This window comes from Gilliamella sp. B3172 (genome assembly GCF_026536465.1).
In the GTDB taxonomy this organism is placed as follows: Bacteria; Pseudomonadota; Gammaproteobacteria; order Enterobacterales; family Orbaceae; genus Gilliamella.
The window spans coordinates 57672-115342 of record NZ_JAFNOA010000009.1 but is presented as its reverse complement, the minus strand read 5'-3'; the positions used below and the strand labels follow the sequence as shown (position 1 = coordinate 115342).

Sequence of the window (57671 nt, the reverse complement as noted above, 5' to 3'; positions counted from 1 at the left end):
GAGATCTGTTTTGGCGTGATGCGCGTGTTGCCGGAGCTTAACTTTTACATTCATCGTTTGATGAAAAAAGTCATGACCGGTAAAAATAGGGTTTTGCACTATTTATTACTTGTTGGAGTTTATCAAATTCTCTATACCCGAATCCCTGAACATGCTGCTGTTGGCGAGACAGTTAATGCGGTCAACGATCTCAAAAAATCGGCATTAAAAGGCTTGGTTAATGGGGTATTGCGTGAGTTTTTGCGCCAGCAAACAACATTAACCCAGCAATTGAGTAAAGAGAGCCAACAACAAGCCAGCCGAACATGGCATCCGACATGGCTATTAAATCGCCTTAAACAAGCTTATCCCGATGATTGGCAAGCTATTATTGAAGCCAATAATCAAAAGCCACCCATGTGGCTACGGGTGAATTTGAATCACTATACTGCAACTGAGTATCAACAATTACTGGCTGACGCACAAATTCAATCCGCCGTTTTTGCCGATATACCTTCTGCTATTCGCTTATTATCACCGGTAAATGTCACTAAGTTACCGGGTTTTGCTCAAGGTGCGGTAACGGTGCAAGACTTATCCGCGCAATATGCCGCTTACTTATTGGCACCACAAAATGACGAACAGATTTTAGATATGTGCGCCGCGCCGGGTGGTAAAACCACCCATATTTTAGAAGTGGCGCCAAAAGCTCACGTGCTAGCGGTTGACGTGGATGCCAGCCGAGCAAAACGCATTGATGAAAATTTAGCTCGCTTAAAACAACATGCCGAAGTGAAAGTTGGTGACGGTTTAACACCGGAAACATGGTGTAAAGGGCGACTTTTTGATCGTATCTTGCTTGATGCACCTTGCTCCGCTACCGGCGTAATTCGTCGTCATCCCGATATCAAATGGTTACGGCGAGATAGCGATATAGCGCAATTGACTGAACTGCAACATGCGATCTTAACCAATATTTGGCCTTATTTAAAAACAGGTGGCACTTTAGTCTATGCTACCTGCTCAATCCTCCCTGACGAGAATAGATTGCAGATTGAGCGTTTTTTACAAGAAAATAGTGATGCGAAATTGCAAGGCGAGGTTAAACAGTTTTTACCCACCGACAACGGCGGCGATGGGTTTTTCTACGCTATTTTAAGAAAAAGTAATTAGTGCATTTAAAAAAACATGCACTATTAAAAAATGAATAAAGCATTAACGTTGCGCTACTGACTGTAATTTTCAATCAATTGAGCTAATTGCTGGCTATGTTGTAATGCTTTTGCTTTTATTGTCGTTTTTTCTCCTTCTATTACAGGTGACACGCCATATAAAATGGCAGGGGAAAGGTATTTCATTTGGGTGTAGAGTGCTGAAATTTTAACGGATTGAAGTAAATGATTCATTAATTCAGGGGGATATTTTTGAAAATTTTGCTCTGTTTGTCCTACAGTTAAACTTTGCAATAACTTTTTATCTTTTAATTTATCTCCTTTTGAACCATAAGCAAATTGGTAGGTTAATACCTCATCAAACCATATTTTAAGTATCGCTGGCATGTTGAACCAATACATAGGGTATTGTAGAACGATAAGATCATGTCTAAGTAAAGCAGCTTGTTCTTCTTGTACATTGATTTTGTAATCTGGGTAAAGTTGGTGAATATTACGAATTTCAATATCCTTAACTTTATCTTGTAATGTTTCAACAATCGTTTTATTGGCAATTGATTGTTCAATATTGGGATGACCTAAAATAATTAATGGCATAATTGTTCCTTTGTTTTTATACTATAAAAAATTTAGTTACTCTATTTAGTTTATTGACTAATATTTTTTCAGCAATATCTATCAAATTTGATAGTAGGAATGTGTATGCAAAGTCGTGAACATCGATCATCAATACGATATAAGAATAAAATTTATTATTGCCCAATAAGTTTAGCTATGGATTTAATCGGTGGAAAATGGAAAGGTGTTATCCTTTATTATTTGCTTTCTGGTGAAAAACGATTTAGTGAGTTAAAAATGGTGATCCCAGAAATCACTGATATGACGCTAAGCATCCAGCTTAAAAAGTTGGAAGAAGATCAACTTATTACTCGTCGTGTATATGGTGAAAAACCACCACTTAAAGTGTTATATAAATTAACCCCTTTGGGTGAAAAAATTGGCCCGGCACTTGAACAGCTGTGTTTGTGGGGACAAGCCGTTTAGTGTTATTTCGTCATTTCTAAACTAAACCAAACTAAAGGCAATGAATATTGATTAACAATGACCCCGTTTTTTTGCAAAAAAAGTTGATGAGCGGAGTTTTTTAGTCCGAAATTTCAATTAATAACATCTTATAATCCTTACTTGGACAATTTTTGATAGATATGATAAATTCCAAATCTGTTTTGCGTTATTAAGATTTTTGTTATGGCTTACACATTAACCTATAATGATCTCCCCGAAAATATTCAATACTGGCAAGGTTTACCTTTATCTTTAAATGGCTGTGAAGTGGTACCGCTTGACTATAATGCCGGTAAAACAGGTTGGATTATTTATGGTAAAAAATTAAATAAAACGATTTTATCGAACTTCCAAAGACAATTGGCAATGCCAATGGTGATAGTGTCATCTTGGAAAGTGAAATCTTATCAAATTGTCCGTATTGCCGGTATGATCCCCAAAAAAGCGAAATCAATTTCGCTGGCATTAGGTATTGACGTTTCACCTATCGATAATTTGCCAACTTTAAACTCACCGGGCTTATTGGTTATGGATATGGATTCAACGGCAATTACCATTGAATGCATTGATGAACTGGCAAAACTGCATGGCGTTGGCGAGCAAGTTGCAGCCGTTACCGAACAAGCCATGCGAGGTGAGCTTGATTTTGCAACCAGTCTACGTAAACGAGTCGCAACCTTAAAAGGGGCACATCAAGATATCTTACAGCAAGTTAAACAGTCATTACCAATGACATCGGGATTAACCTATTTGGTTAAAGAGTTACATAAAAAAGGTTGGCATGTTGCCATTGCCTCTGGCGGTTTTACCTATTTTGCAGATCACCTAAAGCAGAAATTAAAGTTAGTTGATGCGTATGCCAATGAGTTAGAGATTAAAAACAATCGCTTAACCGGTAAAGTCATCGGTCAAATCGTCGATGCCAAATATAAGGCTCGCACTTTACAACAATTAGCCGCCTCATTAAATATTCCTATTGAACAAACCGTGGCAATTGGCGATGGTGCTAACGATTTAATGATGATTCGTATTGCTGGTCTTGGGGTTGCTTATCATGGCAAACCAAAAGTGGTAGAAAAGGCGAGAATTAGCATTAATTATGCAGATTTAACTGGATTATGGTGTATCTTATCGACAAGTTTATTAAGTGAAGGTTAGGAGAATAATTTGGCAAAAAGTGTTAAACGTGCGTATGTTTGTAATGATTGTGGGGCTGATTATCCACGTTGGCAAGGGCAATGTAGTGCTTGTCATGCTTGGAACACCATAACCGAAGTTAGGCTTGCAAGCTCATCATCACGTAATGAACGATTAACAGGCTATGCCGGCAGTGTCGCTGGGCAAGCAAAAATCCAAAAATTATCTGAAATTAGTTTAGAAGCACTACCGAGATTTTCAACCGGATTTTCTGAATTCGATCGGGTGCTCGGTGGCGGTGTAGTGCCGGGGAGTGCGATATTGATCGGCGGTAATCCCGGCGCCGGTAAAAGTACCTTATTACTGCAAACGATGAGTAAACTCTCAGCGCACATGAACACCCTTTATGTGACCGGGGAAGAGTCTTTACAACAAGTCGCTATGCGCGCCCACCGATTAGGTTTACCGACCGATAATATCAACATGCTGTCTGAAACCAGTATCGAGCAGATCTGTTTACTGGCCGATCAATCTCTACCAAAACTTATGGTGATTGATTCGATACAAGTGATGCATCTGTCTGATATTCAATCCTCGCCCGGTAGTGTTGCGCAAGTGCGGGAAACCGCCGCTTATTTAACTCGCTTTGCCAAAACCAAAGGTATTGCCATTATTATGGTCGGTCATGTGACTAAAGACGGTTCGCTTGCGGGGCCTAAAGTACTGGAACACTGCATTGACTGCTCAATATTATTAGACGGTGATGCCGATTCAAGGTTTAGAACGCTGCGCAGCCATAAAAACCGTTTTGGTGCAGTGAATGAACTTGGCGTTTTTGCCATGACTGAACAAGGTTTGAAAGAGGTAAGTAACCCGTCAGCAATATTTTTAAGTCGGGGTGATGAAATGCTACCCGGTAGCTCCGTTATGGTGTTATGGGAAGGTACCCGTCCATTGCTGGTAGAGATTCAAGCGCTGGTTGATCACTCCATGTATGGCAACCCAAGGCGAGTGACCGTGGGCTTAGATCAAAATCGCTTAGCACTGTTGTTGGCGGTATTGCATCGACATGGTGGATTACAAATGGCCGATCAAGATATTTTTGTCAATGTGGTCGGAGGCGTAAAAGTGACAGAAACCAGCGCCGATTTAGCTTTAATCGCGGCTTTAGTTTCAAGTTTTCGCAATCGTCCGTTACCGCAAGATGTGGTCATTTTTGGCGAAATTGGTTTAGGTGGTGAAATCAGACCGGTTCCTAGTGGGCAAGAGCGAATTGCCGAAGCAGCTAAGCATGGCTTTAAAAAGGCGATCGTACCTATAGCCAATATGCCCAAAAAGAGACCAGAAAATATGCAAGTTTTTGGTGTGAAAAAAGTATCTGAAGCGTTAGATATCTTAAATGATTTGTCATGATTTTAGCTACTTGCTAACTACTCTGCCGACATCTTTGCTGGCAGAGTAGTGATATCATTAAAGGATATAATTAACAGGACTAATAACAGATCTCATAACATGGCTGGTAAGCACTTCCGCCCGGTAATTTCATCCGATCTTGTTTAACAAAACTGCGTAACAGATTATCCAACTGTTTCATCAGCTCACGATCTCCTTGCAACTTGTATGGGCCATGTTCAGCAATTTGCTTCATGCCAAACTCTTTGACATTGCCGGCAACAATACCGGAAAAAGCACGGCGTAAGTCGGCGGCTAATAGCTCAACCGGTTGATCTTTATGTAAATTCAGCGCAGCCATATTTTCATGAATTGGCGTAAACGGATGCTGGAGTGATTCATCGATTTTCAGCAGCCAGTTAAATCCATAAGCATCGCCGGTTTTTAAGCGAGAAGATTTAACCTGTTTGACCCCTTCTTTCATAATCCGAGCGACCTTTTCCGGTGAATCAATCACAATTTGATAAAGTTGAGTCGCTTGCTCACCAAGGGTATTACGGATAAAGTCATCGATTGCCGTAAAATAATCTTCGCACTCTTTTGGACCGGTTAAAATAAGCGGTAAAGTTTGATTTTTATTGGCCGGATTTAACAAAATACCCAAAATATAAAGCAGCTCTTCAGCGGTGCCCGGACCGCCTGGAAAAATCACAATACCGTGCGCGATACGGACAAACGCTTCAAGCCGTTTTTCAATATCGGGCATAATAATAAGTTCATTTACCAGTGCATTAGGTGGCTCAGCGGCAATGATTGAAGGCTCTGTCATACCAATAAATCGGCTTTCTTTATAACGTTGCTGAGCATGACCAACAGCGGCGCCTTTCATTGGGGCTTCCATAATGCCGGGTCCACAGCCAGTGCAGATATTAAGCTCACGTAGCCCTAACTGCATGCCGACTTGACGGGCATAATAGTATTCGTTTTCATTAATCGAATGCCCACCCCAACAAACAATAAGGTTAGGCTCTTCGCCAACATGTAGCGCATTGGCGTTACGCAAAATCGAAAACACAAGGTTGGTGATGTAATAGGAGAGGTCTTTTTCAAGTTTCACATTAGAAACTAACTGTTTTACCGCACTAATTTGGCTGTTTAAGAAAAGAATATCACGCAACACCGCAAAAAGATTTGCCTGTATTGAGCGAATAATTTTCTTATCGACAAAAGCGCTTTCCGGGGCATCAATAAGCTCTAATTTGACCCCACGCTCTTTACTAATAACATTGACTTCAAACGATTTAAATCTATCTAAAAGTTCTTTAGTACTATCGGTTTTACTGCCAGCATTAAGTGTCGCTAACGCACAATTTCTAAATAGCTGATAGAGTTCACTATTGGCTGATTTTTTTAAAATATCAACCTCAGCTTGTGCCAGCAAATCCATTGATCCAAAAGGGCTTACTTGGGTGATCATCACAACCTCCATTTGACGGTTTTATCGACAAGGAAATCATTATATACCGAAATAGAATGAATACTAAGCAAAGCTGCAAATAACCTAAAAATATAGGGTAATAGAGTGAATGAAAAAAATTTTCTAGTTATGAAATAAATAAATCTCCTATAATAAACAAAAAACGTAAAAAATTGTCATATTATTCAAACTACAAGGTATTAATCAAAGTTAGCGAGTTATCAATGAAAAAAGATTTTTATTTACTTAAAGGGACTGTCAGTAAGTTGAAGAAAGGAGAAAAGGACGATCAAACTCTGCTATTAATCTCATCGATTCTGGCTTTTTTTAGTTATTTATTCAAATCTCGCCCGTTGTTAAAAGGAAAATACTTCACCTGTTATGTGGGTAATCATGCGGTCGAAGGGCGAGTTAGCCGCATTGCTTTTGAAGAGGGTGACTATGTTGAAATGCTGGTCAAACCGCCACAAGACTACGATACTTATCAATGCTATGCCATTCGAATTCCAGCGCAACACATGTTGATTTTTCCCCGTTATATTGGCATGTCAACATGTGAATTTTTGAAAATAAACTTTATTTTAACTACCATTATGGTTGTGATTTGTTGTCTTGTATTTTTAATTATAAGCCTTTGCAATGATGCGTCATTGAGTTACCTGCTTAATGTAATTAAATATAGTTTTTGGGGGTGGATATTTAGCATTATTTTCATCTTCTTTGCGGCAGGTGGCGGGTACTCGTTTTTTGGTAATCAAGTTTTAGCTTCTTGGGGTTATCCAAAACCTTGGCGACATAGCGTTGCTGGCGAAACCATACGATTTAAAAAATTATATCGTGCAGGTGCCAGTGACATATTTAATGATCCGCAGACACCCGAATTTAAACCGTTAGCGCAATTTAAAGGCGAATGTGATTATTATTGTAAAACGCCAACATTACCTAACGGGCTACCAATTATTGACTAGATAGCATCAACGAATAACAAAGAAGGAATTTTATGAAATCTTGCACCACAACCTCGATTGCACATTATCAAATTATCACTGGTTATATCACGGATTTAGCTGTCTATTCATCACGAGAGACTTTTATTCAAGCCCGCCAATTAGCTGGGTGTGCGGATATTAATTTAAACTCAATCGGTTATCTCGCTGTGGTGTATAAAATCAATCAAATGATTGCTGCACAGGATTCAGCCGGCAAGGGCGATACGCCAAATATTGAACAATATTACCGATTTAAATTAGGTGATAAGCTAATTGAAGGGATTTGTAGTCGTGTTGCTTTTGCTGACGGTGATTATGTTGAGGTAGTGGTTGACCCAATTGACGGTGGTAGCTATTTTGCCTATGCGCTACGTCGACCTGCTGATCATATAATATGGATGCATCCTTATGTTATAGAGGGTACAGAAGCGAGCGTTGAAAATCCTAAAACTCGCACATCACTGATTGTAAAGGTCTTGGAGCTGATCGGCATTTCAAGTTGTATTTGGGGCTTGATACAGCTCTATTTGCAAATCTCATTGGTACCGACATCGTATCTCTTTATTTTGGGGGTAATATTGTTGCTCCCTTTAAATATATTTTGTGGCAAAAAAAAACAAGTCAACACAGGTTCACCGATCGCAGACAGGATTTATACCACTTTAGGCTATCATAATCCTAAGCAGTTTAATATTGAAAAAGAGCAAGCCTTATTCTTAAAGAAATTAGAGCAGTTAAGTGCAGATTATATAGCAAATTATCAAGGCCCATTAACCGAGGGTGAGGAAATAATAAAAGAATTTCTTGATCAATATAAAGATCAACAATCGCCTAGCGATACTGAAAGTGACAAATTAATTAAGCAATACATAAAAATTGAACAAAATGGTATGCAGTGGGTCTATCTTTATCGTTGTGCGCCGACTATACCCAATTACATCACCGTTATTCATACTGAAAGTAATAATGATGAAATTGAATCCTCTAATCAATCATCGAATAGTGATAACAATTAATTGTCCGTAGTCAATAAATAGTGTCTATGCTAGACTTAAACAAACTCTGAAGCTTTTTCACCTAAGTGAGTTTGGATTTCATATGGTGGACTAGCCGCGGTATAGCGCAGAAATGGCTATGCTTCCCGATTTGGATAAGGTGTTTGTGATATGCAATTAATGGATAATTTTCAGCGTCGATTTCAATATCTACGCTTGTCGATTACCGAGCAGTGTAATTTTCAGTGTCAATACTGTTTGCCTGACGGTTATCGCCCCAACAAAGAACATCAGTTTTTATCGCTTAATGAGATCGGTAATGTTGTCTCAACATTTACCGAACTTGGCGTGCATAAAATTCGCTTAACCGGTGGCGAGCCGACCTTACGTCGTGATTTTATTGATATTCTATCGCTGATAGCCACATATCCGAGTGTGACTGAACTGGCAATAACCACCAATGGATCGCGTTTATTAAAAAATGTTGCGCATTGGCAGCAAGCCGGTCTGAACGCTATTAATCTGAGTATTGATAGTTTTTCGCCACACGTGTTTAAGCTCATCACCGGGCAAGATAAATTAACTTCATTAATTTTAGGTGTTGAAAAAGCGTTAGAAGTCGGCATTAAAAAAGTTAAAATCAATACTGTATTGATGAAAAATCTTAACGATAACCTGTCTGATTACCTGATTTGGCTTAAAGATAGACCAGTTGAATTACGCTTTATTGAACTAATGGAAACTGCTGAAAGTCAGCCTTTTTTTCAACGTTATCACTTTTCCGGTCAAATGATTGAGCGGCAATTAATTGAGCAAGGTTGGCAATTACAACCCAAAGCGCCGTTATCCGGCCCGGCTAAGGTTTATGCGCATAGCGACTATCAAGGCAAGATCGGGCTGATTATGCCGTATTCAAAAGATTTTTGTAAAAGTTGTAACCGTTTGCGAGTCTCATCATTGGGTCAGTTGCATTACTGCCTATTTGGGCAAGCGGCGGTTGATTTGCGTGACTTATTGGTTAGTCCGGCGCAAAAAGCCCAACTTAAAGCTCGAATCCTCGCTTCATTAATGATAAAACCGGAAAAACATTTACTGCAAGAGCATCAGATCGGTATGTTACCAAATCTATCCTATATTGGCGGGTGATAGGCGATTTTGTTGTGGCACATCGGTTAACTGCCAGTGTTCAATCGCCCATTGCAGCAGTTCGGTTTGGCTGGCATCTCGCCAATCCGGCAAGATAGGCTGCCCTAAAAATTGTAGAGCTTGAACGGTTAACGCTGTTAAATTGTTTAAATCAATCGGTTTAGCGTGATTTTGCTTGGAAAGTTTATTTCCGTGATTATCCAACACGAGCGGTAAATGGCAGTAAGTTGGCACCGGATAGCCAAACAACTGATAAAGCGAAATTTGTTGAGCGGTAACCGGCAATAGATCCGCACCTCGCACAATTTCGCTAATGCCTTGATAATGATCATCTAACACGACAACCAAATTATAGGCAAATAGCCCGTCTTTTCGATGAATAATAAAATCTTCCTTTGCCTTAGCTGGCTCAACTGTTTGTAAACCTTGAATTTTATCTTCAAACTGAAAAATCGGATGATGTTGTGCTAAACGAATCGCTAAAGGTTGCCCCTGACCAATGGTTAAATATCGCTGGCGACAATAATTATCATAAATACCATTTTCAAGTTGGTGAATGCGCGCACGGGTGCAGTTGCAATAATAAGCTTGCTGCTTAGCTAACAGTGAATGCAGTATATCTAAATAGCGCTCGCTACAAGCTGATTGATACAATACATTGTCATCCCAATGTAAGCCAACGGCTTCAAGTGTTTTTAATATAAGGGATGATGCCCCTTTCGCCTCACGGGGCGGGTCGATATCTTCAATCCGAACTAACCATTTACCTTGGCAAGATTTGGCTTGAAGATAGCTACCCAGAGCCGTCACCAATGAACCAAAATGAAGTGGCCCTGAAGGCGACGGGGCAAAACGACCAATATAGCGTTTAGGCATATCGGATTAATGAAGATAATTTATTGATTAAATGGGAATTATATACCCATTTGTTTTTCGCGGAGTTCTGCAAGCGTTTTACAGTCGATACATAAATCCGCTGTTGGTCTTGCTTCTAAACGACGAATACCGATTTCAATACCACAAGAGTCACAATAACCAAAATCATCGGATTCGATTTTCTTTAATGTTTTTTCAATCTTTTTGATAAGTTTTCGTTCTCTATCACGAGCACGTAATTCTAAACTGAACTCTTCTTCTTGTGTTGCCCGGTCAGCTGGATCTGGAAAATTAGCAGCCTCATCTTGCATGTGAGACACAGTTTTCCCCATTTCACCTTGAAGTTGTGAAAGCCATGCTTCTAAGATAAGTTTGAAATGTTTCAATTGCTTAGGATTCATATACTCCTCATCTTTTGCCTCTTTATAAGGCTCTAGCCCAGCAATTGAAAGTAGGCTAAGAGAAGATGTATTTAATTTTTGTTCCTTTTTCACAGCAATCCCCTTAAGTACAGATTATTTGCAAGCGCTAAACTATAGCAATAAATTAGCCTTTGGCAAATTTTTTTTAATATTTTTTTGCTGAAAAATAAATCAAAAACGACAACTATCTGTTATTAATAAAGATAATTACTTATTCCACTTTTTTATTCCATTTTCACAACATTTGGAAACTAAATCAGACAAGTTATCGTTATCAGGTAGAATAAGATCGGGTGCGATATCAAACAGCGGGTAAAGCACAAATTCTCGGTTTTTCATATGATAATGTGGAATAGTTAATCTTTCACTGTCGATGATTAAATCATCATAAAGTAAAATATCGAGATCTAACGTTCTTGCGCCCCAACGGTTATCTTTACGAACTCGCCCTTGCGATTTTTCAATTGCTTGCAGTTGATCGAGTAAGTCAATGGGTGATAGCGTGGTGGTCAGTTTGATAACTGCATTAAGATAATCATTTTGATCTTGCGGCCCTAAAGGTTTACTGCGATAAAAAGGCGACACCGCAGACACGCTGGAATTAGGTAACTGTTTTAACGCCGCAATAGCACGATTAGCTTGAGCAAAAGGATCATCAAGGTTGCTACCTAAAGCAATATAACAAATTGACATAATAACCGGTGACTTTATCAGATTATGATTAACGAAGGTCGAGCATTTTAACATAGAAAATAGTGATCAAACATATTTATCTAAACCGATTAAGTGATATGATTCATTAAACCTAGCCAAATAGCGTTTATTAAAAATATCAGCAGCCATTAACCCATGACGAGAACAGTCCATGAATTTAGCTCAACAATTAGCGCAGATTATCGAACAGACACCAGTAATCCGTGATCGCATTGTTATCCGTCGAGCCATTGCCGGCGTTACTGACTATTTTGCCAGTAGCTTACAAGCGCATAATGATGCAGATGCGCAAAAATTGCTGGCGTGGTTAACCGATGAAGGCGGGCATCAACGAGCATGGCTGGTTGGTCGTAAGCAGTTAGCGACCGCTCGTCAAGCGGCGCTGTTTAATGGTTTTCAAGCGCACTGTCTGGATTATGATGATGTCCATGCCGATGTACGAGGTCACCCTTCAGCCGTCATTTTATCTGCACTGTTTGCCAGTGTACGGTTAGATAAACCACCAACAAATATTGACGGCCGGCGCTTTTTAACCGCCTATGTGATCGGGATTGAAGTTATGGCATTGTTGGGAAAAAGTGTCAATCCCTACCATTATGAAAAAGGTTGGCATGCGACGGCCACTTTAGGCGGCATTGCCGCAACAGTCGCCATTTGCTACTTATATCAAGAACCTTTTTTAACCGAAGCTTTTGCTTTAGCGGCGACTCAAGCCGCCGGCATGCGCCTGTTAATGGGGACACCGATTAAGTTTTTACATGCTGGGCTGGCCGCTCAACAAGCATTGCAAACCGTTGAATGGTTAAGAGCGGGTTTGACTGCCGATCAAAATTTTTTAGATGAAAACCTCGGCTTTTTAGCTATTTATGGGCAGAATAATGACCAGTTGACCTTACAACAATGGGCAAAACCGTGGAAAATCGTTGAGCCCGGGCTATGGTTTAAAACCTACTCTTATTGTTCAGCGGCTGCTTACATTGCCGATGCCGGACAATTACTTTATCAGCAACAATTTAAGCCGGATAACATTGCCAACATTACCCTCTGTTTTGCGCCACCGAAAAGCGATGCGGCGTTAATTTACCAATCCCCGACAACCGGTGAGCAGGGGCGGTTTTCCGCAGAATATATTTTAGCCTTGACGCTGCTGGGTTATCCACTTGATTTTGAACGTTTTTCCCCTGAGCCGATTGCTGACAATATTGTGTCGTTAATGCAAAAAATGCAACGCCATTATCAAACGGCCAATACCTGTCATAAGCCCTCAAATCGCTATGTGGTTGTTGAAATCGAATTTTTGTGCGGTAATAAGCTTTCACAGCGGATTGATTTTCCTAAAGGATCACCACAAAATCCTTATACCAATGAGCAGATGCGCTTAAAACTACTGCAAGCAGTCGGGGATGAGCAAAAAACCGATAATTTATTGGACGATATTGAACAACTGGCAAACGGATTAAGTTTAGATCAATTTTTACAGCGCCATTGGTTGACGCTGTAATCAAGCTCGGTTTTTACCTCAGTTGGCGGTTAATTAACTGCGGTTAAACAGTTAACTAAATTTGAAAATCGATATCATCCGTTAATTGCCGTAAAAAGCGTTGGGTTAAGGCATTTTGGGGATTGTCGATAATTGATTTTGCTAAGCCTTCCTCAACAATAATGCCGTTAGCCATAAAGATAATCCGATCGGCCACATATTTAGCAAACTCCATTTCGTGCGTCACAATAATCATTGTGATATTTTCTTTAGCAAGTTGCAGCATCACTTGTAACACCTCGTGCACCCGCTCCGGATCGAGTGCGGAGGTTGGCTCATCAAATAACAACACTTTCGGTCTGACAGCCAGTGCTCTGGCGATAGCAATGCGTTGTTGTTGCCCGCCGGATAACGTGATCGGATATTGATTGGCATAATCAACCATGCCCACCCTTTCAAGTAACCACAGTCCTCGTTGCAACGCCTGTTTCTTATCCATTTTTTGGCCAACAATTAACGGATAAGTAATGTTTTCTAACGCCGTTTTATTTTTGAACAAGTTATAGTGTTGAAACACCATTGCCGACTGTTTACGCAATTCGGTCTCTTGCCTGTGATTATAGTGCTGACAATCAAGCGTCACCTCGCCAATTTGGATAATGCCGCTGTCGGGTTTTTCTAATAAATTTAAGCAACGCAATAAGGTGGATTTTCCCGAACCTGACGGACCAATAATTGCCACCACTTCACCTTGTTTTACATTTAGGTTAATTTCTTTTAATACTGGATTATTGGCAAACCTTTTTGATAGCTCTGATACCTTAATCATAATCCGCCTCCTTTAACGATGATATGGCTTAGTCAGTTTTCGTTCTAACTGCTTTTGTAGCCACGAATAAGCGACCACAGTAAGCCAATAGACAATACCCACCGCTAAATAGGTTTCAAAATAGAGAAAAGAGTTGGCCGTTAACATCTTCCCTGCGGCAAGTAACTCTTGCACACCGACAAAAAAAGCTACTGATGAATCTTTAAGTAACGAGATAAACATATTACCGGTATTGGGCAGGGCGTTAACCATTGCTTGTGGCAATATTATGCCTCGATAAACTTGAAAGATAGTTAAACCCGATGTCAATCCCGCCTCTTTCTGACCGATATCGACCGATGCCAAACCCGCCCGAAAGATTTCGGCTAAATAGGCTGCATATTTTAGGCTAAAGCAGATAATGGCCGCCGTGGTTGCGCCCATTTGCTTTAATACCGGAAAGATTTGCGGTAATCCGTAATAGATAATGAAAAGTAACACGACCGACGGTATACCACGAAATAGCGAAATAAACAGCGAAAAAATTGCATCAACAATTATTATCTTGTTATTACGCAACAGGGCGATAGCCAATCCTAAAACAATGGCAAATGATATTGAGACTATCGCAATAAAAAGCGTGACCGGCAAATACGGTAATATCTGTCCAAACACGCCAAAAAAATAGTCTATATTAAAATTCATGAGGTAATATCTTCGCCAAAATATTTAATCGATAGATTTTTCAAGGTGCCATTAGCACGTAACTTTTCTAAAGCTTGATTAAATTTTTCACGCAGTGCCTGACCTTTCTCATCTTTACTAAATGGGAACGCCACTTGTTCGATAGTGATTGGATCACCGACTAATTTAAACGGTAAATTTTTGCGTTTGATTTCGGCCAGTAAAATCGGTTTAGAATTCACATAACCATCAACACGCTGATATTCCGTGTCATACATCGCTCCGTCCCTTGTTTCGTAAGTTTTAATGGTGATCTCATTATTCGGGAAGGCTTTTTTCAGATTGTTAATGTGATTTGACCCTAAAACACCGGCAATAGTTTTGCCGTTAAAGTCGGGCAGAGTGTTAATGGTTTGGTTATCTTTATGTGTCACAATTTGGCTACCATAAAAGCTGTAAGCATTGGAAAAATCATACTTAGCTTGACGGGCTGGCGTAATGGCAACGGCATTGGCAATGGTATCTAATCGCCCCGAATCAAACTGCCCCATTAAGCCACCAAATTCAGCAATCACCCATTCAACTTGATAACCTAACTCGTTGGCAATGGCTTGTGTTACTTCCACATCAAAACCGACTAATTTATCATCCTGCTTATAACCATTAGGATAACTTTGACCGGTTGAACCGACTTTAATAACGGTCTTTTCGGGGGCTTGAGTTTTCGATTGGTTATCGCATGCCGTTAATAAGGTTAAGCTAGCGATTAACGCTGCCGAACATAGGGTTTTTATGGTTTGCATACTTTGGTACTCCTGTTTTGCCATTCGCTGTAGCTTTGATGATTAAATATTTTTTCAAAATAGATAGTGGTGTGATCAGCGGTTAAATCGGCTTGACCAATTTCATGGTAGCCTTTTTTAATATAAATCTGTGCTAACCATGGGTGATTTGCCGCTGTGCCGAGGGTGACGGCGGGTAACTTTAGCTGGTTAATTAAAATCTGCTTTTCAACAAATTCCCATAACGCATTGCCAAAACCTTGTCCTTTATAGTGCTGACAAGTTGCAAACCAACCTAAATGCGGTAACCCATAAGGCCCGGGATTATTGCCCCACGGAAAACGGATGCTTAACGTTGAAACTAATTGCCCCTGTTTTTCATAAACATAAACAGCATTTGAATCAATATGCCGGGCGATTTGTTCTGGCGTGACCGTTGCAGCAGCGAAATGGATCCCTAATTGCGTGGTAGCTTGATAGGCATCATGTAACAGCCGTTGATAAGCAGGAATATCGGCGTGGGTGATCAGGCGAACGCTCATGCTAATACTCCACTTTGTTCAGCATAATCGATAACCTGATCGACTTTTTCCGGTGCCAAACCAAGATAGTTAATTGGGTCGAGCCAGCTATCAAGTTCGGCTTCGCTAAATTCTTGATTTAAATTTGGATCGGCCAGTAACACGGTTTTAAACGGTTGATTTTGCTCAAACGCTCGCATCGCACATTGATAAACCAAATGATGTGCAGTCTGCTTGCCTAGCCGTTTACCTATTTCAAACATCACTTTTTCTGACAGCAGTAAGCCATTTTGTAGAGATAAATTGGCTAACATACGATCGGCATTGACTTTCAAACCTTTAAGCACCGCTAACGCTGTTTGTAATTGTGCTGAAATATAGAGGTTAATTTCCGGCAGGGCGATCCACTCCGCTCGCCAGCTCATGGCGTCACGTTCATGTTCAACTTTCATCGATTCATGGATCAATGCCACACTTTTTAATAAAGGCGCAGTTAAACTGGCAAGGCCTTCTAAAGCTGCGGGATTGCGTTTATGAGGCATGGTGGTTGAACCGATTTTACCGTCAGAAAACGGCTCTTCCACTTCATTAATTTCAGTGCGCATTAAGTTATAAAACTCATTGCCAATTTTACCTAAACTGCCGCTGATAAGTGCCATGACTGAGGCATATTCGGAAAAGCGATCACGTGCTGCTTGCCAGCCAATATTGGGGGTATTAAGTCCTAGTCGAGATAAAGCACGTTCTTCAACTTGCGATCCCAGTTTACCGATTGAGGCATAAGTACAAATTGCACCACTGATATTCCCCACCAGCACCCGTTGTTTGATTTCGTTTAACCGCTGTAAATGACGGACAAACTCATCAAGCCAGACTGCCAGCTTAAAACCAAAGGTCGTCGGTAACGCTTGCATACCATGGGTGCGCCCAACCATTGGTAGATATTGATACTGTTTGGCTAAACGTTTCAACTCAAGAGCGACCAGCTTGGTATCACGTTCAATAATGGAAAAAGATTGTTTTAACTGCAACACCGTTGCGGTATCAACAATATCTTGAGTGGTTGCGCCATAATGGATAAACTGACCGGCTTGACCTACTTGCTGTTGAAGGGCGTTAATGGTAGACATTAACGAGTGCTTAGCTTTAGCTGCTTGTTCGGCAATTTCTTCAAGGGATAATTGAGCGGCATTGGCTTTACTCACAATGGTTTTTGCTACATCGGCAGGAATAACACCTAATTCACCTTGCGCTTGTGCTAACGCAACTTCCACCTCAACTTGCTTTTCTAAGCGATTTTGTTCCGACCAAACCGCTCGCATTTCACTGGTACCAAAGTTATTACCTAAAACTAAAAAATCTAAAATATGTGAAGCCACCCAACAATCCTCAATAATTCTTGTTATCCTTTTGCACAATTATTAATAATTATCGAGGTATCGTCTAATAACCAGTTTGCCTATGGATATAACTAAATGGAATATTCTAAACATTAACGAAGGGATCTTTTTAAAAAGCCAACTAATCCCTGGCGGAAAGCTTAAAAAAGTTAGTGTTTGTCAAAAAGTTTCAGAAAATATAGGTGTTTAAGCAAAAAACACAAATCACTGACAAGAACTTTCAGAAAACACCTATGTTTCAGTATAAAAACAAAAGTTTTAGATATTTCCAAAATATCCCAAAACCCATACCGTTACCTTTCCCAAAAACAAACAAATGCACCAGACCGCACCTTCACAAAGCGCCGACAACTGAGCGAGGTTAGCACGCCAAACAGGGATGTTTGGCGAGGCGCTGCTTTGTCCGGAACAAATCAGCGCCGGTGCGTTAAGACCGAACGAAGGCGGAGGACAGTCGAAGACCGCTTTGGGTGGTACTGCGAGGGGGTATAGGGGGATTTCGCAAAAAATCCCCCTAATTCGGACACTGATACCATAATGAAAATATCGACAAATTAACAGCGTCCGAAACCTGCGGACTAAAAACCCGCAATTTTTAAAGAAATAAAAACCTTGTCAAGAAGTTTCAGAAAATATAGGTGTTTAAGCAAAAAACACAAACCGCTGACAAGAACTTTCAGAAAACATATACGTTTAAGTATAAAAACAAAATTTTAAGATATTGTTTAAAATATCCAAATTCCCATACCATTACCTTCCACAAAAGCAAACAAGTGCACCAGACCGCACCTTCACAAAGCGCCGACAACTGAGCGAGGTTAGCACGCCAAACAGGGATGTTTGGCGAGGCGCTGCTTTGTCCGGAACGAATCAGTGCCGGTGCGTTAAGACTGAACGAAGGCGGAGGGCAGTCGAAGACCGCTTTGGGTGGTGCTGCGAGGGGGTTACTAGGGGGATTTCGCAAAAAATCCCCCTAATTCGGACGCAGACACCATAATGAAAATATCGACAGATTAACAGCGTCCGAAACCTGCGGACTAAAAACCCGCAATTTTTAAAGAAATAAAAACCTTGTCAAAAAGTTTCAGAAAATATAGGTGTTTAAGCAAAAAAACAAATTACTGACAAGAACTTTCAGAAAACACCTACGTTTCAGTATAAAACAAAAGTTTAAGATATTTCCAAAATATCCCAAAACCCTACCGTTACCTTCCACAAAAACAAACAAGTGCACCAGACCGCACCTTCACAAAGCGCCGACAACTGAGAGAGGTTAGCACGCCAAACAGGGATGTTTGGCGAGGCGCTGCTTTGTCCGGAACAAATCAGCGCCGGTGCGTTAAGACCGAACGAAGGCGGAGGGTAGTCGAAGACCGCTTTGGGTGGTGCTGCGAGGGGGTTATTAGGGGGATTTCGCAAAAAATCCCCCTAATTCGGACGCTGATACCATAATGAAAATATCGACAGATTAACAGCGTCCGAAACCTGCGGACTAAAAACCCGCAATTTTTAAAGAAATAAAAACCTTGTCAAGAAGTTTCAGAAAACATAGGTGTTTAAGCAAAAAACACAAATCACTGACAAGAACTTTCAGAAAACATATACGTTTAAGTATAAAACCAGTGTGGTTTTAAACTATAACGCCTCTTAAAGGATGTGATCTTCACGGCTTGATAACATCAGAATATTATCAAGCCACTGGCTACGGTTTATAATACATCAACGATCGACTCACAAAGTCTGGACATATTATCCAGCGTCATACCGGCAACATTAATACGTCCGGAATTTACAATGTAAATCCCATAATTATCACGTAATTTCAGTACTTGTTCTTCACTCAGTCCGCTAAAAGAAAACATACCGTTTTGTTTTGCAATAAAACTAAAGTCTTGATTGGCACCTTTATCTTGCAGTGTTTTGACAAACAGTTGTCGCATACGGTGTATACGTTGGCGCATGCTGGTTAATTCGTCGATCCACTCTTCTTTTAGTTCATCATTGTTTAAAATATAAGAGACAATTTTAGCGCCATGTGCCGGCGGATTAGAGTAATTGGCTCGAATAATTGTTTTAACTTGACTAAAGCTACGATCGGCAATTTCAGCATCAGCAGCAATTAAGGTAAATGCGCCAACCCGTTCATTGTAAAGTCCAAAGTTTTTCGAATATGAGCTGGCAATCAACAGTTCAGGATGATGATTGGCAAAAAGTCGCAATCCATAGACATCTTCTTCAATCCCTTGTCCAAATCCTTGATAAGCTAAATCAAATAGCGGTAGCCAGCCATTTTTTAGCGCTAGCTCAGAGATAGCTTGCCATTGCTCTGGTGTAGGGTCGATGCCGGTTGGATTATGGCAACAACCATGAAATAGTACCGCTTCACCAGCGGTGACAAGGTTTAAATCTTCCATTAATCCGGCAAAATCAAGTCCATGATTTTGTGCATCGTAATAACGGTATTCACGCACTTCAAGTCCGGCGGTTTGGAAAACACTGCGATGATTAGGCCATGAAGGGTTGCTTACCCAGATGCGTTTTACTTTTGTGCGGCGTGATAAAAAGTCCGCCATAATGCGTAAAGCGCCTGTTCCGCCGGGTGCCTGGGCGGTACGTGCTCGCTCCATTTCACTGCCGAAAAGCAGTTTTTGAGTTGCAAGGTTGAATAGAGGGACGCCATCAATAGGCAAATAACTTTTTGTTGTTTCTTCGTCTAATAATAGACGTTCTGCCTTTTTCACACTCTCTAAAATAGGTGTTTTGGTGGTTTCATCTTTATAAACCCCAACGCTAAGATTTATTTTGTTGGTACGTTCATCACTGTTGTAGAGATCCGCTAGTCCTAAAATGGGATCAGCTGGTGCTTGGAGTAAATATTCAAACATAATTCACCTATTTCCTTTAATGACTCTCAACGCATTATAAACACATTATTTTGTACTTTACAATTTCGTTAATGATGTTAAACCGATAAATAATTTTTAGGGGTCAACTTACGCTGCTGGCAAAACGGTTAACTTATTGAGAAAACAAGTTAAATTTTCTGCCAATGGGCGCACTTCACCGCTAATTAGGTCTTCAATTACCACTTCGCCAGTTAGGTTATTTAATGCCACAATTTCGGTACTTTCATCGGTAGCGGCAATAAATATTGTCGGTAATCGTCTTAATTTTTTTTGTTGCAATAAATGGGCGATTATATTTTGTTCAAGATTAGAGAAGTCATCATCATTCCACGCTTGGAGCAACACTAAATTTGTCTGTTCAAATTTTGCAGACATATTGCCGGCATATTGCGTGCCATAAAAAATATGGGCACTTTGTTGAAGGGTAATGCCGACCAGTTGTTCGGCAATAGCTAACGTTTTTGCCGGCTGTAGTAAAAAAGGTTGCCAGTATACCGCTAGCTGCTCTGTTTTGATTATGCAAGGTGAAGGTATGGCATGCAACTCTTCACTTTTAGGGGCGTTGTCAAACTGCTTTATCCAGCGTGTGGTAAAATCAATTAAGGCTTTTTTTTCAGGAACACTCATTAACAATCTAAATCTCTTTTATTGCTATATTATTGTCGTATTATACTGATTGTATTGCGATATACACGATAATCTTTCTCGCATCATGATAAAGTGCACCAAAATGTCAAGAAGTTTCAGAAAACATAGGTGTTTAAGCAAAAACACACCCCCTTGACAAGAACTTTCAGAAAATACCTATGTTTAAGTATAAAAACAAAAGTTTAAGATATTTCCAAAATATTCCCAAACCCTAATCCTTACCTTCCACAAAAGCAAACAAATGCACCAGACCGCACCTTCTCAAAGCGCCGACAACTGAGAGAGGTTAGCACGCCAAACAAGAATGTTTAGTAAGGCGCTGCTTTGTCCGGAACAAATCAGCACCGGTGCGTTAAGACCGAACGAAGGCGGAGGGCAGTCGAAGACTGCTTTGGGTGGTGCTGCGAGGGGGTTATTAGGGGGATTTCGCATAAAATCCCCCTAATTCGGACGCAGACACCGAAATGAAAATATCAACCAATCAACAACGTCCGAAACCTGCAAACCAAAAAACCGCAACTTTTAACGAAATAAAAACCTTGTCAAAAAGTTTCAGAAAACATAGGCGTTTAAGCAAAAAACACAAACCATTGACAAGAACTTTCAGAAAATACCCATGTTTAAGTATAAAAACAAAAGTTTAAGATATTTCCAAAATATTCCCAAACCCTAATCCTTACCTTCCACAAAAGCAAACAAATGCACCAACCCGCACCTTCACAAAGCGCCGACAACGGAGAGAGGTTAGCACGCCAAACAGGGATGTTTGGCGAGGCGCTGCTTTGTCCGGAACAAATCAGCGCCGGTGCGTTAAGACCGAACGAAGGCGGAGGGCAGTCGAAGACCGCTTTGGGTGGTGCTGCGAGGGGGTTATTAGGGGGATTTCGCATAAAATCGCCCTAATTCGGACGCAGACACCGAAATGAAAATATCAACCAATCAACAGCGTCCGAAACCTGCAAACCAAAAAACCGCAACTTTTAACGAAATAAAAACCTTGTCAAAAAGTTTCAGAAAACATAGGCGTTTAAGCAAAAAATACAAACCCTTGACAAGAACTTTCAGAAAACACCCTTGTTTAAGTATAAAACAAAGCATTAAGGTGTTTTTTTAAAATACCCCAAAACCCAAATCCTTACCTTTCCCAAAAGCATACAAGTGCACCAACCCGCACCTTCACAAAGCGCCGACAACTGAGTGAGGTTAGCACGCCAAACAGGGATGTTTGGCGAGGCGCTGCTTTGTCCGGAACAAATCAGCGCCGGTGCGTTAAGACCGAACGAAGGCGGAGGGCAGTCGAAGACCGCTTTGGGTGGTGCTGCGAGGGGGTATAGGGGGATTTCGCAAAAAATCCCCCTATTCGGACGCAGTCACCGAAATGAAAATATTGACCAATTCACAGCGTCCGAAACCCACAAACCAAAAAACTTACAACTTTCAAAGAAAGTAAAACCTTGTCAAAAACTTTCAGAAAATATAGGTGTTTAAGCAAAAAAACACAAAATCTTGACAAGAATTTTCAGAAAACACCTGTGTTTCAGTATAAAAATACCGATATAGAAAATATATTGTCAATATTATCAATAGTATCTTGGCAAAATAAAAAAAAGATTGGCTAACTGTCGATAAAATAGCAAGTTTAATTTACTTGCTATCCTTCGCTGAAACGTGAATAATAAGCGGGGATAATTTTATCCGTGTAATGCAGCAATGGCGTTAGACATTACAATTTATCAAAAAATAAAATAGCGTAAGTAGAATTATTATAATTAAATAATATGTTTATTTTAAACAATCATATAAAGATTTAATTGGTTTGCCAAAAGTCGCTTACAAACCGAAGTTTGCAAATTAATCATAGCAATAATATCAATAGTAATAAGTTTAATGGTGTTGACAAATTGCACCAATCTTTTGAATTAAAAGTTAGTTTTTGCAACCATTAGTTCTAAAGTGAAGTATCGTATTGATATTGTTTGCGTTATACAGGATTCACATAAAATAATAACAAAAATAACACAAATAAAATAATGAATGCCGTATACGAGAATATTTAGTCAGTAGCATTATTTATCATTGTTAAAATAAGCATTTATTAATAATAAAATCCTACCTACAATTAATTAAGATTAATTAAGAGTGTAGAATAATGAAAAGAATGCTGATCAACGCAACCCAGCAAGAAGAGCTGCGTGTTGCCCTTGTTGATGGCCAACGCTTGTATGATTTAGATATCGAAAGTCTTGGACATGAGCAAAAAAAAGCCAATATATACAAAGGTAAAATCACTAAAATCAATCCAAGTTTAGAAGCCGCTTTTGTCTCTTATGGTGGTGAGCGAGATGGTTTCCTACCGTTAAAAGAGATCGCTGAAAGTTATTTCCCGTCTAATATTTCTGGTCGTCGTAGTATTAAACATTTACAAGAAGGGCAGGAAGTTTTAATTCAAATTGAAAAAGAGATTCGAGGCAAAAAAGGGGCGGCGTTAACAACCTATATTAGCCTTGCCGGTAGTTATCTTGTTTTAATGCCAAACGATCCACGTGCCGGCGGTGTTTCACGCCGTATTGAAGGTGAAGATCGTGATGATTTAAAACGTATCATTGATGCCTTAGAAAAGCCAAAAGGTATGGGCGTTATCGCTAGAACAGCTGGTGTGGGCAAAAGTCAGGAAGAGTTACAACAAGATTTAAATGCACTGGTTACCTATTGGACAGCCATTCAAAACGAAGCTAAAAATCACCCGGCACCGAGTTTGATTCATAAAGAAAGTGATATTATCACCCGTGCATTTCGTGATTATTTACGTGATGATGTCGGTGACATTTTAATCGATAATCCGAAAGTGCTCGAAATTGCTAAAAAACGTTTAGTTGATTTAGGGCGGGTTGAGTATGTTAATCGTCTTAAATTGTATGACGGTGATGTGCCTTTATTTAACCATTTCCAAATTGAAGGGCAAATTGAATCGGCTTTCCAACGTGAAGTCAGGTTACCTTCTGGTGGTTCGATTGTGATTGATGCAACGGAAGCATTAACTGCAATTGATATTAACTCCGCTAAATCAATTCGGGGGAGTGATATTGAAGAGACCGCATTTAATACTAACTTAGAAGCGGCAGAAGAGATTGCCCGTCAGTTACGTTTACGTGACTTAGGTGGCTTAATTGTTATCGACTTTATCGATATGACACCGGTACGTAATCAACGTGAAGTTGAAAACCGCTTAAAAGAGGCGATGAAAACCGATAGAGCAAGAATACAAACAACCCGTATTTCTCGCTTTGGTTTACTTGAGATGTCTCGCCAGCGATTAAGCCCGTCGTTACGTGAAGCAACCCATCATATTTGTCCTCGTTGTCAAGGTACAGGTACGGTACGTGATAACAACTCATTATCGCTCTCGATTCTTCGTTTAATTCAAGAAGAAGCGATGAAAGATAATACTGTTCAAATCGATGTGATTGTGCCGGTGCCGATCGCCAGTTACTTGCTGAACGAAAAAAGACGAGCCATTACCAATATTGAAAGAATGCATCCGGATGTCAAAATCGTCATTGCCGCTGATGAAGAGATGGAAACACCGCTTTATAAAGTGATCCGTAAGCGTACTGGCGAAGAAACTGATGTGTTAAGTTACAATCTACCGAAATTGATTCGTGAACTTGAAGACGAAGAAGAAGAGCAAGTTGCCGAAGTTGTGGTTGAACAAGCGGTCTTATCCGGTCCTAAAGTTGAAGCGTGTGGTACCGGCAAGGCGAACAACGAACCGAAGGTTGAAAAATCGACCGGTTTATTTGGTGGTCTGTTTAGCAAAATTCGTAACCTGTTTGTTGCGAAAAAACCGGAGCCGGAACCAGAAGTTAAACCGAAACCGACCCGTAAACGTGATAACCAACGTTCGAATAATCGTCGACGTAACAACAAAAATAATCATACAGCGAACAATAGCAATAATGCCGCGAGCGATGAAGTAAAAGAGACAACTCGTAGCAATAATCGTCGCAGTAAACAAAATAATAATGCTAATAACAATGCTAATGCTAACAACAATGCCAATAACAATGTTAAAGCAGAAAAAACCGTTAATGAAGCGCCGCAACCGAAGGTCAAAGAGGTTAAACCAAGACGTCAGCAACGTGCATTAACCAAAAGTGTTCGGGTAAAAAATAGCGAAGCTACCGCACCTGCTCAGCAAGAGCGTGTTGTTATTCCGTCGTTATTATTACCGATAATTGTGCGTGATGAGACTCAAGCGGCCGCATCGGACGCTCAACCTAAACGCCAACGTCGTACATCCCGTCATTTACGTATGAATGGGCCACGTAATAAGCGTCGGTTGAAAAATAATGAGCTGAAAACCTCACCAATGCCATTACCATTTGCTGCGGCATCGTTAGAGTTGGCTTTGGGTCGGGTTGCTATTGACTACAGTCAAGTGGTCAGCCAAACTCAATCCAATACACCAACACGAGTTGTGATCCCTTCACTCTTATTACCGGTTATTGTTAAACCGGAAGATGAAGTAAGTAGCAATGTGGATGCTGTTGAGCAAACAGTTGAGGTAAGTGAAGCGGTTGCGCCGCAAACAACAAAAAGCGTTGTGGCAAGTGAGCAAAAGTCTGAGCAACAAGTACCGCAACAACTCGAACTGGTATCAGAGCCTGAGCAAGAAACGGCGACTGAAACTAAAACTGAAACTGAGCAAACGGCTGATACCACGCATTCATCAACCGGTAGCGCCTCTTCAGCAATGACCAAAGCGCCAGCGCCTGATTATGTTGTCAGTGAAGCAGAAATAAAATCACGACAAGAGTCAGATTATAATTATGCCGGTAAAGGGAATGCTGGTGGTTTAAGTGCTCAAGACCATGCTTATGCCGCCGCAGGCAAACCAATGGTATCGGATGACTAATCGATACTTCATCTAAAATAACGGTGATAATCTTCACCGTTATTTTATCAATCACTAAAGCGATAAAGATAAACAATGATTACCTATATATTTAAAAAAATAGTAACGTTTTTATTTATTATCTGCGTACTGGCTCAGATTAGCTTTTGTCTTGTCTATTTTGTTCCTCATTCCACCTTTCAAAATCTGAATTTTAGCGATGCCTATATAGCTTTTTTCAAGCAATTGCTACAAGGACAATTTAGATTGATGTCGGGTGAAACCGTGCCATTTTTACACACTTTATTAGCGACTTTTGAGCTGTGTATTTTGGCGTTAATCGTGGCGTTACTCATTGGTTTACCGCTCGGTATTTTATTGGGTCTTAGTAACATTAATTGGCTTAATAGTTCGATTCGGTTGAGCTGTCTGCTATTTTATTCTTGCCCGATAGTCATGCTGGTTGTGGTGGTGATGCACTTAATATCACCAAATTGGACGGTATTGATTAACTATAACGTATCGCCTTCAGTATCCGGCGTTTCTTTGTTGGATATTTTTACCTCATCAAGAACAGATAAGCTAAGTGCGATACTTGATCAACTACATTATCTGATGCTGCCAACAATTATACTTGCCATTCAGCCAAGTATTATGACTATTCAATTAATTAGCCAAAATGTCAAAAGTACCTCACGGCAAAATTATATTAAAATGGCGATTATTCGGGAACGTTCACCCTTTAGAGTGTTACGACGTCATTTATTACCTAATTCAATTCCGAACACGATACCGCAGTTGACCTATAATACCACGACACTGTTATTTTCAACTATGGTGATCGAAATTCTCTTTAATCGGGTTGGCTTAGGGCAGTGGGTGATGATAGCATATCGTCATCACAACTATTTTATTATCTCCATTGCTATTCTTGCTTGTGGGACAGTGATTAGTTTATTAACCCTATTAGGTGAAATAACCGCTGTTGCGATTTATCCACTGCGCCGTAAGGAGCATTATGTATAACTCAGCTAATATATTAAAAAACATTAAGTTATTTTTTAATAAGCTTCATAGTAATCTTTTCTCGATTGTCGGTTTTTATGGCATATTAGCAATCACCTTTGTGGCAGTGTCAACCAAATGGTTTTTCCATGCCCATTTAAATCCAATTTATGTTGCTTCGTTACCGCCGGCATGGTGGGCAAATGGTGATATCAATCATATATTGGGCACCAATCATCAAGGGCAAGATATTTTTGATTATCTGCTAATCGGTTATCGCTCCACAATGTCCATGACTCTAAAAGCGGTGTTTTATGTGGTTGTAATTGGCGGGATAATTAATTATTTGATGTTTTTTGTCGCTTTTATACGGCCATTCATTCTTTTTATCTTTCGATTCTTTATGGTGGTACCGCCACTGCTGGGGGTCATTGTTGTCAGTTTATTGCTGGGAGATGATATTACCAACGTATTAATTATTATCGGTTTATCTTATGCACCACGCTTTATCTATAATATTCATCAGCGAGTGATAAAAGAGTGGAATAAGACATACATTACCGCCTATCGACTAGACGGCTTGTCACGTGTTACCATTTTAAATCACTATATTTTGCCAAATATTTTACCGCTTTATTTAACGGAAATTGTTTCACTGTTTGGGTCAATTATCTTAGCGATGACCACTATCACTTTTTTAGGCTTTGCCAATGACTATTCACGGCCTGATTTAGGGATGATGATGTATACCATGAAAGATATTATCGACACCAACTTTTTGGCATTTTTAGCGCCCGGATTGGCTGTTTCTGCTACAATTACACTGGTTTATTTATTCAATTATGGATTATATGGCCAACGAGCAGGGCAATAATTATGGCATTGTTAGATATTCGAAATTTAACCATAGAATTTATCACGCCTGACGGTCTGTTACGAGCCATTGATCGGGTAAATTTAAAACTGTCTGAAGGTGAAATTCGTGGGTTAGTGGGTGAGTCTGGTTCGGGTAAAAGCCTGATTGCTAAAGCTATTTTAGGGGTCACCAATCATAATTGGAAAATTTCTGCCGATAGATTCTATTTTAATGATATTGATCTGCTCAAATTGACGCCAAAACAGCGTCGTAAAGTGATCAGTGCCAATATCTCAATGGTGTTCCAAGAGCCTCAGTCGTGCTTAGATCCTTCCATGAAAATCGGGCAACAATTAATTGAAGCAATTCCTCGTCGAACGTTTAAAGGACACTTTTGGCAACGCCTGTTTTGGCGAAAAAATCGGGCGATCGAACTTTTACATCGGGTTGGGATTAAAGATCATAAAGAGATCTTAAAATCTTATCCGTTTGAACTAACCGAAGGCGAATGTCAAAAAGTCATGATAGCCATTGCACTGGCAAATCAGCCTAAATTACTGATTGCCGATGAGCCAACTAACGCAATGGAAGCCACAACCGAAGCCCAAATCTTTCGGTTATTGGCGAGTATGAATCAAAATATGGGGACCACCATTTTGCTCATTAGTCATGATCTACAAATGGTAACAAGGTGGACAGATCGCATTAATGTCCTTTATTGTGGTCAAACGGTAGAGGTTGCTGATAGTGAAGATCTGATCAAGTCGCCTTATCACCCCTATACTCAAGCTTTGATTTATGCGATCCCTGATTTTGGTAAATCAATGCCGCACAAAAGTCCGTTAAATACTTTGCCCGGTGTTATTCCTTCGTTAGAACATTTACCGATCGGTTGTCGGTTGGGTCCTCGTTGTCCGTATGCGCAAAAAAAATGTATTCAAGCACCCGAACTTATTCCGATAAAAGATCATGCTGTTGCTTGCCACTTTCCTTTAAATATTGATGAGTAACCATAGATAGTAGGAAGATAACATGAATCCAATATTAAAAGTGCGTAACTTATCAAAGCGATTTAAGATCCCAAAAGGTCTGTTTGGGCATTTGTATATCGATGCTGTTAAACCGATATCCTTCTCATTAAACGAAGGCAAAACCTTAGCCATTATTGGGCAAAATGGCTCCGGTAAATCAACATTGGCTAAAATGTTGGTCGGTATGATTAAACCCGATAGCGGTGATATTTGGATCGACGGTGGCAAAGTCGAGTATGGTGATTTCAGTTCCCGTTCTCAATTAATTCGTATGATCTTCCAACATGTTGAAAGCTCGTTCGATCCAAGACTACGCATTGGTCAATTGCTGGAAATACCGTTAAAGTGCAATACTCAGTATGATGCTTTTGAACGGGAAAAGATGATCAGTGACGTATTGAAACAAGTCGGACTATTGCCGGAACATGCTTCTTATTATCCGTCAGTCATGGCCGCCGGGCAAAAACAGCGTGTTGCACTGGCTCGGGCACTGATTTTAAAACCTAAGGTGATTATTCTCGACGAGGCGTTAGCCGCTTTAGATATCTCTATGCGTTCGCAGATTGTCAATTTAATGCTTTCACTGCAAGCTGAGCATAATATCTCGTATGTGTATGTTACTCAGGATATCGGCATGATGAAACATATCAGCGACGAAATTTTAGTGATGCATAATGGCGATCTTGTCGAATCCGGTAATACCGCAGAAGTATTAGCCTCGCCATTAAGTGATATCACCCAAAAGCTGATCAATAGCTATTTTGGTGAAGCATTGACTGCCGATACCTGGCGTACCGATACACGGGCTTTTTAACCATACTTTTTTTATCACGCTTTTAAATACGTTATTTACTATGCTGTTTTACTGTTCAAATCATATCGTAAAATAAGCATGATTAATCCGTGCGAATAATCATCAGCAATCATGACTATTTGTCTGATTTTGTTTGAAATATCTTATCGAATATATCTGATAAAATTCTCGACAAACTTGCTAAAACACATTATATTTAGCTATAAAGATTTCTAGACGTCTATTTTAGAGGTTTAAAATTATTTATTGTTTTTTAGGAGTTTTGTTATGCCAATATGTATTCCTGATTCATTACCTGCTGTTGATGTGCTTCGTAATGAAAATGTATTTGTGATGACGTCGTCTCGTGCCAATACCCAAGAAATTCGACCGCTTAAGCTCCTGTTCCTCAATTTAATGCCCAAAAAAATAGAGACCGAAAATCAATTTTTACGGTTACTGTCTAACTCTTCACTACAAGTCAATATCCAGTTATTACGTATCGATCAACGTGAATCAAAAAATACTCCGGTTGAACATTTAAATAGCTTTTATTGTGATTTTGATGATATTTGTCAGCAAAATTTTGACGGATTGATTATTACCGGTGCTCCATTAGGTAAAGTCGCATTTTCTGATGTGGTTTACTGGCCTAAGCTTGCTCAAATCATCGCTTGGGCAAAAGAGCATGTGACCTCAACGATGTTTGTTTGTTGGGCGGTACAAGCGGCATTAAATGTGCTGTATGATTTGCCAAAATTCACCCGTAACCATAAATTATCGGGCGTTTATCAACACCAAATTTTACAACCTAATGCGATTTTAACCCGTGGTTTTGACGATGCTTTTTTAGCGCCACATTCAAGGTATGCCGATTTTCCGATTGATAAAATTAAAAACTATACCGATTTAATGATTTTGGCCGAATCAGATATAGCCGGACCTTATTTAATGGCAACCGCCGATAAACGAATGGCATTTGTCACCGGTCATCCGGAATATGACTCGTTTACCTTAGCCAATGAGTATTATCGGGATTTGAAAGCAGGAATAAATCCGGATATTCCTTATAACTATTTTCCGGAAAATAACCCCGATTTAACCCCCAAAGCAACATGGCGAAGCCACGCTTATTTACTCTTTAGCAACTGGCTTAACTACTATGTGTATCAATTAACACCGTTTGATTTAACCACTCGTAATTTGACGATTGATGATTAATTTTTAATGATATGGTTTGGCTAAAGTCCGTAATAGAAGATATTTAAAAAATATTTTTGTTTATGATAAAGGTATAAATCAATCGTTATTAAGTCTATCTGAACCGGAAAAAATCACGAATGTAGGTAATTTAGTTGATAGTTGTGTGATAGTTCACGTACTCACATTTGATGAAAATGAAGAAGCACCCGGACATTACTATCGTTGTATAAGTCCAAATGGTGAACAATATGAGATTAAATAAATTTTAAGGATGATTATTGATGCTAATAATTGTTGTTTTTATCTATTATTTTATATCAATCACCACTCTTTGGATTTGTTATTATTTTCGGCGTTTTACTGAAAAAGATTATAAATATAATAATAGTTTGAGATGGAAACGCCGATTTGCAATTATATTGACATATGCAATGGTTTTTTTTCAAATAACAGTTTGTAGCGAACGTAAAATTTTTTTTTACACAATCGATAATTATTTTATTCTTTATTCAGCTTGCTTTTTTATCATAGCTGCTATTTTTGCAACAAATTGGGTGGAAACAATAAGACATCCTTTTATTAGAAATAAAAAAATTAAATAATATTTTTTTACACTCACATTTATTCAATCACAATCATTGTATCTGAATCGTTGATATCATTATTGATATCGGGGCTATTATTATAGGTAAATGATACATTTTTATGGTTTTTTGGATTAACTTCGATTGTTCTATTTGGGTATTTTCGGCTGTATGCTTGTTGCCGTTGTTTAGCTACTCAATAACTATTTTTCGATTGTGTCGTAACGGTTGATGAGTGTTAGTAAATTGTGCTTAGCTTGTCTGCCATGATCTACTCGCACATTTGCATAGCAAAATTAACGGTTAAAGCCTAGGAAAAACCCCACTGACGCCTTTTGGTTATTCAAATTTAAAAAAATCGAGTTTACCCATAGGACTGGGGTTTATTTAATTTCTTTGTTTTTTATGTAAGTTGGCTATCTTTCTTAATTAATAAGAAACATTAGATGATTGATTTGTTTTTTCTAGCTGTTTAAAGTGGCTTAATCTTTCATCAAGCGCTTGCATATACAGCATGGTATCAACACCAACGGCAACGAAATTTGCTCCCCATGAAATACATTTTTTGGCCATTTCGATATCGACCGCTAAAAATCCTGCCGCTTTACCTAATTGCCTAATTCTTTTGATCGTTTTTTCAATGATTTTTTGGACTTCTTCATGTCCTGCATTGTCGGGATAACCTAAGGAGGCGGACAAATCGGCTGGACCAATAAATACCCCGTCAATGCCGTCAGTCATCACAATTTCATCAAGATTTTCTAATGCTTTTTTGCTTTCTACTTGCACCAGCAGGCAAAGCGAATCATTCACTTTTTGCATGTAGTTTTCAATTTTTCCCCACCGGGCGGCTCTTGCCACGCTCGCCCCGACACCGCGAATCCCTTCCGGCGGATAACGTGTTGCTGAAACGATTTCTTTAGCTTGTTTGGCCGTTTCGACCATGGGAATTAATAATGTTTGTGAGCCAATATCTAAAATCTGTTTAATATTTGCTTGCTGACCTTCTAAAGGGCGTACGACCGGATGCGCTTTATATGGCGCAATGGCTTGAAGTTGTGTCAGTAGTGTTTGAGCGGTATTTGGTGCATGCTCACCGTCAATAAGCAACCAGTCATATTGTGATGTGGCTGCAATTTCAGCCATATAGGATGTTGCGGACGATAACCAAAGCCCAATTTGTAAATTTCCCTTTGTAATTTGTTGTTTAAATTCGTTTTCCAATAAATTTTTCATTGTGTTATTCCAAATTTTTAGGAGCTTATTGATAAAATCAATAAGCTCAGTTTATTAACTATTTTTGTTAGTCTGTTTTAGCATAAATATGGTTAAGGTACCGATTATCGTGATTAACGCTAAAGTGAGTAAACCAGCCATATTGTTATTAAAAACTGTTTCGGCTTTTACACGGATAATTGGCGCAAAAAAACCACCAAATGCACCAAACATGTTGATAAAGCCGATACCAGCGGCAAGCGCTGCGCCGGATAACAGATTAGTTGGTATCGTCCAAAAAACAGGTTGCACGGCAATAAAACCAATAGCGGCAAAACACAGCGCAATAATTGCAATGGTAGGGCTGGCAAGGGCTGAAATCCCGATGCCTAAACCGGCGATGAGTAGGGTTATTGCGGCGATATTTCGTCGTTCACCTACTTTGTCAGAATATCGCGGAATAAAATAAGTGCCAAATAGTGCGGCAATCCATGGAATCGCTGCCACTAAAGATGCTTTAAATCCAACTGTAGTTCCCATTAATTGGGCAACTTGAGTGGGTAAAAAGAAAATAAGTCCATAAACACTTATTTGAATGATCATGTAGATAATGGCCAGATGCCAAACGGTAATATTACTGATAGCATCGATTATTTTAGATGTCGTTTTTACACTTTCTTCGGATGATAATTTTGCTTGTAATGCCTGTTTTTCATTTTCATTGAGAAATCTGGCATCACTGATGTTGTCATCAAGATAAAGGAAGGTGATAACACCGGCTATCACGGCAAGCACGCCTTCGATAATAAACATCCAGTACCAACCGGGGCGATCTAAAAAGCCATGCATTTCTAACAAAGCGCCGGATAGCGGTGATCCAAATGTGAGCGCTAAAGGTGCTCCCATATAAAATAGCCCCATTATTCCGGCACGATACTTTTGCGGAAACCATTGCGAAGTTAAGTAGATCATACCGGGGAAGAAGCCCGCTTCAGCCATACCCAGTAGTACCCGTACCGCTAAGAATTTCCATTCACAATCTGCATAAGCCATTGCAGCGGATAAAAATCCCCATACTAAAGTTGTTCCACCAATCCAATAGCGGGCGCCAAATTTGCGCATTAATAAATTGGCCGGTGCACCTAAAAAAGCATAAGCGACGAAGAATATTCCGGCGCCAAGCGCAAATGCTTCGTTACTTAGTCCGGTATCTATTTGATAGGCAGATTTAGCAAAACCAATATTTGCACGATCTAAAAAAGCTAATACATAAAGCACTAACATAAATGGTACAAGTCTTAAACGGGTTTTACTTACCGCTTTTTCAAGAATATTAGACATAAAAACCCCCCTCTCCATACATATGATAGAGATGTAGATAGTGTTCATATGAAGAAGATTATTGGATCTTACATTGCAGTTTTAACGTTTTTGTAAAACTGCAATCATTAATCAACAATCGTTTTTTTCTTCATATCATTAATGAGAATAAGGACGAATGAATTTACATTCACGATTTAATTCAACACCAAAACCTGGTTTATCAAGCACTGATTTATGAATTTTCCCATTCACAGGAACAGGCTCATCAATCAGTATTGGATCAAATTGAGGGCGTAGCGTTGAACAATCGGGGCTTGTCATTAAAAATTCACTAAATGGGGTATTGGTAAATGTAATGACTGCATGGTGGGAATACACCGATGAACCATGAGGCACAACTAGTTGTCCTTTTGATTTTGCAATGGCTGCAATTTCCAGTAACGTGGTTAAACCACCACACCAGCCAACATCGGGTTGCATGATATCAATACCTGTTTCAGATAATGTTCTAAATGATTGAATCGTTCCATGATGTTCACCGGATGTGACCATCATTCCCGGTGGGGCATTGCGTTTTAATTCACGGTATCCTTCATATTGTTGGGGAGGTAAACACTCTTCGATCCATTTTAAGTTATAAGGCGCACATGCGTGAGCGAGTTTTGTTGCATAGTTGACATCTTGACTCATCCAGCAATCTAGCATTAACCAAAAATCTTCACCGCATGCCTTTCGCATTTGGGCAACCATTTGCGCATCTTTCTCTATTCCTTGATCACCGTCATGCGGTCCCCAATGCGTTGGCATCTTACCGCCAATAAATCCCATTGATTTGGCTAAATCCGGACGAGCGCCGGTTGCATAAAATTGAATTTCATCACGGACGGCACCGCCTAATAATTTGTATACAGGCAGATCCGTGACTTTTCCAAACAGATCCCAAAGGGCAAGATCAACGCACGATATGGTGTTCATCACTAATCCACCGGATCCGGCGTAATACATGGTTGCGTTGAGCATTTGATCATGAATTAATTTGATATCAGAAACACATTTTCCTTCAACAAATCGATTTAGGTGTTTTTCTACAATAAAACATCCCATTTCTCCGCCGGTTGATACGGCAAATCCTGTTTGACCATTATCAGCTTCAACTTCAACAATCAGTGTGCCAAGGACATTAATACCAAAAGATTGACGCGATTGTTCATACTCTTTATACTTACTCATTGGCGTGGCGATATGGTCGTCGATCCAGTGGTGGCCGCCCTGATCGTGATAGTCTGCCCCGCCGCTCCCTTTTTCGGCGGTTGCTCCTCCCATAAAATAAGCCCTTATTTCTTTTATTTTAGGTAGTTTCATCTACTTTCTCCTTTTGTGTTACAAAAATTATTCGTACATAAGACAGCCCAACTCTTTTGAGATATCTTTTGCACACTCCTTAATTTTAGTTGTGATTTCCGGTATGACTTTATCGGTTATTTGAAATGTTGTTCCTACAGCAGATATGGCCGCTGCGATATTGTTTTGTGCATTAAATATGGGAGCAGCTATACATCTTATATTGATATAATCCTCTTGATTATCAAAACTACAGCCTTGTTGACGAATCTTTGCTAATTCTGTATGTAAGGCGCTGGTGGTCATGATTGTATTTGTGGTTTTTTGTTCGAAGGACAGTTGCTTAACAATTTCGGCTATTTTTTCACTAGGTTGGAATGCTAATAAGCATTTTCCGACGCCGGAACGATAAAGGGATACTTGTTTGCCGACATAAGAACGCACACTGATTGTGCTGTGTGATTCACATTTCAAAATATAGTAAGCGGTATTGTTGTCTAAAATGCCCAGATGAGTTAAAAGCCCGGTGTGATTGGTTAATCGGGCAAGATGTTTTTTGGCTATTTCTCTTATATCAAAACAATTTGAAGCCAGTTCACCTAACTCAACTAATTTTATCCATAAAAAATAATCACCGTTCTGATCTTGTTTGATAAATTGATACGATTTTAGTTCTTCTAATAATAGATAAGCGGAGCTCTTAGGTATTTGTAGATTACTGATTATTTCGGCGGCACTACACTTACCTTTAGAAGCGATTAAAGTAAGAATTTTAACTGTTCTTTGTAAAGCGGGTACTTTAGACATACATTCCCATATATTGTACTTTTATCCTGTATATTGGATAAGTCGATTTTACGATTATCAAATTCCGGAACAACTATTTGATTGCATAATTGTGAACTTGATCATAAAAAATCTATAATTAACAAATGGTTATTCCTCTATATTGGAATTTTTGTTGTTATTCCAATATAGAGGAATTTCAGCAAGTTTGATTGATTAAATTTTTTTGTTTGTGTTTTGTCTTAAATTAAATTGGTTTTAGTTAGAATCGATTTAGTGGTAACAAATAAGATCATTTTTAGTAGATCTGTTTCTATTTAAGGTTTTATCGGCTAAACCGTTTTAAAAGGTTTGTATCAATACGCTGCATTTATTTAGTATCTGTTTGCCGATAGGATCTTCTATATCGCCATGGGCGGTATTTTATCGCTGTTGCCTACTGTAAATACGATCTTGACTTTAAAGTGCCACGAATGTTGATAGGTGGCACTTTGTGTTATTGTTATTCTATATATGCACCCGCCATTAATGATTTAGCTTTTTGAGTATATTGCTTAAACACGCCTTTTCGGTTGGAATAATCCGGTGGCGTCCATTGTTGTTTTCGTTGAGAAAATATTTCAGCAATTTCTTGTGCAGATTTCATTTCGCCATTAATACCAATAATATTGAGTTTTCTTGCGTGGACATCAATTTCGACAATATCATTATCTTCAACAAGGGCAATTGGACCGCCTTCAGCCGCTTCCGGCGATACATGACCAATACATGGCCCATGTGTCGCACCTGAAAAACGACCGTCAGTGATCAACGCAACACTTCCATTGAGACGTTTATCAAAGACAATCGCATCCGTGGTCATTAGCATTTCTGGCGCACCTGATCCTTTTGGTCCTTCATAACAGATAAAAATAACATCGCCAGGGTTAACCCGATTATTAATAATAGCTTCTTGAGCGGCTTCTTCAGAATTATAAACTTTTGCCGGCCCTGTATGTTTATGCATATCAGCACTACAAGCCGTGTATTTGATAACGGCTCCGTCCGGAGCGATATTGCCTTTTAAAACGGCGATAGATCCCATTTTTTCTTGGTTAGGTTGGCGGATTAAATCATTTCGTTGTAATTTGTAATTATGCAAATAGCCTAAATTTCGGTCAAAGAAACCGGTTTGCTGCATCATTTCCAAATTATCACCTAATGAATGTCCGGTCACGGTCATGACATCCAGATCAAGTAAGTCTTTAATCATCCATTGCACCATAGGGATACCGCCGGCGAACCATAATAATTCGGTGACATATTGCCCGCTAGGTTGTACATTGGTGAGGTAAGGTACGGTATTGTTGATTCGATCAAAGACATCTGCTGTTAACTCGAAGCCTGCTGCATGGGCAATTGCCGGTAAGTGAATGAGCGCATTGGTACTACCACTGATTGCTGCGTGGACTTTTATGGCATTTTCAAATGCTGCGGGTGTAAGGATTTTACCTGCTGTTATCCCTTCTTTGGCTAGATACATGGCATGGTGTCCGGCCGATCTGGCCATTCTTCGAATTTCAGACATGGTCGATGGCGCTAATGCACTACCCGGAAGCGCTAATCCCAGCGCTTCGGACATACATTGCATGGTACTTGCGGTACCCATAAATTGACATGCCCCAGCGGTAGGACAACCACATCTTTGTAAGGTTTGAATTTGTTTAATATCAATCTCGCCTTTTTTATATTGTGCAGTGGCACCGCCTAAGTCTGAGGTTGTCATATTGGGAGCAGGGCGCATCGATCCGCCCGGAACATGCACTAATGGTATATCAAGTCGTGCTGCGGCAATAAGATGAGCCGGTACAGATTTATCACAACTTGAAATAAGTACCGCGGCATCATAGGGTATGACCGATCCATGAATTTCGACCATATTTGCGATAGCTTCTCTTGATGCTAGTATATAATTCATGCCGTCGTGACCTTGCCCCCAGCCGTCACATATATCGGTGACATGACTACGTACAGAGCGTCCACTCCGCTCATGTACACCAAGCATAACTTCATAACCTAAACTATCGAGGTGATAACTTCCGGGGTGGCTTTCTCCATAACAGTCGTCAATTAGCACTTGTGGTTTTTCAGTATCTTCAACGGTATAATTCATTCCCATTCGTAATGCGTCTAATTGTGACCATAGATCCCTGGCAAATTTACATTTCTGTTGCATAATATCCTCCAATGCAGTTTTAATTTTTTTATTTTGTTGGTTTTGCGGTGATAGCCGGTAGCGTGAACAATAACAGTATTGCCATAATTAACGCCCCAACTAAGGTATACAATCCTGCATTTTTACTTACGGTTACGGTTAATAAACCAACAAGATATGGACCGATAAATCCGCCAAGATTACCTAGCGCATTGATTGTTCCTCGTACTCCGCCTAACACATTTGCCGGGAATAATAATGGGGGTAAAGTCCAAAATGGACCGGCATACGCTTGTAGGAAAAAGCCACATAAAACCATCATTCCATAAGCCAGCCATGTGTAATTTTCTAATAATATTGATAATGTTAAACATATCGCAAATCCAATCATTGGAATGGCGGTATAGAGTCTACGATTCAATGTTTGGTCACATAATTTGGCAATATAATATTGTCCGAAAATACATAAAATGTATGGCGCTGCGGTTAATAGCCCTACAATAGACATACCACTACCGGTCAATTGTTTAATTAACATTGGCATCCAAAGGGCAAAACCGTAAAAACCGATTTGGAAGAAGAAATAGATAGCCACCAGTTTCCATAAGTTGATACTGCTTAATACGGTTTTGACACTGGCTTTATCATCTAATTTTATCAGCGCTTTATCTTTGGCAAATTGTTGATTTAACCAATTGAGTTCTTTTGGATCGAGCCATTTAGCTTGATGTGGATAATCACAAACCAGTGGCATCCAAACAAACAGCAATGCTAACGAGATAATGCCTTCAATAATAAACATCTCTCTCCAGCCCCAAACTTCAATTAACCAGCCAGATAACGGACCGGTGATAATAGATGCTGCCGCTAAATTCATTTGGAAAAATGCTATTGCTCTAGCTCTTTCATGGTTAGGAAACCAATGCCCAATTAATGCTAATATAGCCGGATATACGCCACCTTCAGCAACTCCCAATATAAAACGGATGATAAGTAGTTGAATCGGATCACGCACAAACCCTGTTATCGCCGCAAAACCTCCCCAAACAACAATCGTCCATGCAATAAATTTTTTGGCGCTGTATCGTTCAGCTATTTGACCACCCGGAATTTGTAAAAAGATATAACCAATAAAAAAGATTCCTGCGACAAGACCGGCAAACGATGCTGTCATACCTAAATCTTTATTCATTCCGCCTGCAATACCAATGGCAATATTGGTTCTGTCCATGTATGCCACTATATACACTAAAATGGTTGCTGGAATGATATGTTTCCAACGACCTTTAGGAATGGTTTTATTTTCAATATTATTCATATGGATCCCTCCAATTATTTATTGATAATAGGAATTTGTGCCGACTTTAATAGTTCAACTAATAAGTCTTGTTTGTTGTTTGGTAGTTTTTTTACCGGCGCTAAAACTTCAGTTGAAATATCGATACCGGTGAGTTTGATCGCTTGTTTAATGACAGCAAAAAATGGGGTTTCAATTGCATAAATAGGCATCAATTTTGCTAATTGACGTTGTAATGTAAATGCTGTTTCATAATCCTTTTGCTTGAACGCTTTATAAATTCCCTTGGTAATTTTAGGGGCAAAGTTAAATGTAGCCGGAATACCGCCATGACCACCTAAAATCAGCGTATCTAGCATATACTCGTCAAATCCACTGAAGATGATAAAATCAGGCCGGAAAGCATGCACTTGGTTGATCACTTCCCGTGTATGGCTAATGTTATCAATGGTATCTTTTAGCCCGATAATATTTGGCACATCCTTTGCCAATCGGGTAATGACATCAATACCAATATCTTGACCGGTTAATGCGGGGAAATTGTAAAGTAGAATCGGTATATTAATATTTTCAGCAACAGTTTTATAATGGTGATAAATCGCCTCACTATTCAATAAAGCATAATAAGGATTGACAACCAAAACGGCATCAGCGCCGATTTGTGCTGCATGTTGACCGTATTCAATTGTTTCTTTGGTACTCGGGCTGGATATGCCAATCATGACCGGAATGCGTTGCTTGATATGCTTAACCGCAAATTCAGCCACTTCAAATCGGAGTTTAGGTGGCATATGACAAAACTCACCACCGCTACCTAAAATCAAAACTCCGTCAGCTTCATTGTTAATCAGATGATCTAATAAATTAGCCATCCCTTTTTTATCAAGATCCCCGTGTTTATCGACGATTGTCGGAACGGGTGGGAATATTCCTTTAAATTTTGCCAGACTCATTTTTTCTCCTTTGTTCATGATATAGAACTTTATTTCTATGTCTTGAACGGATTATTGGTGAAAAAATTTTCAATTGCAATCCGAAAATACAAAAGAAAATAAATTTTGTGATCCTCCTCTCATTGTAAAAATTATTTTTTTTGCATGTTTATTTTTTCCGTATAATGAAATTAAGTTCTTTTCTAGGAATTGTTTAAGATGTTATTAATTTAAGAGGTAAATATGATTTATTACATTCCGCCGGTTAATTTATTAGGCAAAGGTTGCCTGTCTGAATTAGGTGTACCCGTAAAAAAATTGAATTGCAAAAAGGCATTTGTGGTTAGCGATAAGTTTTTATTTGGTAATGGTACGGTCGATAAAGTCGTTGATATTTTAGAAAAAGAGGGTATCGAATCAGTTATTTTTTATGATGTGAAACCTAATCCAACCGTTGCCAATGTTGAAAATGCACTCAAGTTATGTCAAGAATCGGCATGCGATTTTATCGTCTCAATCGGTGGCGGTTCTCCACAAGATTGTGGTAAAGCCGTTGCGGTTTTGGCGACCAACGGTGGCAAAATTACCGATTATGAAGGGATGCATAAAAGTAAACAAAAATGTTTGCCTATTGTGGCAATAGCAACCACAGCGGGCACTTCTGCTGAAGTCACCATTAATTATGTTATTACCGATGAAAGTAGACATGTAAAAATGATTATGGTCGATCCTAATACGTTGGCATCAATAACCGTTAGCGATCCGGATTTAATGATTTCCAAACCTGCCAATTTAACCGCTGCAACCGGAATGGATGCGTTAACTCATGCAATTGAAGCGGTGGTTGCTAAAGGGGCGATGGATGTTACTGATTCAACAGCATTATATGCTATCGCTCAAACCTTTAAATATTTAGCCAGAGCGGTTAAAAATGGTGATGATATTCAAGCCAGAGAGCAGATGAGCTATGCCTGCTTTTTAAATGGTATCGCTTTTAGTAATGCCGGGCTAGGCAATGTGCATGCTATGGCGCATCAATTAGGCGGGCTTTATGATTTACCGCATGGTGTTTGTAATGCGATGCTGTTGTCAGTAGTTGAGAAAGAAAATGCTAAACATGCACCACAAAAATTTAGAGTGATTGCACAAACCATTGGCTTTGATACAAAAGATAAAAGTGATCAAGAGTGTGTTGATTATGTGATTAAAAGAATTGAAGATTTAGCGCAAGAAGTCGGTATTCCTAAATCATTGAAGGAGTTAGGTGTTAATAATCCTGATTTTGAATTATTAGCTGAAAATTCAATGAAAGATGCCTGTGCTGGTGCCAATCCGGTATTTTTTGATAAACAAAAACTGATTGAGCTATTTAAGCAGATCGCTTAATAATGTATTGAGTAAAAGCGTTAAAATAATATTGAATCGTTATGATTCAATATTGTTAAAACTTATTGGTTAGCTGTTGGCAGGCTTTACGGACGAGCTCGGAGTATTTTTCGATCTTCTCTACCGGTAGCTGAAAAAGAACGCCGGAAATACTTATCGCCGCAATTGGTTCATGATTTTTATTAAATATCGGCGCTGCGATACAATGTACGCCTTTTACATCTTCCTGATTATCATACGCCCAACCTTGCGATCGGATTTTAGCCAGCTCTTTTTTTAACTGTTTTTTGCTGGTTATGGTGGTGTCGGTATATTTGGGCAATTTGTCTTCGGGTATCAGTTGGTCGATTTTTTCATCCGGTAACCAAGCTATTAAGGCTTTACCAATACCTGAACTATGTAATGGTAATTTTTTGCCAATCCAGGTACGAATGCCAATTGCCTGATCATTTTCAATTTTAGCAATATAGACAGAATAGAGCCCATCAAGAACACCTAGATGACAAGTTAAGTTGGTTTGATCTCTTAATTTAGTCATCAATGGCTGAGCGATTTGGGTGATATCGAACTGTTCCAACGATTTATCACCCCATTGATGCAATTTTAATCCAAGATAAAACTTATTTTGATCTTGACGTAAGATACCATGCATAACTAATGCATTAAGTAGTGTTGAAGTACTGCTTTTAGGTAAACTAAGGTCTTGAAATATTTGACTAAAAGTTGCACCTTTATGACTATCTAAATAATCACAAATGCGAACGATTTTATCTAAGGCTGGTACTAGCGTCTGAATATTGGGCATGAAATATCCTAATATAATAATCTACGAAATTTATTTATTTTATTGGTTATCATTCGTTAGAAAATCTTTTTTTGAAAGGTTAAATGTATCAAATATCTTATCTTTAACATTATATTCAAGTTATTTGATTAGGAAAAGAAAATAACTTTTATTATTTTTTCTACTTACTTCATTTTGAAGGATAAATCCTTATCTTGCATCATGTTATGCATAGTTATATCATGGTTAATAGTGCAATATTATTTAAGGAATAAGTTTATGTTAAAGTCAATTGATCCAACTACCACCTCTTCTTGGAAATCCCTTCAAGCAAGCTATCAACAACAAAAAGATAAAACCATTGCCCAAATCCTCAAAGAGGAGCCAAACCGAGTTGAACAACTCAGTATCCCTTTTGAAGATGAGTTTTTGGTTGATCTGTCTAAAAACCGTATTACTCAAGCAACCCTTAAGCAACTTTATCAGTTGGCTGAGGAGTGTGATTTAAACGGCGCAATTAATGCGATGTACAGCGGCGAAAAAATCAATCGCACTGAAGATCGTGCTGTTTTGCATGTAGCATTAAGAAATGTGTCTAATACGCCGATTTATGTTGACGGTAAAAATGTCATGGATGAGGTCAATGCAGTATTAGCAAAAATGGAATCTTTCAGTAAAAAAGTCATTAGCGGTGAGTGGAAAGGTTACACCGGTAAAGCAATTACTGATGTGGTAAATATCGGTATCGGCGGTTCAGATTTAGGGCCGGTGATGATTACCGAAGCATTACGCCCTTATAAAAATCATTTAACCATGCACTTTGTTTCAAATGTAGACGGGACACATATTGTTGAGGCACTTAAGGGCTTAAATCCGGAAACGACCCTATTTTTAGTAGCATCTAAAACGTTTACCACACAAGAAACGATGACCAATGCCCAAACCGCACGTGACTGGTTACTTGATGCCGCTAAAGATGATAAAGCAGTTGCCTTGCACTTTGTGGCGCTTTCAACTAACGCCAAAGAGGTTGAAAAATTTGGTATCGATACTGCTAATATGTTTGAGTTTTGGGATTGGGTTGGTGGTCGTTACTCTTCTTGGTCGGCAATCGGTTTATCGATTGTGTTATCCATTGGCTTTGATAATTTTAAACAGTTTTTAGCGGGCGGTCATGCTATGGATAAGCACTTCCAAAGTGCACCAATTGAAAAAAATATTCCGACGTTGCTTGCTTTAATTGGTATTTGGTATAACAACTTTTTTGGCGCAGAAACTGAGGCTATTTTACCTTATGATCAGTATATGCACCGTTTTGCTGCCTATTTCCAACAAGGCAATATGGAGTCAAATGGTAAAAGCGTTGATCGTAATGGTAAGAAAACAACTTATACCACTGGCCCAATTATTTGGGGTGAGCCAGGTACTAACGGGCAACATGCTTTTTATCAATTAATTCATCAAGGCACAAAATTAATTCCTTGTGATTTTATTGCACCGGCAATCAGCCATAATCCAGTTGGTGATCATCATCCTAAATTATTATCTAACTTCTTTGCGCAAACAGAAGCGTTAGCCTTTGGTAAAACCGCTGAGCAAGTTGAACAAGAGTTTATTGCTGCCGGTAAAAAACTTGATGACGTTAAGTCGATAGTGCCATTTAAAGTTTTTGAAGGTAATAAACCGACCAACTCTATTTTAGTGAAAAAAATCACGCCATATACTTTAGGTGCATTAGTGGCGATGTATGAGCACAAAATCTTCACGCAAGGCGTTATTTTAAATATCTTTAGCTTTGATCAGTGGGGCGTTGAATTAGGTAAGCAGTTAGCTGGTCGCATTTTACCTGAACTTGCGGATGATAAACCCGTTAGCTCACATGATCAGTCAACCAACAGCCTGATTAATCAATACAAAAAATGGCGTTAAACCAATTATTTGAACTCTGTGTTTGAGTTTTTGCAACAAAAAACCTTCAGCGAAAACTGAAGGTTTTTTTATGAGTAGTAACTTTTTGCGATGTTATTTTTTTACACGCATAATTGGTGTTTTACCTGCCTCAACAGAGCCAGATAACTTAGTCAGTTCAACAACAGTTTCCATATTAGATATCACAACTGGTGTTAACACTGATTTAGCTTTGCTCTCAAGTAATGGCAGATCAATTTCAATAATTGTATCGCCAATTTTTACTTGTTGCCCTTCTTCTGCAATACGAGTAAAGCCTTCACCTTTAAGCTCAACAGTATCGATACCAAAGTGAACAAATAGCTCGATACCCTCGTCAGATTCAATTGCAAACGCATGATTTGTCTCGAAAATCTTGCCAATTCTACCATTTAATGGTGCAACAATTTTATTACCAGACGGTTTGATAGCTACGCCATCACCAACGATTTTTTCAGCAAAAACCACATCTGGTACATCTTCGATTTTGACAATTTCTCCACTTAGTGGCGCAATAATTTCGATGCTATTTTTGCTACCATCGGACACAAATTGCTTAATTTTATCGAATAGACCCATTATTGTCTCCTAACAGATTTGTTTTTCAGCGGTATATTTTTCAATTAAATCAAGAATTTCTTTCGCTGTTGCTTTTTCTAATGCATTTTCAGCAAATTTCTTCGCTTCTTCGTAATTGGTGTTACGAATCAGTTTTTTGATTTTTGGAATCGATACCGCACTCATACTAAATTCATCAAGTCCCATACCGAGTAGTAAAACTGTTGCTCTTTCATCGCCAGCGAGTTCTCCACACATACCCGTCCATTTGCCTTCTTTGTGAGAAGCATCAATAACATTTTTAATTAATGTTAACACTGACGGTGACAGTGGGTTATACAGGTGAGAAATTAGCTCATTACCACGGTCAACAGCAAGGGTGTATTGGGTTAAATCGTTAGTTCCGATACTAAAGAAGTCAACTTCTTTCGCTAAATGGCGAGCTATCACCGCAGCAGCTGGGGTTTCAATCATAACACCGATTTCAATACCCTTATCAAACGCTTTACCTTCAGCGGTGAGTTGTTCTTTAAGAATATTAATTTCAGATTTTAAGATACGGATTTCTTCAACCGATATGATCATCGGGAACATAATACGTAATTTACCAAATGCAGAAGCACGTAAAATAGCACGTAACTGAGCATGTAAAATCTCTTTACGATCGAGGCAGATACGGATTGCACGCCAACCTAAGAATGGATTCTCTTCTTTTGGCAGGTGCATATAAGGGACATCTTTGTCACCACCGATATCCATTGTACGCACAATGACCGATAAACCTTTAGCCGCTTCAGCCACTTCTTTGTAAGCTTTGAATTGTTCTTCTTCATTTGGATACGCATCACGATCCATGAATAAAAATTCAGTACGATAAAGCCCCACACCTTCATAGCCGTTACGCTCAGCTCCGGCAATATCACGAACAGTACCGATGTTGCCACAAATTTCGACTTGGTGACCATCAAGCGTGACCGCAGGGAGATCTTTTAATTTGGCTAACTCTTCTTTATCACTGATGTATTTTGCTTGAACTTGTTTAAGTTTTTCTTGAGTGGCGTGATCCGGGTTAATATAAATTGCGTTGTTGATCGCATCTAAAATAACAAAATCACCTTGTTTAATCATTTGCGTTGCATTTGATGTACCAACAATGGCTGGAATTTCTAATGAACGTGCCATAATTGAGGTGTGCGAAGTGCGTCCACCAGCATCAGTAATAAAGCCTAATACCATGTCTAAATTAAGTTGCGCTGTTTCAGACGGTGTTAAGTCGGTTGCCACTAAAATACATGGTTGGCTAATCGCACTTAAATCAACGATTTCAATGCCTAAAATATTTTTTAGTAATCGCTTACCAATATCACGAATATCAGCTGCACGCTCTTTTAAATATTCGTCATCTAAATTTTCTAGCTCTTTTGCTTGGGTTTCAAATACAGCTTGAACTGCGGCATCAGCACTTGAATGTTTGCTTTTAATGCGAGAGATAACTTCTTGCTCAAGATCTTCATCTTCAAGAAGCATAATATGACCTTCAAATATGGCTGCTTTATCTTCGCCTAAAGTCGTTTTTGCTCGTTCCATAATCGCATTAAGTTGCTCGCTTGATTTTTGACGAGCTTGTTTAAAGCGGTCTATTTCAGCATCGATTTTGTTATCAAGAATTGGCCTATTATTGATCACAATAGGTTCTTCTTTTAATAATAGCGCTTTTGCAAAAGCGATACCCGGAGAAACAAGTATACCTGATACCATAACATTTAATCCTTATTCAATATTAAAACCGTTTATAGCTTATTGGGAGTTTTATTCCAATTCAGGAATTAATTTTACTAAATGATTTACTGCTTCTTTCTCGTCTTCGCCTTCAGCAGAAATTGTAATTGTTGTCCCTTGTGTTAAACCTAAAGTTTGCAATTTAAATAAACTTTTAGCACTGGCACTTTTACCGTTTGAAGTGACGGTAATTTCAGCGTTAAAGTTTTTTGCTTCTTTTACAAATTGTGCAGCAGGGCGGGTATGAAGACCGTTAGATGCAGTAATGGTTACATCTTGCTTGTACATAGTATTTTTACTCCCAAAAATATTTTCATTTTTACACAACCAATATAAATAAAAACAGCTAGAAAGGCTAGTAAGATTTGATAGATCTTTTACAATTAATCAATCTTATTTACACTTCTATTGCTAAAGCTAGCTGATATTATCTTAATATCGGTAAATTCGAGTGACTTTGTCACTACATTTATTAAATTCAACCTGTCCATGAATACCATGTTTGATATTTTCAAAGACGACCTCTTCACTGCCGTCAAGCTGTGATGCTCTAATCTCTTCCCGGCAGAATGTTTCAAATTTTTGTAACTCTTGTTCGCCATTACCCAATTGATAATTTCTAGGTAAATTCTGGCTACTTACATAGGTATGAGTTTTATTCTGCACATCAAGAATAATGATGCCTTGATTGGTAAACCATGCACTACAAGCGGTTAATGATAAAGCAATCAGTGATAATAGTAGAGGAAATTTCACAACTAATCTTAAAATGTTCAAAATAATTCCTTTATTAAGCAATGTAACCTGTTTATTATTGTTAACTGGGTACGAATTATATACTAATAATCAGTGAAAGTGCAGGGGGTGTATTTTTTACTGATATAACTGAAAATCAGGGTGGATTTAATGACTGATATGATCAATTATGACGAACTTAATCGCCAATTAATGCAAAATAAAATAGGGGTAAGTGCGGCCGAATTGCATGGTTTTATTTCAGGCATATTAGCTGGTGGTAATCTCGATGAGAGCTGGCGTCCTTTAGTTGAAGATATGTTAAATAATGGGCAGGCTATTGCTCAGCCATTAAATAAGCAGATTGAAAATTTATATCATTTAACTAAGCAGCAGCTAACCGATGAAGATTTTGAGTTCCAATTGCAACTGAGCTCTCAAGACCTGTTTACTCAAATCAATGATCTTGTTGGTTGGGTCAATCATTTTCTGTTAGGGATTGGGCTTGTTCAGCCAAAATTAAGTCGCATAAAAGGCGATGTTGGCGAAGCGATTTATGATCTAAGGGAAATTGCTAAGTTAGGTTTTGATGAAGATGAAGATCAGCAAGAGCTGGGTTTTGCTTTTGAAGAGATCAAAGAGTATGTACGCATTACTGCGATGCTCTGCTTTGAAGAGTTTAACGAGCCCGATATTATGCCAACTATCCATTAATCTCTATTTATCGCTAAGGTCATAACCATGCCAAACACAGATATCAAAACAGAGCTGTTTGCTCGTCGGGAGAAACTGCTTGCTCAAATGGTGCCAAATAGTGTGGCACTCTTTTTTGCTGCGCCAGAAATGACCCGCAGTAATGATACCCATTATCCTTATCGACAAGATAGTGATTTTTGGTATTTTACTCAGTTTAGTGAACCACAAGCGGTACTGGCAATCATTAAACAGTCTAATGATGCCAAATATGTGCTATTTAATCGCAAAAAAGACCCACTGGCTGAAACGTGGACAGGTTATCGTTTAGGACAACAAGCGGCGCTCGAAGCGGTATTGGTGGATGAAGCTTACCTTTTTGATGACATCGTAACTGTTTTACCCGATATCTTAGATGGCAAAACCACTATCTATCATGCTGATCAGCATTATGATTATGCCGACACTATTGTTAAACAAGCACTGATGACCTTAAGAGAAGGCGCTCGCGTTAAACGCATTGCGCCAAGTACAGTCATTGACTGGCGCCTAATTGTTCATCAAATGCGAATGTTTAAATCGGAGTATGAGTTGCAGATTTTACGCAAGGCGTGTGACATTAGCGCAAAGGCGCACGTGCGTGCGATGCAAAAATGCCAGCCGGCGCTGTATGAATATCAGTTAGAAGCCGAAATCTTACATGAATTTGCATGGCATGGCGCTCGTTTTCCGTCTTACAATACCATTGTTGGCAGTGGCAATAATGGTTGTATATTGCATTATGAGAACAATTGCGATCAATTGAAAAATGGCGATTTGGTGTTGATTGATGCAGGGTGTGAATATCAATATTATGCCGGGGATATTACCCGAACATTTCCTATTAATGGCGAGTTTAGTCAAGCTCAGCGAGACATTTACGACATTGTGCTGGCGGCACAATATCACGCCATTGAACTCTTTAAACCCGGAACGAACATTTTAGCTGTTAATGAACAGGTTGTACGCATTATGGTTGAAGGTTTAGTTAAGCTCGGTATTATGCAAGGCGATGTCGATAGTTTAATCGCCAATAAAGCTTATAGCGAATTTTATATGCATGGTTTAGGGCATTGGCTGGGGATAGATGTGCATGATGTGGGGCAAGGGCGAGATTGCATTTTACAACCCGGCATGGTGCTAACCGTTGAACCGGGGCTGTATATCAACAAAGATGCTGATGTACCCGAACATTATAAAGGGATTGGTATTCGTATTGAGGATAATATTTTAATAACACCGTCAGGCAACGAAGTATTAACGGCTAAGGTGCCTAAAGATCCTTTAGCCATCGAAGCTTTGATGAAAGAGCCGATGTAACGTTTTTTGTGATAATGCTTTGGTATCGCTATTATCAGCAAAATGGTGATAATAGCGAACGCCTAAACTGTTTGGGCATAACTTGTTGGGCGATGTTAATCGGATCGTTAATTTAATTTAATTTAATGGAACGGTCTCGATTAAAGACGATTTTAATTTTTAAATTTTTGGCCACAATCGGTTTATATTTCCATGTTTTCATGGCATTGATAACCGAACGATTAAAGATGTTATTGGGCTGAGCTTCGATAATTCTGATATTTTCCACTCGTCCGTCGCTGTTGATATCAAATAGTGCAATAACATAACCTTCTAAACGCATATCCAACGCTCGACGTGGGTATTCGGGTTGATTGCGACTAATTGGCGAAGGATTGCCTGAATATTGTCGGTTTTCTGAAATTTGCGGTGCAACGGCGGTATTGGCAATATTTTGAGTGATTGCTTCTTGGCGAACTTGTTGTCGTGACGATCGTTGCGTTGGTTTCGACTCTGGTTTCGGTTTTTGTTTTGGCTTTGGTTTCGGTTTTGGCTCCGGCTCCGGTTCTTTTTTTTCCACTACCTCTTTTTCCGGCAAGGGAATAGGCGTATCAACTACAGGCTCAGGTTCTTTGACAACTTCCGGCTCTTTAACTGGCTCAACCGGTGGCTCTTCAATAGGTTTGTTATCAATAATTTCACTATCTTCAACGCCTTTAATATCCGGCGTGTTTTCAACTAAGGATTGTTGCGGCGCTGCCATTTGGGTAAGATCGACCATTACCGCTTTGATTGAGTTATCCCCTTCATCAATAACAATATCATTGGCAAACAGCGCTGAACTGAATAATAATCCAAATAAACATAAGTGCGTGATGACCGAAAGTGACGTATAGAAATAGCCACCTTGCTTTTTAATTGCAGGTACTTGTGGCGCTTTGTCAGTGTTGATATCGATATTAAAGTTGATCTTCATAACAGTGTTTATTTGTAACTTAAGTTAGCTATTCTAAATGAAAATGCGTATCATTTGTAGCATATTTTTTAAATATGATATACCAATAACTTGTTGCTTAAAAATATTTAGCAGATAATAGAGAGCAAAATCGTAATTATTGGTAGTGGTTATAGGGATGAATGATCCATCAATGAATCAAATTCTTGAACTTGTAAAAGATGACTTAGTTAAAGTTAATGCTGCAATCCAAGCAGAGCTTAACTCTGATGTGGCACTGATTAATCAACTGGGCAATTATATTATTAGTAGTGGCGGTAAACGCATTCGCCCAATTATTGCTTTGCTAGTTGCAAAGGCACTAAATTATCAAGGTGATAAGCATATTATTACCGCTGCGTTTATTGAATTTATTCATACCGCAACATTATTGCATGATGATGTTGTTGATGAATCCGATTTAAGACGAGGCAAATCAACAGCGAACGCCCTGTTTGGTAATGCCGCCAGTGTATTAGTGGGTGACTATATCTATACCCGCTCATTTCAAATGATGGTGCGCACTGGATCATTTAAAGTGTTAACCATTATGTCAGAAGCGACAAATGTCATTGCGGAAGGCGAAGTACAACAGCTGATAAATTGCAATGATCCTAATATCACTAAAGAGCAGTATTTAGAGGTGATTTATCGTAAAACAGCCCGACTATTTGAAGCCACTTCTCATTCGGCAGCGGTGTTGGCTGAGGCAAATGAGCAACAAGAGTATGCCTTACAACAATATGGCAAATATTTAGGCACTGCTTTCCAAATTATTGATGATTTACTTGATTACAGCGCTGATAGTAATCAAAAATTAGGAAAGAATTTGGGGGATGATTTAAACGAAGGCAAACCAACACTGCCATTACTGCATGCCATGCATCATGCGCCAAATGCTGATGACAGGGCAATGATTCGTCAAGCGATTGAGCAAGGTAATGGGCGCCATTTGTTAGATCGTATTTTACAGGTCATGGATGCCTGCGGCTCATTGGCATTTACCTTAGAAGTGGCGCAGCAAGAGGCAAAAAAAGCATTTGATGTAATTGCGATTCTACCTGACTCTCCTTATAAAAAAGCATTGCAGGATCTTGCGTTGTTATCGGTTAAAAGGGATAACTAGTTGTTATGTGTCGTTAAAGATTTAAAAGTGCTGTTTATCAATTTAATTTAACTGCTTTTACTTTCTCAGCGTTACCAATCTTTTCATCAATTATTTTTTGGTACTGTCATTTATACACACTATCACAGCGTGTGTTATTTAATGGCGGTACCTTTTGAACAAGGTATCATTTATGTTTAAAAGATCTTGGCCAGTTTTATTAATTTTTATTTCAATGATTTCGGTTCAAGGCAGTGCTTCTATTGCTAAATATCTGTTCCCCGTTCTTGGGCCAGAAGGTATGACTGCATGGCGCTTAACCTTTTCATCAGTAATGTTAGCGATGATCTTTAAGCCGTGGCGCAAAGCGATAACTAAGCAAGCTTTGCGGTATATCATCTTATACGGATTGGCAATGGGGTGCATGAATTTAAGTTTTTATAATGCTATCTCACGCATTCCGTTAGGAATTGCTGTTGCCATTGAGTTAACCGGCCCGATTATGGTGGCAATGTTTTCCGGGCGGCGATTAGCTGATTTTATTTGGTTGGGTATTGCAGTAGTTGGTCTGGGGATGTTATTGCCGATTCATCAAGCCTCGAGCGAATTAGATCCGATCGGTATAGTAATGGCATTAACTGCCGGTGCTTGTTGGGCATGTTATATTCTTTTTGGGCGCAAAGCCGGCGCAATACATGGTTCGTCAAGTGTGGCATTGGGCGCAATTATTGCTTCAATACTGTTATTTCCAATTGGTGTTTGGCAAAGCGGTAGTGCGATGTTTTCGATTTCGCTCTTGCCGTTGATTTTTCTCGTTTCGTTGCTGGCGTCTGCTATTCCGTATGGGTTAGATATGGTGGCACTTCCACGGTTACCTGCTCAAACATTTAGTACTTTAATGAGCCTTTCGCCGGTATTTGCCGCTTTTTCGGGATTGATTGTGTTACACGAGCAGTTAACGCATTATCAGTGGCTAGCCATTGGCTTGATTATCTTGTCTTCAATTGGTACCGTGTTGTCTATGAGTCGTCCTACCAAAATCAAATCGCTTAAACAGCAGTAAAATAAAAACATCGCACTATAAATTAGTAAAGTGCGATGTAAAATTGAGATAGATTAATTGTTGAGTGGCAAGCGGTTTTTGCTTGCCGATAAGATTAGCCTAATTTAGCGTCGGGGTAATCCCATTCCGCCACCCATAAGGCCTTTCATTTGGCGCATCATCTTCATCATGCCGCCGCCTTTCATCTTCTTCATCATTTTTTGCATATCTTCAAACTGTTTAAGCAGTTTGTTGACATCTTGTACTTGAGTACCGGAACCCTCAGCGATTCGGCGTTTACGTGAGCCTTTTATGATCTCCGGATTGGCTCGCTCTTTTAATGTCATTGAGCCGATAATCGCTTCCATTTTAATGGTGATTTTATCATCCATTTGTGCTTTGATATGCTCCGGAAGCTGACCTACACCCGGCAATTTAGCCAACATGGCGCCCATTCCGCCCATATTGCGCATCTGTTTAAGCTGATCTTGGAAATCGTTAAAGTCAAATTTATCGCCTTTTTTAAGCTTTTTGGCAATTTTCTCGGCTTTTTCACGATCAACATTATTTTGCAGCTCTTCAATCAGAGAGATAACATCGCCCATGCCTAAAATACGTGATGCAATGCGATCCGGATAGAATGGCTCTAAGGCATCGGTTTTTTCACCCATACCTAAGAATTTAATCGGTTTGCCGGTAATGTGGCGAATAGATAATGCCGCACCACCACGTGCATCACCGTCGACTTTGGTCAGTATCACACCCGTTAAAGGAAGCGCATCATTAAAGGCTTTAGCCGTGTTAGCGGCATCTTGCCCGGTCATCGCATCGACAACAAATAGCGTTTCAATTGGGTTGATTGCTTGATGAAGGGCTTTGATTTCATCCATCATCTCACCGTCGATATGTAAACGACCGGCAGTATCGACAATCAACACATCAAAAAATTGTAATTTCGCATGTGAAATGGCATTGTTAACAATGTTTATCGGTTTTTCTTTAATATCAGACGGGAAAAACGCAACATCGATAGCTTTGGCTAACGTTTCTAACTGTTTAATCGCCGCCGGACGATAGACGTCGGCAGAAACAACTAATACTTTCTTTTTCTGTTTTTCTTTTAAAAATTTGGCTAATTTTGCAACGCTGGTAGTTTTACCGGCACCTTGTAAACCTGCCATTAAAATAACCGCAGGTGGTTGGGTGGCCAGATTGAGCGAGCTGTTGACTTCGCCCATTGCGGCGGTCAGTTCAGCCTGCACAATTTTGATAAACTCTTGACCCGGCGTTAGGCTTTTGCTGACATCTAATCCAACGGCCTTTTCTTTTACTTGATTGATAAAATCACGGACGACCGGTAGTGCAACGTCAGCTTCAAGCAGTGCCATTCGCACTTCACGCAGTGCTTCTTTGATATTATCTTCAGACAAACGCCCACGACCACTTAGATTGCGAAATGTCTGTGATAAACGTTCGGTTAAATTCTCAAACATATTAACTCTCAATATACGGAAAAATTTTGGTTATCATATCAGAAAATTTAAAGAAGTCCCATGATCATCGTTACCCCTTTGCTTGACACCCAATAGTGTTCCTGTTGAAATGGGCAGAGATAAAAGTAGAATGATTTCAGATTTTTACAATCTAACTGAATGTTAAATCAAAAGGAGAGTATCGAACATGGCAACAGTAATTAATACCGATAAAGCACCTGCGGCGATTGGACCATATGTTCAGGCAATCAATTTAGGTAATATGTTATTTGCATCCGGGCAAATTCCGCTTGATCCGGCAACCGGGGAAATGCCTGCTTGTGTGAAAGAGCAAACAAAACAGAGTTTAGCGAATGTCAAAGCGATTGTGACAGCGGCCGGTTATCAAGTCAGTGATATTGTTAAAACCACTATCTTTTTAGCCGATATGAATGATTTTGCCGCCGTTAATGAGGTGTATCAAGCCTTTTTCGTCGAAAATAATGCCTCTTTCCCGGCTCGCTCTTGTGTACAAGTTGCCCGAATTCCAAAAGATGCCAAAGTTGAAATAGAAGTGATAGCCGCTAAGTAACTTATCTCGCTTCAGTTAGCACCGTTATGGTGCTAATGCTTGTCAAGAAGTTTCAGAAAATGTATATGTTTGAGTATAAAATCTGAATTGAAAATATTTATCCAATAACTAAGCTAAATTGCCAAAGATTCCAAAGTTCAAAGAGACGTAAGCGCCAATAGGGTAATTTTACAGATTTAATCTCATTATTAGGCGTTAATCTTTGTCAAGAAGTTTCAGAAAATGTATATGTTTAAGTATAAAATCTGAATTGAAAATATTTATCCAATAACTAAGCTAAATTGCCAAAGATTCCAAAGTTAAAGGAGACGTAAGTACGGACAGGGCACTTTTACATATTTAATCTCATTATTAGATGCTAATCTTTGTCAAGAAGTTTCAGAAAATGCATATGTTTTAGTATAAAATCTGAATTGAACATATTTAACCAATAAATAAGCTAAATTGCCAAAGATTTCAAAGTTCAAATAGACGTAAGCACCGACAGGGCAATTTTACAGATTTAATCGCATTATTAGATGCCAATTATTGTCAAGAAGTTTCAGAAAATGTATACGTTTAAGTATAAAAGCTAAATTGAAAATATTTATCCAATAACTAAGCTAAATTGCCAAAGATTCCAAAGTTAAAGAAGACGTAAGTACCGACAGGGCAATTTTACAGATATAATCTCATTATTAGATGCCAATTATTGTCAAGAAGTTTCAGAAAGTATATGTGTTTTAGTATAAAATCCGGTTGAAAAACCGTTATTTTCTTTCTCTTTATTATAATGTTTATTCTCTTGTCCCGATTAATTAAAATCTTATTAAATGATTTGTTGTTAAACTGCTATTTAGAGATTGATTGCCAATGAAGTTGGTGTAATAATCTACAATTATCGATTGTCAGTTTATGTGTAATCAGGTTGCAAATATGTTTGAGAAAGTAGAGCCGTATGCCGGGGATCCAATTTTATCATTAGTTACAGAGTTTAATCATGATAACCGTGAAAACAAAGTTAACTTAAGTATCGGTTATTATTATGATGATAATAGTGTGGTACCTCAATTACAGTGCGTTAAGACTGCTCGTGATTATGTTTATCACCATAATCAAGGTGCGCAGTTATACTTACCAATGAGTGGAATGCCCGAATATTGTCAAGCGATTCAAAAGTTATTATTTGGTCAAACGCACAGTGCCTATAAAGATAAACGAATTGCAACTATTCAAACATTAGGCGGATCAGGAGCGCTTAAAGTCGGTGCCGATTTTTTATTTCGCTATTTTCCAGATTCGCAAGTTTGGGTGAGCGATCCTACCTGGGAAAATCATATTGCTATTTTTAGCGGGGCAGGCTTTAAGGTTAATAAATATCCCTATTTTGATTCTGAAACTTGTGGGGTAAATTTTGATGCAATGCTTGAAACGTTAAATCAGTTACCGGCTAAAAGCATTGTATTGCTACATCCGTGTTGTCATAATCCGACCGGCGCAGATTTGACTAAAGCGCAGTGGGATACGGTGATAGATGTTTTACGTGCACGTGATCTTATTCCCTTTATGGATATTGCTTATCAAGGCTTTGGCGAGAGTATCGAAGATGACAGTTATGCCATTAGAAAAGCCGCAGAAGTTGGTTTATGCGGTTTTGTAAGTAACTCATTTTCCAAAACATTTTCGTTATATGGCGAGCGAGTTGGTGGACTATCTGTTTTATGTGATAATAGTGAAGTAGCAAATCGTGTACTTGGTCAACTTCAAGCGACCGTACGTCGAAATTATTCTAGTCCTGCGGCCTATGGTGCGCAGTTAGTGGCTTACGTATTAAATAATGATGCGCTTAAAGCACAATGGTTTGACGAAGTCGAGTCAATGCGTAAACGTATTGTGACTATGCGTTCAACTTTAGTTCAATTACTGAAAACAGCGGCGCCTAATCAAAATTTTGATTATTTAGTCAAACAGCGTGGCATGTTTAGTTATACCGGATTTTCAGCAGCACAAGTCACACATTTAAAAGATAATTTTGCTGTTTATTTGGTGGGCAGTGGAAGGATGTGTGTGGCAGGTTTGAATCACCAAAATATTCATCGCGTAGCAGAGGCATTTGCTACCTTAAACTAACCGTGTATTAATTATAGAGGAGTATGTAATATGTTCCATAAAATATTAATTTTGGTGTTAGGGATTGTCATGACAACGCTGGTAACTGGATGTAATACATTTAGTGGTGTTGGTAAAGATGTTCAATCAGGCGGTAAAGCGATTACAAATACTGCTGAATCGGTAAGCGATAAATTATAATTAGGATGATAACCATTTTTATAAATAACCCATATTTATAAAAATAATACGTAAAAATGCGATTTATACTTATTTGTATTAGTTTATTTTTTTTGGTTGGGTGCGGTTCGTTAAATTTTCGAACTGCACCTTTAACTATGGAAAACTGCCATTATGCCTCGCTTAATCAGATTCAATTTCAATTAAATCCACTTTCTTCCAATATCACCAGTTATCAGCACATCAATATCGCACCTAGCCGATCCAGTCGGCACTTATCGGCAACTTATGCCGGGATGAAAGGTAAATTAACCGGTAATATTATCGTTCGTCATTATCCTAAAGAGACATTTTGGCGGGCACCAAGTTTATTAGAAAGAGCATCTTTGTATGATGATGGCTATGATGATCTCTACATTAGCCCTGCGCAACGAGCAGCACGTGACCGTAAAGCAAAATTTGTGGCAAGGGAAGCCATTTTACAAAATTGCCAAATTATTTATATCGTGATTGATTCTTTAGCTGAAGATAGTGACAATCCAAAGCTTATTGTTTCACCGGAAGTTTCAATTATTCAGTAAGCTCAATGCACAATGTTAGCAAAACGAAATAAAACAGGCTGGATTTATGGATGTTAACGTTTGGAATGTGGTGCATTTTTAATCTATCTGTTTTTAGCTATAAATAATAAATTGATTGTTATCGAAATAGTATAAAGATTGTTTTATCATTATATCGATTAGTGAGTAAATTAAGTCAGTCAGAAAAAATATAAAAGTTTAGTAAGAAGTGTTGTTGGTGCGTGTATCTCGATAGCTTATATGCTAAAGTTTATACGTGTTAAACATGCCTTAGTTAATCGTAGCGGTTGTGTACCAAGCATTAACGGTATTGTTAGTTAATTTGTTTTTAAGGAAATAAAATGTCATTA

Annotated in this window: 57 protein-coding genes and 1 riboswitch (2 of these 58 cut by a window edge); of the genes, 31 read left to right on the top strand and 26 right to left on the bottom strand. The window is 39.0% G+C overall.

Annotated features, from left to right (window positions below; genetic code table 11):
- On the top strand, positions 1 to 1152 hold the 3' portion of the coding sequence (gene rsmB, locus J3U37_RS10425) for a 16S rRNA (cytosine(967)-C(5))-methyltransferase RsmB (protein ID WP_267374765.1). The gene continues 141 nt to the left of window position 1, outside the view; 1152 of the gene's 1293 nt are visible here — the last part of the coding sequence; its start codon lies beyond the left edge, outside the window; its stop codon occupies positions 1150 to 1152.
- A 53-nt stretch (positions 1153 to 1205) separates the two neighbouring features.
- Here the strand turns inward: rsmB and J3U37_RS10420 are convergent, their stop codons facing one another.
- Positions 1206 to 1748 carry an NAD(P)H-dependent oxidoreductase gene (locus J3U37_RS10420; RefSeq protein WP_267329170.1) on the bottom strand — a complete coding sequence of 181 codons (543 nt, stop codon included), beginning with the start codon at positions 1746 to 1748 and terminating at the stop codon, positions 1206 to 1208.
- Between the two features lie 105 nt (positions 1749 to 1853).
- On the opposite strand from J3U37_RS10420, the gene J3U37_RS10415 reads away from it, so the two are divergent.
- From J3U37_RS10415 to radA, 3 genes are all read left to right on the top strand, one after another.
- Positions 1854 to 2195: a winged helix-turn-helix transcriptional regulator gene (locus J3U37_RS10415; protein ID WP_267374762.1), complete on the top strand. Its 342-nt coding sequence runs from the start codon at positions 1854 to 1856 to the stop codon at positions 2193 to 2195.
- 204 nt (positions 2196 to 2399) lie between these two features.
- Positions 2400 to 3374 carry a phosphoserine phosphatase gene (gene serB, locus J3U37_RS10410; RefSeq protein ID WP_220218275.1) on the top strand — a complete coding sequence of 325 codons (975 nt, stop codon included), beginning with the start codon at positions 2400 to 2402 and terminating at the stop codon, positions 3372 to 3374.
- Positions 3375 to 3383: 9 nt separating this feature from the next.
- Complete coding sequence (gene radA, locus J3U37_RS10405) at positions 3384 to 4766, top strand: DNA repair protein RadA (protein ID WP_267374759.1); 1383 nt, start codon at positions 3384 to 3386, stop codon at positions 4764 to 4766.
- A gap of 79 nt (positions 4767 to 4845) precedes the next feature.
- Here radA and ppnN read toward each other — a convergent pair whose 3' ends face one another.
- The gene (gene ppnN / locus J3U37_RS10400) at positions 4846 to 6222 is read right to left on the bottom strand and encodes a nucleotide 5'-monophosphate nucleosidase PpnN (protein ID WP_220218273.1); all 1377 of its coding nucleotides are present in this window, start codon (positions 6220 to 6222) and stop codon (positions 4846 to 4848) included.
- A 224-nt stretch (positions 6223 to 6446) separates the two neighbouring features.
- Here ppnN and J3U37_RS10395 point away from each other — a divergent pair, with 224 nt between their 5' ends.
- The 3 genes from J3U37_RS10395 to moaA all read left to right on the top strand — a co-directional run bounded on the left by J3U37_RS10395 (position 6447) and on the right by moaA (position 9352).
- Positions 6447 to 7190 carry a hypothetical protein gene (locus J3U37_RS10395; RefSeq protein ID WP_267374757.1) on the top strand — a complete coding sequence of 248 codons (744 nt, stop codon included), beginning with the start codon at positions 6447 to 6449 and terminating at the stop codon, positions 7188 to 7190.
- A 32-nt stretch (positions 7191 to 7222) separates the two neighbouring features.
- A complete protein-coding gene (locus J3U37_RS10390) occupies positions 7223 to 8227 on the top strand; it encodes a hypothetical protein (protein WP_267374754.1) in 1005 nt (334 codons plus the stop codon).
- A gap of 32 nt (positions 8228 to 8259) precedes the next feature.
- Positions 8260 to 8385: riboswitch (molybdenum cofactor riboswitch) on the top strand.
- A complete protein-coding gene (moaA, locus tag J3U37_RS10385; RefSeq protein WP_267329165.1) occupies positions 8378 to 9352 on the top strand; it encodes a GTP 3',8-cyclase MoaA in 975 nt (324 codons plus the stop codon). It overlaps the preceding riboswitch by 8 nt.
- Here moaA and gluQRS read toward each other — a convergent pair.
- From gluQRS to folK, 3 genes are all read right to left on the bottom strand, one after another.
- Positions 9332 to 10228 (bottom strand): tRNA glutamyl-Q(34) synthetase GluQRS, encoded by an 897-nt coding sequence (gluQRS, locus tag J3U37_RS10380; RefSeq protein ID WP_267374751.1) that lies wholly within the window; start codon positions 10226 to 10228, stop codon positions 9332 to 9334. The two genes, moaA and gluQRS, sit on opposite strands and share 21 nt — an antisense overlap.
- 38 nt (positions 10229 to 10266) lie before the next feature.
- Entirely contained in the window at positions 10267 to 10722 is a 456-nt protein-coding gene (dksA, locus tag J3U37_RS10375) for an RNA polymerase-binding protein DksA (RefSeq protein WP_220218268.1), read from the bottom strand.
- 135 nt (positions 10723 to 10857) lie between these two features.
- Positions 10858 to 11343 (bottom strand): 2-amino-4-hydroxy-6-hydroxymethyldihydropteridine diphosphokinase, encoded by a 486-nt coding sequence (gene folK / locus J3U37_RS10370; protein ID WP_267374749.1) that lies wholly within the window; start codon positions 11341 to 11343, stop codon positions 10858 to 10860.
- Positions 11344 to 11515: 172 nt separating this feature from the next.
- Between folK and J3U37_RS10365 the strand changes: the two genes are divergently transcribed.
- The gene (locus tag J3U37_RS10365) at positions 11516 to 12865 is read left to right on the top strand and encodes an MmgE/PrpD family protein (protein ID WP_267374747.1); all 1350 of its coding nucleotides are present in this window, start codon (positions 11516 to 11518) and stop codon (positions 12863 to 12865) included.
- Positions 12866 to 12920: 55 nt separating this feature from the next.
- Here the strand turns inward: J3U37_RS10365 and J3U37_RS10360 are convergent, their stop codons facing one another.
- The 5 genes from J3U37_RS10360 to purB are packed head-to-tail and all read right to left on the bottom strand — an operon-like array spanning position 12921 to position 17018.
- Positions 12921 to 13673, bottom strand: a complete 753-nt coding sequence (locus J3U37_RS10360) for an amino acid ABC transporter ATP-binding protein (protein WP_220218265.1) — start codon at positions 13671 to 13673, stop codon at positions 12921 to 12923.
- Between the two features lie 12 nt (positions 13674 to 13685).
- Positions 13686 to 14357: an amino acid ABC transporter permease gene (locus J3U37_RS10355; RefSeq protein WP_220218264.1), complete on the bottom strand. Its 672-nt coding sequence runs from the start codon at positions 14355 to 14357 to the stop codon at positions 13686 to 13688.
- Positions 14354 to 15139, bottom strand: a complete 786-nt coding sequence (locus J3U37_RS10350) for an amino acid ABC transporter substrate-binding protein (RefSeq protein ID WP_220218263.1) — start codon at positions 15137 to 15139, stop codon at positions 14354 to 14356. The genes J3U37_RS10355 and J3U37_RS10350 overlap by 4 nt, the downstream gene beginning before the upstream one ends.
- On the bottom strand, positions 15127 to 15660 hold the full coding sequence (locus J3U37_RS10345; RefSeq protein WP_267329159.1) for a GNAT family N-acetyltransferase: 534 nt from the start codon (positions 15658 to 15660) through the stop codon (positions 15127 to 15129). The genes J3U37_RS10350 and J3U37_RS10345 overlap by 13 nt, the downstream gene beginning before the upstream one ends.
- Positions 15657 to 17018 (bottom strand): adenylosuccinate lyase, encoded by a 1362-nt coding sequence (gene purB / locus J3U37_RS10340; protein WP_220218261.1) that lies wholly within the window; start codon positions 17016 to 17018, stop codon positions 15657 to 15659. The genes J3U37_RS10345 and purB overlap by 4 nt, the downstream gene beginning before the upstream one ends.
- 400 nt (positions 17019 to 17418) lie before the next feature.
- Here purB and J3U37_RS10335 point away from each other — a divergent pair, with 400 nt between their 5' ends.
- Together J3U37_RS10335 and J3U37_RS10330 are read left to right on the top strand one after the other, a co-directional pair.
- Positions 17419 to 17577: a hypothetical protein gene (locus J3U37_RS10335; protein ID WP_267374742.1), complete on the top strand. Its 159-nt coding sequence runs from the start codon at positions 17419 to 17421 to the stop codon at positions 17575 to 17577.
- A 298-nt stretch (positions 17578 to 17875) separates the two neighbouring features.
- On the top strand, positions 17876 to 18016 hold the full coding sequence (locus J3U37_RS10330; protein WP_267374740.1) for a hypothetical protein: 141 nt from the start codon (positions 17876 to 17878) through the stop codon (positions 18014 to 18016).
- Between the two features lie 732 nt (positions 18017 to 18748).
- Here J3U37_RS10330 and J3U37_RS10325 read toward each other — a convergent pair.
- The gene (locus J3U37_RS10325; RefSeq protein ID WP_220218260.1) at positions 18749 to 19924 is read right to left on the bottom strand and encodes an aromatic amino acid transaminase; all 1176 of its coding nucleotides are present in this window, start codon (positions 19922 to 19924) and stop codon (positions 18749 to 18751) included.
- A gap of 108 nt (positions 19925 to 20032) precedes the next feature.
- Positions 20033 to 20572, bottom strand: coding sequence for a SecY-interacting protein (syd, locus tag J3U37_RS10320; protein WP_220218259.1), 540 nt, complete (start codon positions 20570 to 20572; stop codon positions 20033 to 20035).
- A 325-nt stretch (positions 20573 to 20897) separates the two neighbouring features.
- On the opposite strand from syd, the gene J3U37_RS10315 reads away from it, so the two are divergent.
- The 10 genes from J3U37_RS10315 to J3U37_RS10270 all read left to right on the top strand — a co-directional run bounded on the left by J3U37_RS10315 (position 20898) and on the right by J3U37_RS10270 (position 30637).
- Positions 20898 to 21038: a hypothetical protein gene (locus tag J3U37_RS10315; RefSeq protein ID WP_267374738.1), complete on the top strand. Its 141-nt coding sequence runs from the start codon at positions 20898 to 20900 to the stop codon at positions 21036 to 21038.
- A gap of 254 nt (positions 21039 to 21292) precedes the next feature.
- Complete coding sequence (locus J3U37_RS10310; protein ID WP_267374736.1) at positions 21293 to 21496, top strand: hypothetical protein; 204 nt, start codon at positions 21293 to 21295, stop codon at positions 21494 to 21496.
- Positions 21497 to 21790: 294 nt separating this feature from the next.
- Complete coding sequence (locus tag J3U37_RS10305; RefSeq protein ID WP_267374734.1) at positions 21791 to 22081, top strand: hypothetical protein; 291 nt, start codon at positions 21791 to 21793, stop codon at positions 22079 to 22081.
- Positions 22082 to 22742: 661 nt separating this feature from the next.
- Complete coding sequence (gene rne / locus J3U37_RS10300) at positions 22743 to 25508, top strand: ribonuclease E (RefSeq protein ID WP_267374732.1); 2766 nt, start codon at positions 22743 to 22745, stop codon at positions 25506 to 25508.
- A 75-nt stretch (positions 25509 to 25583) separates the two neighbouring features.
- Positions 25584 to 26513: an ABC transporter permease subunit gene (locus tag J3U37_RS10295; protein ID WP_220218256.1), complete on the top strand. Its 930-nt coding sequence runs from the start codon at positions 25584 to 25586 to the stop codon at positions 26511 to 26513.
- The gene (locus J3U37_RS10290) at positions 26506 to 27366 is read left to right on the top strand and encodes an ABC transporter permease subunit (RefSeq protein WP_267374730.1); all 861 of its coding nucleotides are present in this window, start codon (positions 26506 to 26508) and stop codon (positions 27364 to 27366) included. Before J3U37_RS10295 ends, J3U37_RS10290 begins: the two co-directional genes overlap by 8 nt.
- A gap of 2 nt (positions 27367 to 27368) precedes the next feature.
- The gene (locus J3U37_RS10285; RefSeq protein ID WP_220218254.1) at positions 27369 to 28358 is read left to right on the top strand and encodes an oligopeptide/dipeptide ABC transporter ATP-binding protein; all 990 of its coding nucleotides are present in this window, start codon (positions 27369 to 27371) and stop codon (positions 28356 to 28358) included.
- A gap of 22 nt (positions 28359 to 28380) precedes the next feature.
- Positions 28381 to 29193, top strand: coding sequence for an ATP-binding cassette domain-containing protein (locus J3U37_RS10280; RefSeq protein ID WP_267374728.1), 813 nt, complete (start codon positions 28381 to 28383; stop codon positions 29191 to 29193).
- Positions 29194 to 29460: 267 nt separating this feature from the next.
- On the top strand, positions 29461 to 30393 hold the full coding sequence (metA, locus tag J3U37_RS10275; RefSeq protein WP_220218252.1) for a homoserine O-acetyltransferase MetA: 933 nt from the start codon (positions 29461 to 29463) through the stop codon (positions 30391 to 30393).
- 16 nt (positions 30394 to 30409) lie between these two features.
- Entirely contained in the window at positions 30410 to 30637 is a 228-nt protein-coding gene (locus tag J3U37_RS10270; RefSeq protein WP_220218251.1) for a hypothetical protein, read from the top strand.
- Positions 30638 to 31388: 751 nt separating this feature from the next.
- Here J3U37_RS10270 and yfaU read toward each other — a convergent pair.
- From yfaU to J3U37_RS10235, 7 genes are all read right to left on the bottom strand, one after another.
- Complete coding sequence (gene yfaU, locus J3U37_RS10265) at positions 31389 to 32195, bottom strand: 2-keto-3-deoxy-L-rhamnonate aldolase (RefSeq protein ID WP_267329051.1); 807 nt, start codon at positions 32193 to 32195, stop codon at positions 31389 to 31391.
- Positions 32196 to 32249: 54 nt separating this feature from the next.
- The gene (locus J3U37_RS10260; protein ID WP_220218249.1) at positions 32250 to 33515 is read right to left on the bottom strand and encodes an MFS transporter; all 1266 of its coding nucleotides are present in this window, start codon (positions 33513 to 33515) and stop codon (positions 32250 to 32252) included.
- A gap of 138 nt (positions 33516 to 33653) precedes the next feature.
- The gene (gene rhmD, locus J3U37_RS10255) at positions 33654 to 34859 is read right to left on the bottom strand and encodes an L-rhamnonate dehydratase (protein ID WP_267336349.1); all 1206 of its coding nucleotides are present in this window, start codon (positions 34857 to 34859) and stop codon (positions 33654 to 33656) included.
- Positions 34860 to 34886: 27 nt separating this feature from the next.
- Positions 34887 to 35645, bottom strand: a complete 759-nt coding sequence (locus J3U37_RS10250) for an IclR family transcriptional regulator (protein ID WP_267374724.1) — start codon at positions 35643 to 35645, stop codon at positions 34887 to 34889.
- Positions 35646 to 36126: 481 nt separating this feature from the next.
- Positions 36127 to 37839, bottom strand: a complete 1713-nt coding sequence (gene ilvD, locus J3U37_RS10245) for a dihydroxy-acid dehydratase (protein ID WP_267374722.1) — start codon at positions 37837 to 37839, stop codon at positions 36127 to 36129.
- Positions 37840 to 37867: 28 nt separating this feature from the next.
- Positions 37868 to 39136, bottom strand: a complete 1269-nt coding sequence (locus J3U37_RS10240) for an MFS transporter (RefSeq protein WP_267374720.1) — start codon at positions 39134 to 39136, stop codon at positions 37868 to 37870.
- A 14-nt stretch (positions 39137 to 39150) separates the two neighbouring features.
- Positions 39151 to 40068 carry a dihydrodipicolinate synthase family protein gene (locus J3U37_RS10235; protein WP_267374718.1) on the bottom strand — a complete coding sequence of 306 codons (918 nt, stop codon included), beginning with the start codon at positions 40066 to 40068 and terminating at the stop codon, positions 39151 to 39153.
- Positions 40069 to 40290: 222 nt separating this feature from the next.
- Between J3U37_RS10235 and J3U37_RS10230 the strand changes: the two genes are divergently transcribed.
- A complete protein-coding gene (locus J3U37_RS10230; RefSeq protein ID WP_267336351.1) occupies positions 40291 to 41433 on the top strand; it encodes an iron-containing alcohol dehydrogenase in 1143 nt (380 codons plus the stop codon).
- A 55-nt stretch (positions 41434 to 41488) separates the two neighbouring features.
- Here the strand turns inward: J3U37_RS10230 and J3U37_RS10225 are convergent, their stop codons facing one another.
- Entirely contained in the window at positions 41489 to 42238 is a 750-nt protein-coding gene (locus J3U37_RS10225; RefSeq protein ID WP_220218242.1) for an IclR family transcriptional regulator, read from the bottom strand.
- Between the two features lie 258 nt (positions 42239 to 42496).
- On the opposite strand from J3U37_RS10225, the gene pgi reads away from it, so the two are divergent.
- Positions 42497 to 44146, top strand: coding sequence for a glucose-6-phosphate isomerase (pgi, locus tag J3U37_RS10220; protein ID WP_267329057.1), 1650 nt, complete (start codon positions 42497 to 42499; stop codon positions 44144 to 44146).
- 93 nt (positions 44147 to 44239) lie between these two features.
- Here the strand turns inward: pgi and crr are convergent, their stop codons facing one another.
- From crr to J3U37_RS10200, 4 genes are all read right to left on the bottom strand, one after another.
- Positions 44240 to 44743, bottom strand: a complete 504-nt coding sequence (gene crr / locus J3U37_RS10215; protein ID WP_220218240.1) for a PTS glucose transporter subunit IIA — start codon at positions 44741 to 44743, stop codon at positions 44240 to 44242.
- Between the two features lie 9 nt (positions 44744 to 44752).
- Positions 44753 to 46480, bottom strand: a complete 1728-nt coding sequence (ptsI, locus tag J3U37_RS10210) for a phosphoenolpyruvate-protein phosphotransferase PtsI (RefSeq protein WP_220218239.1) — start codon at positions 46478 to 46480, stop codon at positions 44753 to 44755.
- Between the two features lie 51 nt (positions 46481 to 46531).
- On the bottom strand, positions 46532 to 46789 hold the full coding sequence (gene ptsH, locus J3U37_RS10205) for a phosphocarrier protein Hpr (RefSeq protein WP_220218238.1): 258 nt from the start codon (positions 46787 to 46789) through the stop codon (positions 46532 to 46534).
- Positions 46790 to 46933: 144 nt separating this feature from the next.
- The gene (locus J3U37_RS10200) at positions 46934 to 47278 is read right to left on the bottom strand and encodes a hypothetical protein (RefSeq protein ID WP_267329058.1); all 345 of its coding nucleotides are present in this window, start codon (positions 47276 to 47278) and stop codon (positions 46934 to 46936) included.
- A gap of 129 nt (positions 47279 to 47407) precedes the next feature.
- Here J3U37_RS10200 and J3U37_RS10195 point away from each other — a divergent pair, with 129 nt between their 5' ends.
- Positions 47408 to 47950, top strand: coding sequence for a UPF0149 family protein (locus J3U37_RS10195; protein WP_220218236.1), 543 nt, complete (start codon positions 47408 to 47410; stop codon positions 47948 to 47950).
- Positions 47951 to 47977: 27 nt separating this feature from the next.
- Positions 47978 to 49288, top strand: coding sequence for a Xaa-Pro aminopeptidase (gene pepP, locus J3U37_RS10190; RefSeq protein ID WP_267374716.1), 1311 nt, complete (start codon positions 47978 to 47980; stop codon positions 49286 to 49288).
- Positions 49289 to 49400: 112 nt separating this feature from the next.
- On the opposite strand, the gene J3U37_RS10185 is transcribed toward pepP, so the two are convergent.
- Positions 49401 to 50243 (bottom strand): TonB family protein, encoded by an 843-nt coding sequence (locus J3U37_RS10185; protein WP_267329060.1) that lies wholly within the window; start codon positions 50241 to 50243, stop codon positions 49401 to 49403.
- 157 nt (positions 50244 to 50400) lie between these two features.
- Between J3U37_RS10185 and ispB the strand changes: the two genes are divergently transcribed.
- Together ispB and J3U37_RS10175 are read left to right on the top strand one after the other, a co-directional pair.
- Entirely contained in the window at positions 50401 to 51387 is a 987-nt protein-coding gene (gene ispB, locus J3U37_RS10180; protein WP_267336356.1) for an octaprenyl diphosphate synthase, read from the top strand.
- Between the two features lie 172 nt (positions 51388 to 51559).
- Complete coding sequence (locus tag J3U37_RS10175; protein WP_220218232.1) at positions 51560 to 52429, top strand: EamA family transporter; 870 nt, start codon at positions 51560 to 51562, stop codon at positions 52427 to 52429.
- 104 nt (positions 52430 to 52533) lie between these two features.
- On the opposite strand, the gene ffh is transcribed toward J3U37_RS10175, so the two are convergent.
- The gene (gene ffh / locus J3U37_RS10170; protein WP_220218231.1) at positions 52534 to 53901 is read right to left on the bottom strand and encodes a signal recognition particle protein; all 1368 of its coding nucleotides are present in this window, start codon (positions 53899 to 53901) and stop codon (positions 52534 to 52536) included.
- A gap of 187 nt (positions 53902 to 54088) precedes the next feature.
- Here ffh and J3U37_RS10165 point away from each other — a divergent pair, with 187 nt between their 5' ends.
- From J3U37_RS10165 to galU, 5 genes are all read left to right on the top strand, one after another.
- Positions 54089 to 54472, top strand: a complete 384-nt coding sequence (locus tag J3U37_RS10165) for a RidA family protein (protein WP_220218230.1) — start codon at positions 54089 to 54091, stop codon at positions 54470 to 54472.
- Positions 54473 to 55387: 915 nt separating this feature from the next.
- Positions 55388 to 56581 (top strand): aromatic amino acid transaminase, encoded by a 1194-nt coding sequence (locus J3U37_RS10160; protein WP_220218229.1) that lies wholly within the window; start codon positions 55388 to 55390, stop codon positions 56579 to 56581.
- A gap of 30 nt (positions 56582 to 56611) precedes the next feature.
- Positions 56612 to 56761: an entericidin A/B family lipoprotein gene (locus J3U37_RS10155; RefSeq protein WP_255556151.1), complete on the top strand. Its 150-nt coding sequence runs from the start codon at positions 56612 to 56614 to the stop codon at positions 56759 to 56761.
- A gap of 137 nt (positions 56762 to 56898) precedes the next feature.
- The gene (locus J3U37_RS10150) at positions 56899 to 57321 is read left to right on the top strand and encodes a hypothetical protein (protein ID WP_267328785.1); all 423 of its coding nucleotides are present in this window, start codon (positions 56899 to 56901) and stop codon (positions 57319 to 57321) included.
- 341 nt (positions 57322 to 57662) lie between these two features.
- Positions 57663 to 57671, top strand: the 5' portion of a protein-coding gene (galU, locus tag J3U37_RS10145; protein WP_220218227.1) for a UTP--glucose-1-phosphate uridylyltransferase GalU. It continues 906 nt past the right edge of the window; the window shows 9 of its 915 coding nt (coding positions 1-9); it begins with the start codon at positions 57663 to 57665; its stop codon lies off the right edge, out of view.

Bases quoted from the DNA above. Each gene is read 5' to 3' on its own strand.
- J3U37_RS10420 (WP_267329170.1), bottom strand. From the start codon at position 1,748: ATGCCATTAATTATTTTAGGTCATCCCAATATTGAACAATCAATTGCC.
- J3U37_RS10415 (WP_267374762.1), top strand. From the start codon at position 1,854: ATGCAAAGTCGTGAACATCGATCATCAATACGATATAAGAATAAAATT.
- serB (WP_220218275.1), top strand. From the start codon at position 2,400: ATGGCTTACACATTAACCTATAATGATCTCCCCGAAAATATTCAATAC.
- ppnN (WP_220218273.1), bottom strand. From the start codon at position 6,222: ATGATCACCCAAGTAAGCCCTTTTGGATCAATGGATTTGCTGGCACAA.
- J3U37_RS10395 (WP_267374757.1), top strand. From the start codon at position 6,447: ATGAAAAAAGATTTTTATTTACTTAAAGGGACTGTCAGTAAGTTGAAG.
- J3U37_RS10390 (WP_267374754.1), top strand. From the start codon at position 7,223: ATGAAATCTTGCACCACAACCTCGATTGCACATTATCAAATTATCACT.
- moaA (WP_267329165.1), top strand. From the start codon at position 8,378: ATGCAATTAATGGATAATTTTCAGCGTCGATTTCAATATCTACGCTTG.
- gluQRS (WP_267374751.1), bottom strand. From the start codon at position 10,228: ATGCCTAAACGCTATATTGGTCGTTTTGCCCCGTCGCCTTCAGGGCCA.
- folK (WP_267374749.1), bottom strand. From the start codon at position 11,343: ATGTCAATTTGTTATATTGCTTTAGGTAGCAACCTTGATGATCCTTTT.
- J3U37_RS10365 (WP_267374747.1), top strand. From the start codon at position 11,516: ATGAATTTAGCTCAACAATTAGCGCAGATTATCGAACAGACACCAGTA.
- J3U37_RS10360 (WP_220218265.1), bottom strand. From the start codon at position 13,673: ATGATTAAGGTATCAGAGCTATCAAAAAGGTTTGCCAATAATCCAGTA.
- J3U37_RS10355 (WP_220218264.1), bottom strand. From the start codon at position 14,357: ATGAATTTTAATATAGACTATTTTTTTGGCGTGTTTGGACAGATATTA.
- J3U37_RS10350 (WP_220218263.1), bottom strand. From the start codon at position 15,139: ATGCAAACCATAAAAACCCTATGTTCGGCAGCGTTAATCGCTAGCTTA.
- J3U37_RS10345 (WP_267329159.1), bottom strand. From the start codon at position 15,660: ATGAGCGTTCGCCTGATCACCCACGCCGATATTCCTGCTTATCAACGG.
- J3U37_RS10335 (WP_267374742.1), top strand. From the start codon at position 17,419: ATGTTTGGCGAGGCGCTGCTTTGTCCGGAACAAATCAGCGCCGGTGCG.
- J3U37_RS10330 (WP_267374740.1), top strand. From the start codon at position 17,876: ATGTTTGGCGAGGCGCTGCTTTGTCCGGAACGAATCAGTGCCGGTGCG.
- J3U37_RS10325 (WP_220218260.1), bottom strand. From the start codon at position 19,924: ATGTTTGAATATTTACTCCAAGCACCAGCTGATCCCATTTTAGGACTA.
- syd (WP_220218259.1), bottom strand. From the start codon at position 20,572: ATGAGTGTTCCTGAAAAAAAAGCCTTAATTGATTTTACCACACGCTGG.
- J3U37_RS10315 (WP_267374738.1), top strand. From the start codon at position 20,898: ATGTTTAGTAAGGCGCTGCTTTGTCCGGAACAAATCAGCACCGGTGCG.
- J3U37_RS10310 (WP_267374736.1), top strand. From the start codon at position 21,293: ATGCACCAACCCGCACCTTCACAAAGCGCCGACAACGGAGAGAGGTTA.
- rne (WP_267374732.1), top strand. From the start codon at position 22,743: ATGAAAAGAATGCTGATCAACGCAACCCAGCAAGAAGAGCTGCGTGTT.
- J3U37_RS10295 (WP_220218256.1), top strand. From the start codon at position 25,584: ATGATTACCTATATATTTAAAAAAATAGTAACGTTTTTATTTATTATC.
- J3U37_RS10290 (WP_267374730.1), top strand. From the start codon at position 26,506: ATGTATAACTCAGCTAATATATTAAAAAACATTAAGTTATTTTTTAAT.
- J3U37_RS10285 (WP_220218254.1), top strand. From the start codon at position 27,369: ATGGCATTGTTAGATATTCGAAATTTAACCATAGAATTTATCACGCCT.
- J3U37_RS10280 (WP_267374728.1), top strand. From the start codon at position 28,381: ATGAATCCAATATTAAAAGTGCGTAACTTATCAAAGCGATTTAAGATC.
- metA (WP_220218252.1), top strand. From the start codon at position 29,461: ATGCCAATATGTATTCCTGATTCATTACCTGCTGTTGATGTGCTTCGT.
- yfaU (WP_267329051.1), bottom strand. From the start codon at position 32,195: ATGAAAAATTTATTGGAAAACGAATTTAAACAACAAATTACAAAGGGA.
- J3U37_RS10260 (WP_220218249.1), bottom strand. From the start codon at position 33,515: ATGTCTAATATTCTTGAAAAAGCGGTAAGTAAAACCCGTTTAAGACTT.
- rhmD (WP_267336349.1), bottom strand. From the start codon at position 34,859: ATGAAACTACCTAAAATAAAAGAAATAAGGGCTTATTTTATGGGAGGA.
- J3U37_RS10250 (WP_267374724.1), bottom strand. From the start codon at position 35,645: ATGTCTAAAGTACCCGCTTTACAAAGAACAGTTAAAATTCTTACTTTA.
- ilvD (WP_267374722.1), bottom strand. From the start codon at position 37,839: ATGCAACAGAAATGTAAATTTGCCAGGGATCTATGGTCACAATTAGAC.
- J3U37_RS10240 (WP_267374720.1), bottom strand. From the start codon at position 39,136: ATGAATAATATTGAAAATAAAACCATTCCTAAAGGTCGTTGGAAACAT.
- J3U37_RS10235 (WP_267374718.1), bottom strand. From the start codon at position 40,068: ATGAGTCTGGCAAAATTTAAAGGAATATTCCCACCCGTTCCGACAATC.
- J3U37_RS10230 (WP_267336351.1), top strand. From the start codon at position 40,291: ATGATTTATTACATTCCGCCGGTTAATTTATTAGGCAAAGGTTGCCTG.
- J3U37_RS10225 (WP_220218242.1), bottom strand. From the start codon at position 42,238: ATGCCCAATATTCAGACGCTAGTACCAGCCTTAGATAAAATCGTTCGC.
- pgi (WP_267329057.1), top strand. From the start codon at position 42,497: ATGTTAAAGTCAATTGATCCAACTACCACCTCTTCTTGGAAATCCCTT.
- crr (WP_220218240.1), bottom strand. From the start codon at position 44,743: ATGGGTCTATTCGATAAAATTAAGCAATTTGTGTCCGATGGTAGCAAA.
- ptsI (WP_220218239.1), bottom strand. From the start codon at position 46,480: ATGGTATCAGGTATACTTGTTTCTCCGGGTATCGCTTTTGCAAAAGCG.
- ptsH (WP_220218238.1), bottom strand. From the start codon at position 46,789: ATGTACAAGCAAGATGTAACCATTACTGCATCTAACGGTCTTCATACC.
- J3U37_RS10195 (WP_220218236.1), top strand. From the start codon at position 47,408: ATGACTGATATGATCAATTATGACGAACTTAATCGCCAATTAATGCAA.
- pepP (WP_267374716.1), top strand. From the start codon at position 47,978: ATGCCAAACACAGATATCAAAACAGAGCTGTTTGCTCGTCGGGAGAAA.
- J3U37_RS10185 (WP_267329060.1), bottom strand. From the start codon at position 50,243: ATGAAGATCAACTTTAATATCGATATCAACACTGACAAAGCGCCACAA.
- ispB (WP_267336356.1), top strand. From the start codon at position 50,401: ATGAATGATCCATCAATGAATCAAATTCTTGAACTTGTAAAAGATGAC.
- J3U37_RS10175 (WP_220218232.1), top strand. From the start codon at position 51,560: ATGTTTAAAAGATCTTGGCCAGTTTTATTAATTTTTATTTCAATGATT.
- ffh (WP_220218231.1), bottom strand. From the start codon at position 53,901: ATGTTTGAGAATTTAACCGAACGTTTATCACAGACATTTCGCAATCTA.
- J3U37_RS10165 (WP_220218230.1), top strand. From the start codon at position 54,089: ATGGCAACAGTAATTAATACCGATAAAGCACCTGCGGCGATTGGACCA.
- J3U37_RS10160 (WP_220218229.1), top strand. From the start codon at position 55,388: ATGTTTGAGAAAGTAGAGCCGTATGCCGGGGATCCAATTTTATCATTA.
- J3U37_RS10155 (WP_255556151.1), top strand. From the start codon at position 56,612: ATGTTCCATAAAATATTAATTTTGGTGTTAGGGATTGTCATGACAACG.
- J3U37_RS10150 (WP_267328785.1), top strand. From the start codon at position 56,899: ATGGAAAACTGCCATTATGCCTCGCTTAATCAGATTCAATTTCAATTA.